The sequence below is a fragment of the Streptomyces rubellomurinus genome (genome assembly GCF_000961885.1).
GTDB lineage: Bacteria > Actinomycetota > Actinomycetes > Streptomycetales > Streptomycetaceae > Kitasatospora > Kitasatospora rubellomurina.
Map to the genome: position 1 here is coordinate 1 of NZ_JZKH01000033.1, position 57,671 is coordinate 57,671.

Annotated in this window: 44 protein-coding genes and 1 pseudogene (1 of these 45 running past the window's edge); 25 read left to right on the forward strand and 20 right to left on the reverse strand. The window is 76.7% G+C overall.

Annotated elements, in window-relative coordinates:
• Positions 1–4,096: SDR family NAD(P)-dependent oxidoreductase (locus VM95_RS17540; protein ID WP_045697769.1), on the forward strand; the 4,096-nt coding region annotated here is incomplete at its 5' end.
• 25 nt (positions 4,097–4,121) lie between these two features.
• Entirely contained in the window at positions 4,122–11,543 is a 7,422-nt protein-coding gene (locus VM95_RS45220) for a type I polyketide synthase (protein WP_052707422.1), read from the forward strand.
• 74 nt (positions 11,544–11,617) lie between these two features.
• On the opposite strand, the gene VM95_RS17550 is transcribed toward VM95_RS45220, so the two are convergent.
• Positions 11,618–12,352: a COG4705 family protein gene (locus tag VM95_RS17550; protein ID WP_341846013.1), complete on the reverse strand. Its 735-nt coding sequence runs from the start codon at positions 12,350–12,352 to the stop codon at positions 11,618–11,620.
• A gap of 99 nt (positions 12,353–12,451) precedes the next feature.
• Complete coding sequence (locus tag VM95_RS17555; RefSeq protein WP_157882132.1) at positions 12,452–13,057, reverse strand: hypothetical protein; 606 nt, start codon at positions 13,055–13,057, stop codon at positions 12,452–12,454.
• Positions 13,058–13,195: 138 nt separating this feature from the next.
• Between VM95_RS17555 and VM95_RS17560 the strand changes: the two genes are divergently transcribed.
• The 3 genes from VM95_RS17560 (at position 13,196) to VM95_RS45640 (ending at position 17,224) form a co-directional block, all read left to right on the forward strand.
• A complete protein-coding gene (locus tag VM95_RS17560) occupies positions 13,196–13,873 on the forward strand; it encodes a response regulator transcription factor (RefSeq protein WP_045697776.1) in 678 nt (225 codons plus the stop codon).
• A complete protein-coding gene (locus VM95_RS17565; protein ID WP_244178823.1) occupies positions 13,866–15,341 on the forward strand; it encodes a sensor histidine kinase in 1,476 nt (491 codons plus the stop codon). Before VM95_RS17560 ends, VM95_RS17565 begins: the two co-directional genes overlap by 8 nt.
• 194 nt (positions 15,342–15,535) lie before the next feature.
• The gene (locus VM95_RS45640; protein WP_078860056.1) at positions 15,536–17,224 is read left to right on the forward strand and encodes a carbohydrate binding domain-containing protein; all 1,689 of its coding nucleotides are present in this window, start codon (positions 15,536–15,538) and stop codon (positions 17,222–17,224) included.
• Positions 17,225–17,282: 58 nt separating this feature from the next.
• On the opposite strand, the gene VM95_RS17575 is transcribed toward VM95_RS45640, so the two are convergent.
• Both VM95_RS17575 and VM95_RS17580 read right to left on the reverse strand, forming a co-directional pair.
• Entirely contained in the window at positions 17,283–18,884 is a 1,602-nt protein-coding gene (locus VM95_RS17575; RefSeq protein WP_208615475.1) for an ABC-F family ATP-binding cassette domain-containing protein, read from the reverse strand.
• Positions 18,885–19,068: 184 nt separating this feature from the next.
• A complete protein-coding gene (locus VM95_RS17580) occupies positions 19,069–20,481 on the reverse strand; it encodes an NAD(P)-binding protein (protein WP_045697779.1) in 1,413 nt (470 codons plus the stop codon).
• A 105-nt stretch (positions 20,482–20,586) separates the two neighbouring features.
• Between VM95_RS17580 and VM95_RS17585 the strand changes: the two genes are divergently transcribed.
• From VM95_RS17585 to VM95_RS17605, 5 genes are all read left to right on the forward strand, one after another.
• Positions 20,587–20,970, forward strand: coding sequence for a VOC family protein (locus VM95_RS17585; RefSeq protein ID WP_045697781.1), 384 nt, complete (start codon positions 20,587–20,589; stop codon positions 20,968–20,970).
• 90 nt (positions 20,971–21,060) lie between these two features.
• Positions 21,061–21,657 (forward strand): helix-turn-helix domain-containing protein, encoded by a 597-nt coding sequence (locus VM95_RS17590; RefSeq protein WP_045697783.1) that lies wholly within the window; start codon positions 21,061–21,063, stop codon positions 21,655–21,657.
• Positions 21,658–21,722: 65 nt separating this feature from the next.
• The gene (gene lepB, locus VM95_RS17595) at positions 21,723–22,655 is read left to right on the forward strand and encodes a signal peptidase I (protein ID WP_078860060.1); all 933 of its coding nucleotides are present in this window, start codon (positions 21,723–21,725) and stop codon (positions 22,653–22,655) included.
• 154 nt (positions 22,656–22,809) lie between these two features.
• The gene (locus VM95_RS17600; RefSeq protein ID WP_157882133.1) at positions 22,810–23,076 is read left to right on the forward strand and encodes a hypothetical protein; all 267 of its coding nucleotides are present in this window, start codon (positions 22,810–22,812) and stop codon (positions 23,074–23,076) included.
• 96 nt (positions 23,077–23,172) lie between these two features.
• A complete protein-coding gene (locus VM95_RS17605) occupies positions 23,173–23,832 on the forward strand; it encodes a double zinc ribbon domain-containing protein (RefSeq protein WP_045697786.1) in 660 nt (219 codons plus the stop codon).
• Between the two features lie 85 nt (positions 23,833–23,917).
• Here the strand turns inward: VM95_RS17605 and VM95_RS17610 are convergent, their stop codons facing one another.
• Positions 23,918–25,411, reverse strand: a complete 1,494-nt coding sequence (locus VM95_RS17610) for an LCP family protein (protein WP_045697788.1) — start codon at positions 25,409–25,411, stop codon at positions 23,918–23,920.
• Positions 25,412–25,891: 480 nt separating this feature from the next.
• Here VM95_RS17610 and VM95_RS17615 point away from each other — a divergent pair, with 480 nt between their 5' ends.
• From VM95_RS17615 to VM95_RS17625, 3 genes are all read left to right on the forward strand, one after another.
• On the forward strand, positions 25,892–26,257 hold the full coding sequence (locus tag VM95_RS17615) for a hypothetical protein (protein WP_045697790.1): 366 nt from the start codon (positions 25,892–25,894) through the stop codon (positions 26,255–26,257).
• Positions 26,258–26,654: 397 nt separating this feature from the next.
• Complete coding sequence (locus VM95_RS17620; protein ID WP_045697792.1) at positions 26,655–27,212, forward strand: hypothetical protein; 558 nt, start codon at positions 26,655–26,657, stop codon at positions 27,210–27,212.
• A 36-nt stretch (positions 27,213–27,248) separates the two neighbouring features.
• On the forward strand, positions 27,249–27,782 hold the full coding sequence (locus tag VM95_RS17625; protein WP_244178824.1) for an EF-hand domain-containing protein: 534 nt from the start codon (positions 27,249–27,251) through the stop codon (positions 27,780–27,782).
• Positions 27,783–27,899: 117 nt separating this feature from the next.
• Here VM95_RS17625 and VM95_RS17630 read toward each other — a convergent pair whose 3' ends face one another.
• Positions 27,900–29,657, reverse strand: coding sequence for a SpoIIE family protein phosphatase (locus VM95_RS17630; protein ID WP_167352934.1), 1,758 nt, complete (start codon positions 29,655–29,657; stop codon positions 27,900–27,902).
• A 396-nt stretch (positions 29,658–30,053) separates the two neighbouring features.
• On the opposite strand from VM95_RS17630, the gene VM95_RS17635 reads away from it, so the two are divergent.
• Positions 30,054–31,280 (forward strand): ROK family transcriptional regulator, encoded by a 1,227-nt coding sequence (locus tag VM95_RS17635; protein ID WP_045697795.1) that lies wholly within the window; start codon positions 30,054–30,056, stop codon positions 31,278–31,280.
• Positions 31,281–31,395: 115 nt separating this feature from the next.
• Here the strand turns inward: VM95_RS17635 and VM95_RS45490 are convergent, their stop codons facing one another.
• The 6 genes and pseudogenes from VM95_RS45490 to VM95_RS17660 form a co-directional block, all read right to left on the reverse strand.
• Positions 31,396–31,986, reverse strand: coding sequence for a S1 family peptidase (locus tag VM95_RS45490; protein ID WP_341846014.1), 591 nt, complete (start codon positions 31,984–31,986; stop codon positions 31,396–31,398).
• A 94-nt stretch (positions 31,987–32,080) separates the two neighbouring features.
• Positions 32,081–32,614 (reverse strand): annotated as a pseudogene (locus VM95_RS45495) (alpha-lytic protease prodomain-containing protein); the annotation flags it as partial.
• A 257-nt stretch (positions 32,615–32,871) separates the two neighbouring features.
• On the reverse strand, positions 32,872–33,549 hold the full coding sequence (locus tag VM95_RS17645; RefSeq protein ID WP_208615476.1) for a transcriptional regulator: 678 nt from the start codon (positions 33,547–33,549) through the stop codon (positions 32,872–32,874).
• A 172-nt stretch (positions 33,550–33,721) separates the two neighbouring features.
• Entirely contained in the window at positions 33,722–34,243 is a 522-nt protein-coding gene (locus tag VM95_RS17650; protein ID WP_045697797.1) for a hypothetical protein, read from the reverse strand.
• 136 nt (positions 34,244–34,379) lie between these two features.
• Positions 34,380–35,477, reverse strand: a complete 1,098-nt coding sequence (locus tag VM95_RS17655; RefSeq protein ID WP_045697799.1) for a YncE family protein — start codon at positions 35,475–35,477, stop codon at positions 34,380–34,382.
• 158 nt (positions 35,478–35,635) lie between these two features.
• Complete coding sequence (locus VM95_RS17660) at positions 35,636–36,586, reverse strand: LysR family transcriptional regulator (protein ID WP_045697801.1); 951 nt, start codon at positions 36,584–36,586, stop codon at positions 35,636–35,638.
• Between the two features lie 137 nt (positions 36,587–36,723).
• On the opposite strand from VM95_RS17660, the gene VM95_RS17665 reads away from it, so the two are divergent.
• Together VM95_RS17665 and VM95_RS17670 are read left to right on the forward strand one after the other, a co-directional pair.
• Entirely contained in the window at positions 36,724–37,449 is a 726-nt protein-coding gene (locus VM95_RS17665; RefSeq protein ID WP_045697802.1) for an SDR family oxidoreductase, read from the forward strand.
• A gap of 50 nt (positions 37,450–37,499) precedes the next feature.
• Entirely contained in the window at positions 37,500–38,108 is a 609-nt protein-coding gene (locus VM95_RS17670; protein WP_045697804.1) for an ester cyclase, read from the forward strand.
• A 48-nt stretch (positions 38,109–38,156) separates the two neighbouring features.
• On the opposite strand, the gene VM95_RS17675 is transcribed toward VM95_RS17670, so the two are convergent.
• Positions 38,157–38,900, reverse strand: a complete 744-nt coding sequence (locus tag VM95_RS17675) for a G1 family glutamic endopeptidase (RefSeq protein WP_045697807.1) — start codon at positions 38,898–38,900, stop codon at positions 38,157–38,159.
• Between the two features lie 192 nt (positions 38,901–39,092).
• Here VM95_RS17675 and VM95_RS41620 point away from each other — a divergent pair, with 192 nt between their 5' ends.
• The 5 genes from VM95_RS41620 (at position 39,093) to VM95_RS17700 (ending at position 46,450) form a co-directional block, all read left to right on the forward strand.
• Entirely contained in the window at positions 39,093–40,079 is a 987-nt protein-coding gene (locus VM95_RS41620) for a hypothetical protein (protein WP_045697810.1), read from the forward strand.
• A gap of 71 nt (positions 40,080–40,150) precedes the next feature.
• Positions 40,151–41,350, forward strand: a complete 1,200-nt coding sequence (locus VM95_RS17685; protein ID WP_107072995.1) for an AAA family ATPase — start codon at positions 40,151–40,153, stop codon at positions 41,348–41,350.
• Entirely contained in the window at positions 41,347–41,751 is a 405-nt protein-coding gene (locus tag VM95_RS42615; protein ID WP_045697811.1) for a bpX5 domain-containing protein, read from the forward strand. The genes VM95_RS17685 and VM95_RS42615 overlap by 4 nt, the downstream gene beginning before the upstream one ends.
• Positions 41,748–43,466 carry a hypothetical protein gene (locus tag VM95_RS38895; protein ID WP_052707425.1) on the forward strand — a complete coding sequence of 573 codons (1,719 nt, stop codon included), beginning with the start codon at positions 41,748–41,750 and terminating at the stop codon, positions 43,464–43,466. Before VM95_RS42615 ends, VM95_RS38895 begins: the two co-directional genes overlap by 4 nt.
• Complete coding sequence (locus VM95_RS17700; RefSeq protein ID WP_045697813.1) at positions 43,463–46,450, forward strand: bpX6 domain-containing protein; 2,988 nt, start codon at positions 43,463–43,465, stop codon at positions 46,448–46,450. Before VM95_RS38895 ends, VM95_RS17700 begins: the two co-directional genes overlap by 4 nt.
• On the opposite strand, the gene VM95_RS17705 is transcribed toward VM95_RS17700, so the two are convergent.
• On the reverse strand, positions 46,445–47,146 hold the full coding sequence (locus VM95_RS17705; protein ID WP_045697815.1) for a MerR family transcriptional regulator: 702 nt from the start codon (positions 47,144–47,146) through the stop codon (positions 46,445–46,447). The genes VM95_RS17700 and VM95_RS17705 overlap by 6 nt on opposite strands.
• A gap of 88 nt (positions 47,147–47,234) precedes the next feature.
• On the opposite strand from VM95_RS17705, the gene VM95_RS17710 reads away from it, so the two are divergent.
• Positions 47,235–48,407 carry an erythromycin esterase family protein gene (locus VM95_RS17710; protein ID WP_045697817.1) on the forward strand — a complete coding sequence of 391 codons (1,173 nt, stop codon included), beginning with the start codon at positions 47,235–47,237 and terminating at the stop codon, positions 48,405–48,407.
• A gap of 27 nt (positions 48,408–48,434) precedes the next feature.
• Here the strand turns inward: VM95_RS17710 and VM95_RS17715 are convergent, their stop codons facing one another.
• The 4 genes from VM95_RS17715 to VM95_RS17730 all read right to left on the reverse strand — a co-directional run bounded on the left by VM95_RS17715 (position 48,435) and on the right by VM95_RS17730 (position 52,910).
• Entirely contained in the window at positions 48,435–48,893 is a 459-nt protein-coding gene (locus VM95_RS17715) for a hypothetical protein (protein ID WP_157882134.1), read from the reverse strand.
• An 89-nt stretch (positions 48,894–48,982) separates the two neighbouring features.
• Positions 48,983–50,227: a vWA domain-containing protein gene (locus VM95_RS17720; RefSeq protein WP_045697821.1), complete on the reverse strand. Its 1,245-nt coding sequence runs from the start codon at positions 50,225–50,227 to the stop codon at positions 48,983–48,985.
• A gap of 11 nt (positions 50,228–50,238) precedes the next feature.
• The gene (locus VM95_RS17725) at positions 50,239–51,474 is read right to left on the reverse strand and encodes an AAA family ATPase (protein WP_045697823.1); all 1,236 of its coding nucleotides are present in this window, start codon (positions 51,472–51,474) and stop codon (positions 50,239–50,241) included.
• Positions 51,475–51,545: 71 nt separating this feature from the next.
• Positions 51,546–52,910: a hypothetical protein gene (locus tag VM95_RS17730; RefSeq protein ID WP_045697825.1), complete on the reverse strand. Its 1,365-nt coding sequence runs from the start codon at positions 52,908–52,910 to the stop codon at positions 51,546–51,548.
• Positions 52,911–53,167: 257 nt separating this feature from the next.
• Between VM95_RS17730 and VM95_RS17735 the strand changes: the two genes are divergently transcribed.
• A complete protein-coding gene (locus VM95_RS17735) occupies positions 53,168–53,854 on the forward strand; it encodes a polysaccharide deacetylase family protein (RefSeq protein ID WP_045697828.1) in 687 nt (228 codons plus the stop codon).
• Positions 53,855–53,978: 124 nt separating this feature from the next.
• Here VM95_RS17735 and tpx read toward each other — a convergent pair whose 3' ends face one another.
• Entirely contained in the window at positions 53,979–54,479 is a 501-nt protein-coding gene (gene tpx, locus VM95_RS17740; protein ID WP_045697830.1) for a thiol peroxidase, read from the reverse strand.
• 518 nt (positions 54,480–54,997) lie between these two features.
• Between tpx and VM95_RS17745 the strand changes: the two genes are divergently transcribed.
• Complete coding sequence (locus tag VM95_RS17745; RefSeq protein WP_045697832.1) at positions 54,998–55,618, forward strand: TetR/AcrR family transcriptional regulator; 621 nt, start codon at positions 54,998–55,000, stop codon at positions 55,616–55,618.
• A gap of 27 nt (positions 55,619–55,645) precedes the next feature.
• Here the strand turns inward: VM95_RS17745 and VM95_RS17750 are convergent, their stop codons facing one another.
• The gene (locus VM95_RS17750) at positions 55,646–56,653 is read right to left on the reverse strand and encodes a phosphotransferase family protein (RefSeq protein WP_045697895.1); all 1,008 of its coding nucleotides are present in this window, start codon (positions 56,651–56,653) and stop codon (positions 55,646–55,648) included.
• Positions 56,654–56,789: 136 nt separating this feature from the next.
• On the opposite strand from VM95_RS17750, the gene VM95_RS17755 reads away from it, so the two are divergent.
• Positions 56,790–57,671 carry the 5' portion of a zinc-dependent alcohol dehydrogenase family protein gene (locus VM95_RS17755; protein ID WP_045697834.1) on the forward strand. Its footprint extends 114 nt past the window's final position, so the window shows 882 of its 996 coding nt (coding positions 1–882); the start codon lies at positions 56,790–56,792; the stop codon falls past the right edge of the window.

Sequence of the window (57,671 nt, forward strand, 5' to 3'; positions counted from 1 at the left end):
GTCGTTCGTCGAGGTCAGCGCCCACCCGGTGGTGACCGTCGCGGTCGGCGAGTGCATCGAGCGCAGCGGCCGGAACGCCGTCGCCCTGGGCACCCTGCGCCGTGACGAGGGCGGCCCGCAGCGCTTCCTGCTCTCCCTCGCCGAGGCCTGGACCGCAGGCGCGCCCGTCGACTGGCGGACCGTCCTGCCCGCCGACGCCGCCCTGGTGGACCTGCCCACCTACGCCTTCCAGCGCGAGCGCTACTGGCTGGAGAGCGGCGGCCCGGCCGCCGGTGACCCGGCCGGCCTCGGCCTGGAACCGGCCGACCACCCGCTGCTCGGCGCCGCCGTCGCCGTCGCCGACAGCGGCGAGTACCTGTTCACCGGCCGGCTCTCCGCGCGGACGCACCCCTGGCTCGCCGACCACGCGGTGGGCGGCGCCGTGCTGCTGCCCGGCACCGCCTTCGTGGAGCTCGCGGTCCGGGCCGGCGACGAGGTCGGCTGCGACCGCGTGGACGAACTCACCCTGGAGGCCCCGCTGGTGCTCGCCGAGCGCGAGGCGGTGCTGGTGCAACTGCGGGTCGAGGAGCCGGACCGGGACGGGCGGCGGGCCTTCGCCGTCCACTCGCGCGCCGAGCAGGGCGAGGGCTGGCTGCGCCACGCCACCGGCGTGTTGGCCGCCGGACCGGCAGCCCGGGACACAGCCGTCGACCTCAGCGCCTGGCCGCCGCCCGGCGCCGAACCGGTGGACGCAACCGGCTTCTACCCGGCGATGCTCGACGCGGGCTACCGCTACGGCCCGGCCTTCCAGGGCCTGCGCGCCGTCTGGCGGCGCGGCGAGGAGGTGTTCGCCGAGGTCGCGCTGCCGGACGGCCATGACCAGCAGGCCGACCGCTTCGGCCTGCACCCGGCGCTCCTCGACGCCGCGCTGCAGGCGATGGGCTTCGGCGAGTTCGCCGAGCCCGGGGCCGGTGCCGACGCCGGTTCCGCCCTGCTGCCGTTCGCCTGGCAGGGCGTGACGCTGCTGGCCGCCGGCGCGCCCGCGCTGCGGGTGCGGATCGCCGCCGCCGGGCCGTCCGCGGTGACCGTGCAGGCGGCGGACGCGGCCGGGCAGCCGGTCGCCGTCGTCGACTCGCTCGCGCTGCGCCCGGTCTCCGCCGCGCAGTTGGCCACCGCCGGAGCTGCCGGCCGGTCGGACGCGCTGTTCCGGCTGGACTGGACCCCGGTGGAGGCGCAGCCCGCCGACAGCGGCCTGTGGACCGTGCTGGCCGAGGGCGCCGAACCGGACCTGGACGCGCTGCCCGCCGACACCGAGGTCGTCCTCCTCCCGCTCGCCCCGGCCAACGGAACGGACCCGGTCGCCGTCGCCCACGCGGCCACCGCCCGCGCGCTGGCGACGGCCCAGCGCTGGCTGGCCGACGACCGCCGACCCGCGGCCCGGCTCGCCGTCGTCACCCGGGGCGCCCTGTCCGTCCGCCCCGGCGAGGACATCACCGACCTCGCGCACGCGGGCGTGTGGGGCCTGCTGCGGTCCGCCCAGTCCGAGCACCCCGACCGGCTGCTGCTGGTGGACGCGGACACCCCGGACCCGGTCGAGCAGGCCCTCGCCGTCGCCGTCGCCCTGGCCGCCGGCGAGCCGCAGGCGGCTCTGCGGGAGGGCACGGTGCTCGCCCCCCGGCTGGCCCGGCCCGGCGGCGACGGCACGCTCGCGGTGCCGGACGCCCCCGCCTGGCGGCTGGACCTCGCGGCCGCGGGCACCTCGTCCGAGGGCACGTCCTCCGCGGGCACGTCCTCCGCGGGCACGTCCTCCGCGGGCACGGCGGCCGCCGGCACCCTGGAGAGCCTGGCGCTGGTGCCCTTCCCGCAGGCGCTCGCGCCGCTGGCGCCCGGTCAGCTGCGGATCGCCGTCCGGGCCGCCGGCCTGAACTTCCGCGACGTGCTGCTCGCCCTCGGCATGTACCCCGGGGAGGGCTTCCTCGGCAGCGAGGCCGCCGGCGTGGTCACCGAGGTCGGCCCCGGCGTCGACGGCTTTGCGCCGGGGGACCGGGTGCTGGGCATGGTCCCGGGCGGCTTCGGCCCGGTCGCCGTCGCCGACCACCGGATGGTGGCGCGGATGCCCGCCGGCTGGTCGTTCGAGCAGGCCGCCACGGTGCCGGTGGCGTTCGCGACCGCCTGGTACGGCCTGGTCGACCTGGGCGGACTGCGGCCGGGCGAGGCGGTGCTGGTGCACGCCGCCGCCGGCGGGGTCGGCATGGCCGCCGTCCAGCTCGCCCGCCACCTGGGCGCCGAGGTGTACGCCACGGCGAGCCCCGCGAAGTGGGCGGCGGTGCGCGCGCTGGGCGTGCCCGAGGAGCGGATCGCCTCCTCCCGCGACCTCGGGTTCGAGCGGCGGATCGCGGCGGCGACCGGCGGCCGGGGCGTGGACCTGGTGCTGGACTCGCTGGCCCGCGAGTTCGTGGACGCCTCGCTGCGGCTGCTGCCGCGCGGCGGCCGGTTCCTGGAGCTCGGCCGCACCGACGTGCGCGACCCCGGCGAGGTCGCGGCCGCGCACCCCGGTGTCGCCTACCGCGCCTACGACCTGGCAGAGGCAGGGCCGGAGCGCATCGGCGAGATCCTCACCGAGGTCCTCGCGCTCTTCGAGCGGGGCGTCCTGCGCGCCCACCCGCGCCGCAGCTGGGACGTCCGGCGCGCCCCCGAGGCGTTCCGCCGGATGAGCCGGGCCGGGCACACCGGCAAGCTGGTGCTCACCGTGCCGCGCGCCCTCGATCCCGAGGGCACCGTGCTGGTCACCGGCGGCACCGGCACCCTCGGCGCGCTGCTCGCCCGGCACCTGGTCACCGCGCACGGCGTCCGGCACCTGCTGCTCACCAGCCGCGGCGGCCCGCAGGCGCCCGGCGCCGCCGAACTGGCCGCAGAACTCGACAGGTTGGGCGCCCGGGCGACCGTCGCCGCCTGCGACGCCGCCGACCGGACGGCGCTGGCCGAGCTGCTGGCCACCGTCCCGGCCGCCCACCCGCTGACCGCCGTGGTGCACGCGGCCGGCGCGCTGGACGACGGCGTGCTGACCGCGCTCACCCCCGAGCGGCTGGCCGCCGTGCTCCGGCCGAAGCTCGACGCGGCGGCCCACCTGCACGAGCTGACCCGGCACCAGGACCTGGCCGCGTTCGTGCTGTTCTCCTCCGCCTCCGGCGTCTTCGGCACCCCCGGCCAGGCCAACTACGCCGCCGCCAACACCTTCCTGGACGCGCTGGCCGCGCACCGGCGGGCCCACGGGCTGCCCGGCGTCTCGCTGGCCTGGGGCTACTGGGCCGAGACCAGCGCGCTGACCGGCCGCCTCGGCGCCGGCGACGTCACCCGGATGAACCGCGGCGGCGCCCTGCCGCTGACCTCCGCGCAGGGCCTGGCCCTGTTCGACACCGCGCTCCGCCTCGACCAGCCGCTGCAGCTGCCGATCCGGCTCGACCTGGCCGGCCTGCGCGCGCGGCTCGGCGAGGCCCCGGTGCCGCCGCTCTACCGGGCCCTGGTGCGTCCGGCGGCGCGCCGGGCGGTGGACGCCGGTGCCGACGGCGGCGCGGCCGCGCTCGCCGAACGGCTCTCCCGGCTGCCGGAGGGCGAGCGGCTGCCCGCCGCGCTGGAGCTGGTGCGCCGCCACGTCGCCACCGTGCTCGGCCACGCCTCCCCGCAGGCCGTGGACCCGGAGCGGGGGCTGCTGGACCTCGGCTTCGACTCGCTCACCGCGGTCGAGCTGCGCAACCGGCTCGGCGCGGCCGCCGGGCTGCGGCTGCCCGTCACGCTGGTCTTCGACCACCCGACACCGGCCGCGCTGGCCCGCCACCTGCTGGACGAGCTGGCACCGGGCGCACCCTCCCCGGGCGGCGGCGTACCCGAGGCCGGCCCGCGGCCGGTCGCGGAGGCCGACATCCGGCGCGCGCTGGCCGCGATCCCGCTGGCCGCGATCCCGCTGGCCCGGCTGCGCGAGTCGGGCGTGCTGGACGCCCTGCTGCGGCTGGCCGAGCCGGCCCCCGCCCCGACCCCTGACGAGGACCCGTCCGTCGCGATCGCCGGCATGGACGTGGACCAGCTGGTCGAGCTGGCGCTCGGCCCGCAGGACTCCTGACCGGCGTGCGAAACGGAGCCCAGAGATGACGACTGCACCCAACGAACGGATCGTCGAGGCGCTGCGCAGCTCGCTCACCGAGAACGAGCGGCTGCGCCGGCAGAACCAGCAGCTCGCCGAGGCCGCCGCCGAGCCCGTGGCGATCGTCGCCGCGGCCTGCCGGTTCCCCGGCGGCGCGGACTCGCCGGAGGCGCTGTGGCACCTGGTCGCCGAGGGCGGCGACGCGCTGTCCGGGCTGCCCGCCGACCGCGGCTGGGACCTGGACGCACTCACCCCGCCCGGCGCCGGGCCCGCCCCGCAGGGCGGGTTCGTGTCCGGCGCCGCCGAGTTCGACCCCGCCTTCTTCGGGATCTCACCGCGCGAGGCGCTGGCGATGGACCCGCAGCAGCGGTTGCTGCTGGAGACCTCCTGGGAGGTGTTCGAGCGGGCCGGGCTCGACCCGGCCGCGCTCAGGGGCAGCCGCACCGGCGTCTACGTCGGCGCCTCGCACACCGGCTACGGCGACGGTGTCGGCGAACTGCCGGAGGGCGTGGCCACCTACGCCGTCACCGGGATCTCCGCCAGCGTGCTCTCCGGCCGGCTCGCCTACACCTTCGGCCTGGAGGGCCCGGCCGTCACCGTCGACACGGCCTGCTCCTCCTCCCTGGTCGCCCTGCACCTGGCCGTGCGGGCGCTGCGCGCGGGGGAGTGCTCGCTGGCACTGGTCGGCGGCGCCGCCGTGATGGCGATCCCCGGCGCCTTCCTGGGCTTCAGCGGGGTCGGCGTGATGGCGGGCGACAGCCGCTGCAAGGCCTTCGCGGCCGCCGCCGACGGCACCGGCTTCGCCGAGGGCGTCGGCACCGTGCTGGTCGAACGGCTCTCCGACGCCCGCCGGCACGGGCACCGGGTGCTCGCCGTGGTCCGCGGCACCGCCGTCAACCAGGACGGTGCCAGCAGCGGCCTGACCGCCCCCAACGGCCCCGCCCAGCAGCGGGTGATCCGCGCCGCGCTGGCCGACGCCCGGCTCGCGCCGCAGGACGTCGACGCCGTCGAGGCGCACGGCACCGGCACGGCGCTCGGCGACCCGATCGAGGCCGGCGCCCTGCTCGCCACCTACGGGCGCGGCCGGCCCGCCGACCGGCCGCTGCGGCTCGGCTCGGTCAAGTCCAACCTCGGCCACACCCAGGCGGCGGCCGGCCTGGCCGGGCTGATCAAGACGGTGATGGCGCTGCGGCACGAACTGCTGCCCCGCACCCTGCACGTCGACCGGCCGACCCCGCACGTGGACTGGTCGGCGGGCACGGTCGCGCTGCTCACCGAGCCGCTCGCCTGGCCGCGCGGCGAGCGGCCGCGCCGGGCCGGAGTGTCGGCGTTCGGGATCAGCGGCACCAACGCCCATGTGATCGTCGAGGAGGCGCCCGTCGAGGAGGCGCCCGTCGAGCAGGCGCCCGGTGATGGGGCCGGGCAACTCCCGCCGCCCGCAACGGTGTTCAACACCGCCGCGGTCCCGGTACCGCTGTCCGGGCGCGGCGCGGCCGGCCTGCGCGCCCAGGCCGCCCGGCTCGCCGCCCACCTGCGGGCCCACCCCGCCCTGGCGCCGGCCGACCTCGGGCTCTCGCTGGCCACCACCCGGGCCGCGCTGGAGCGGCGGGCCGTGCCGGTCGCCGCCGACCGGGCGGGGCTGCTCGCCCGGCTGGACGCGCTGGCCGCCGACGCCGCCGACACCCCCGACGCCGCCGCCGGCCGGGTCGCCTTCGTGTTCCCCGGGCAGGGCTCGCAGTGGGTCGGCATGGGCGCCGAACTGCTCGACACCGCACCGGTGTTCGCGGCGAGGATCGCCGACTGCGAGGCGGCGCTGGCGCCGTACGTGGACTGGTCGCTGACCGCGGTCCTGCGCGGCGGGCCGGGCCTGGAGCAGGTCGACACCGTGCAGGCGGTGAACTGGGCGATGGCGGTGTCGCTGGCCGAGCTGTGGCGGTCCTTCGGCGTCGAGCCGGCCGCCGTCGTCGGCCACTCGCAGGGCGAGATCGCGGCGGCCTGCGTCGCCGGGGCGCTCACCCTGGAGGAGGGCGCCCGGGTGGTCGCGCTGCGCAGCCGCACCGTGCTCGCCCTGGCCGGCACCGGTGCCATGGCCTCCGTCCAACTGCCCGCCGCCGAGGTGGCCGAGCGGATCGCCGGCTTCGGCGACCGGCTCTCGGTCGCCGTGGTCAACGGCCCCGCCGCCACCGTGGTCTCCGGCGAGGTCGAGGCCGTCGAGGAGTTCCTGGCGCAGTGCCAGGACGTCCCGGCCCGCCGCACCGACGCCGGCTACGCCTCGCACTCCGCGCACGTCGCCCCGATCCGGGAGGCGCTGCTCGCCGCGCTCGACGGCCTCGCCCCGCACCCGTCCGCGGTGCCGTTCTACTCGACGGTGACCGGCGGACCGCTCGACACCACCGCCCTGGGCGCCGACTACTGGTACGCCAACCTGTCCAGCCCGGTGCGCTTCGCCGACGCGGTGGAGCGGCTGCTGGCGGACGGCTTCGGCGCCTTCGTGGAGGTCAGCGCGCACCCGGTGGTCGCGCCCGCGATCGGCGAGACCATCGAGCGGGCCGGGGTCCGCGCCGCCGCGGTCGGCACGCTGCGCCGCGAGGAGGGCGGCCCGGAGCGCTTCCTGCGGTCCCTCGGCGAGGCCTGGGCGCAGGGCGTCGCGGTCGACTGGCGCCCCGCCTTCCCGGCCGGCGCCCGCACCGTCGACCTGCCCACCTACGCCTTCCAGCGCCGGCGCTACTGGCTCGAAGCGGCCCGGCCCGCGCCCGCCGTCGCGGCGGCGGACCCGGCCGGGAGCGCGTTCTGGGACGCCGTGGACCGGGAGGACGTGACGGCGCTGGCCGCCGCCCTCGGCGGCGACGGCGCCCGCCTGGGCGACCAGCTCGCCCCGGCCCTGCCCGCCCTGGCCGCCTGGCGGCGCGGGCAGCAGCGGCAGGCCCGGATCGACTCCTGGCGCTACCGGATCACCTGGAAGCCGCTCGGCACCGGGCGCCGGCCGGCCCTGCACGGCACCTGGCTGCTGGTCGCCCCCGACTGCGACCACCGGGCGGACGACCGGGCGGGCGACCACCGAGCCGGCGACCACCGGGCCGGCAGCGACGGGGCGGGCGGGACCCGGCCGAACGGCGCCGCCGAACCGGTCGACGCCGTCCGGCAGATGCTCGCCGACCACGGCGCCGAGGTGCTGACCGTCACCGTCCCCCCGGGCCGCACCGCCCTCGCCGACCTGCTGCCCGCCGACACGCCCCTCGCCGGCGTGCTCTCCCTGCTCGCCGCGGACGAGCGCCCGCACCCCGAGCACCCGCTGCTCACCGCCGGCCTGGCCGGCACCGTCGCCCTCGTCCAGGCCCTGCTCGCCGCCGGCACCCCCGCGCCGCTGTGGTGCCTGACCAGCGGCGCCGTCTCGGTGGCCCGCGCCGAGCACGCGAGCAGCCCCGCCCAGGCCCAGGTCTGGGGCCTGGGCCGGGTGGTGGCGCTGGAGCAGCCCCAGCTGTGGGGCGGCCTGGTCGACCTGCCCGCCGCCCCCGACCGGCGCGCCCTGGACCGGCTGGCCGCCGTCCTCGCCGACCCGGACGGCGAGGACCAGCTCGCCGTCCGCCCCTCCGGGGTGTTCGCCCGCCGGCTCGTCCCCGCCCCGCTGGACGGCGCGCCCGCCGTGCGGCCGTGGCGCCCGCGCGGCACCGTCCTGGTCACCGGCGGCACCGGCGCGCTCGGCGCGCACGCCGCCCGCTGGCTCGCCGCCAACGGTGCCGAGCACCTGGTGCTGACCAGCCGCCAGGGCGAACGGGCGCCCGGCGCCGCCGAGTTGGCGGCCGAACTCGGCGCGCTCGGCGCCCGGGTCACCCTCGCCGCCTGCGACCTCGCCGACCGGGACGCGCTGGCCGCGCTGCTCTCCGCGCATCCGCCCACCGCCGTGCTGCACGCCGCCGGCGTCGGACAGGCGAGCACCGTGGACCAGCTGGACCTCGCGGACACGGCCCGGCTGTTCGCGGGCAAGGTCGCCGGGGCCGTCCACCTCGACGAGCTGCTGGGCGACCGGGAGCTGGACGCCTTCGTGCTCTACTCCTCGAACGCCGGCGTCTGGGGCAGCGGCGGCCAAGCCGGCTACGCGGCCGCCAACGCGCACCTGGACGCCCTCGCCGAGCACCGCCGGGCCCGCGGCCTGACCGCCACCGCCATCGCCTGGGGCGGCTGGGGCGGCGGCGCGGGCATGATGGCGGACGGCACCGTCCGGGAGCTGCTCCAGCGGCGCGGCATCCTCGAGATGGAGCCGGACCTCGCCGTCGCCGCCCTCGTCCAGGCCGTCGAACAGGACGAGGCCTGCGTCTCCGTCACCGCCATGGACTGGCCGCGCTTCGCCCCCGGCTTCACCGCCCGCCGGCCCGCGCCGCTGCTCGCCGACCTGCCCGCGCTGCGGCGGAGCGCGGCCGCCGCCGAGGAGCGGGCCCCGCAGGTGGACGGCGGCTTCGCCGAACGGGTGGCCGCCCTCGGCCCGCGCGAGCAGGAGCGGGCCGTGCTCGACCTGGTCCGCGCCCAGGTGGCGGCCGTGCTCGGCCACCCCTCCGGCGAGGCGGTCGAGCCCGGCCGGGTCTTCCGCGAGCTCGGCTTCGACTCCCTCGTCGCCGTCGAGCTGCGCAACCGGCTGAACGCCGCCACCGGGCTGCGGCTGCCCGCCTCACTCGCCTTCGACCACCCCACCCCGGCCGCCCTGGCCCGCCACGTCCACGGCGAACTGACCGGCCGCCAGGACACCGCCGACCCCGAGCTGCCCGCGCGCACGGACGACGACCCGGTGGCGATCGTCGGCATGGCCTGCCGGCTGCCCGGCGGGATCAGCACCCCCGAGCAGCTGTGGCAGGCGCTCGCCGACGGCGTGGACATGGTCGGCGAGGCCCCGAAGGACCGCGGCTGGGAAGGCCTCGACCTGGCCCGCGTGCTCACCGCGCCCGAGCAGCTGACCTTCCTCCAGGAGGGCGGATTCCTCACCGGGGTCGGCGACTTCGACGCGGACTTCTTCGGCATCGGCGCCGCCGAGGCCACCGCCATGGACCCGCAGCAGCGCCTGCTGCTGGAGCTGTCCTGGGAGTCCTTCGAACGCGGCGGCCTGGACGCCGGCGCGCTGCGCGGCAGCCGGACCGGCGTCTTCCTCGGCACCTTCTTCCAGGGCTACGGCTTCACCAACCGGCAGGCCCCGAAGGACACCCGCCCCTACCTGGCCGGCGGCAGCTCGCCCGCGATCGCGGCCGGCCGGATCGCCTTCACCCTCGGCCTGGAGGGCCCCGCCTTCACCGTCGACACCGGCTGCTCCTCCTCCGCCGTCGCCATCCACCTGGCCACCAGGGCGCTGCGCGCCGGCGACTGCGCACTGGCCCTGGCCGGCGGCGTCACCGTGCTCTCCCACCCGGTCTCCTTCCCCTCGCTCGGCGGCGGCGCGGCGCCGGACGGCCGCAGCAAGCCCTTCGCGGCCGCCGCGGACGGCACCGGCTGGGGCGAGGGCGCGGGCATGCTGCTGCTCGAACGCCTCTCCGACGCCCGCCGCCACGGCCACCCCGTGCTCGCCGTGCTGCGCGGCACCGCCGTCAACCACGACGGCGCGACCAACGGCCTGACCGCCCCGAGCGGCCCCTCCCAGGAACGGGTGATCCGGGCCGCCCTCGCCGACGCGGGCCTGGGCGCCGCCGACATCGACGTCGTCGAGGCGCACGGCACCGGCTCCCCGCTGGGCGACTCGGTGGAGGCCGAGGCGCTGCTCGCCACCTACGGGCGGGAGCGGCCCGCCGAGCGGCCACTGCTGGTCGGCACCGTCAAGTCGCACATCGGCCACCCGCAGGCCGCCTCGGGCGCGGTCGGCGTGATCAAGACCGTGCTGGCGCTGCGCCACCGGCTCCAGCCCGCCATGCTGCACCTCGACCGACCGTCCGACCTGGTCGACTGGTCGGCGGGCACGGTGCGGCTGCTCGACACCGACGTGCCGTGGCCGGTGGGGGAGCGGCCGCGCCGGGCGGGCGTCTCCTCCTTCGGCGGCAGCGGCACCAAGGTGCACCTGATCGTGGAGGAGGCGCCGACCCCGCCCGAGCCGGCGCGGGCGGCGGCGCCGGACGGGCCGCTGCCGTTCGTGCTCTCCGCCCGGACCCCGGACGCGCTGCGCGCCCAGGCCCGGCGCCTCGCCGCCCACCTGCGGGCCGGCGAACTGCCCCCCGGGGACGTCGCCCGCACGCTCGCGGCCGGCCGGGCCGTCCTCGACCACCGGGCCGTGCTGCTGGCCGACGGGACACCGGAACTGCTCGCCGGCCTGGACGCGCTGGTCGTCGGCGAGCGGCCGGCCGGCGAGGCCCGGCTGACCCTGCACTTCCCCGACGCCGGCCCGCCCACCGACGTGCGGGAGCTGTACGAGGCGTGGCCCGCCTACGCGGACGCCTGGGACGCGGCCTGCGCTCACCTCGACGGCCGGCTCGAACTGTCCCTGCGCGAGGCGGTGTTCGGCGCCGTTGCCCGCCCGCTCGCCGGGGACCCGGTCGACCCGGCGCTCGCCGGGGCCGCCGCCTTCGCCGCCCAACTGGCCCTGCACGGCCTGCTGGCCTCCTGGGGCGTGCGGCCGGACGCGGTGTCCGGCAGCGGCACCGGCCTGGTCGCGGCCGCCTGCGCCGCCGGAGTGCTCGAACTCGCCGACGCCGTCACGCTGTTGACGGACGGCCCGGCCGCGCTCGGGCGGCTGCGGCCGCGGCCCGGCACCGTCCCGGTGCTGCTCGGCGGCGCGGCGGTCGGCGCCGAGCGGTTCGCCGACCCGGCCTTCTGGAGCACCGACCTCCCCGCCGCGGGGAGCCCGCTGCTCACCGTGGACCCCGCCCGGCTCGCCACCCGCCGCGCCCTGCTGGCGGCGCTCGCCGCCGTCTTCACCGAAGGCGCCGCGGTGGACTGGCCCGCCCTGTTCGCCGACTCCGGCGCCGCCCTGGTGGACCTGCCCACCTACGCCTTCCAGCGCGAGCGCCACTGGCTGGCGGACGGCGCCACCCCCGCGCGGCGCGAGCGCACCGGCGCCGCCGTGGACGACCGCACCCGCAAGGAGACCGTGCTGGAGTACTTCCGCCGCGTCAACGCGGGCGACGTCGACCAGGTCCTGGAGCTCTTCGCCGCGGACGCCGTCATTGAGGACCCGGTCGGCCAGGAGCCGCGCCAGGGCACCGAGGCGCTGCGCGAGTACTACGAGATCACCCTCCACCGCTCGCGGGTCGAGGTCGCCGTCGGCCAACCGGTCGGCGCCCAGGACGGCTCCTCGGTCGCCGTCCCGGTCACCGGCCGCCTGACCACCGGCGAGGACGGCGAGCGGCGCCGGGTCAGCATCGACTGCGTGGACGTCTTCGAACTCGACGAGGAGGGGAGGATCGCCGGGCTCCGGGTCTACTGGGGCCTGACCGACTACGCGTTCGGCGAGGGGTAGCCGAACGCCCGGGGTCCGCCGCCGGATTCGGCGGCGGACCCCGGGCGTCCGACCCGGCTCAGCGGCTCAGCGGCTCAGAGCCGGGCGGCGCGGCGCTCGCGGACACCCAGCCACGCCACCGCCGCGAGGATGACCACCGCGAGGACCAAGCTCACCGGCCCGGTGCCCAGGTCCAGGCCGCCGCGCTCGCGGCTCACCCCGGCCCAGTCGGCGAAGCAGGCGCCGAGCGGCCGGGTCAGCACGTACGCCCACCAGAACGCCGGGACCGGCGGGAGCGCCGAGAACCGGTGCGCGAGCGCGGGCAGCGCGATCAGGGCGGCGAACAGCAGCCCGGACGGCAGGTAGCCCCAGCCCAGGGTGGCCGCGGTCAGGTCGCCCACGGCCGTGCCGAGGGCGAAGGTCGCCATCACCGCGCTCCAGTAGAAGACCTCGCGGCGCCCGCCCGCGACGGTCTCCACCGCGAGCGTCCCCTCCGTGCTGCGCCACAGCACGAACACCAGGGCGAGCGCCACGGCGAAGGCCCCCGCCGAGAGGGCGTACGGCACCCCGAGGGCGACGTGCGCGACATCGGCGGCCATGGTGCCGAACACGCTCACCATGATCACCGCCGCCCAGTACACCGCCGGGACGTAGCGCCGGGCACGGGCCTGCGCGAACAGCGCGACGGCCAGCAGCAGCCCGGCCGAGCCGACCGCCGGGATCGGCCCGAGCACCCGGGCGAGGAAGTCGGAGGTGGTCTCACCCATGCCGGTGGTGAGGATCTTGACGGCCCAGAACGCCGCCGTCACCCGGGGGACCTTGCTCAGCACGGGTCCCCCGGGGACGGACCGGCGCGGTCCGGCCGTTCGCGGGGTGGTCATGGCGCCCAACGGGACAGCACTCCTTGCCTGGTGAAGACGGGCCGACGGTCAGTGGTCGAGGACGGTGTTGCCGGTCACCGAGGTGCCCGCCCCGTCCACGGTGACCAGGTGCCGCACGCCGTCCGGCCCGAGCACCACGGCCTGCCAGGCGCTGCCGCCGCCCTGCTGGGCGACCGCGGTCAGCGACTCCACCTTGCCGCCGGAGACGGCCGCCGCCGCCTTGCTCACGGCCGTGCCCGCGTCGGCGGACGGCAGCGGCGCCGGAGCGCCCTGCCGGGCCGCGCCGCCCCGCTGGACGTCGCCCTGCTGAGCCTCTCCCTGCTGGTCGCCGCCGCCGTGGCGGGCACCGTTGCCACCGTGCCCGTGCCCGTGCCCGTGCCCGGCGCCGTGGCGGCTGCCCTCGCCGTCGCCCTCGCCCTGCTGGCGGTCGCCCGCCGCCCACGCCCGGCCGTCGCCGTGGCCCTCGTGCTCGTGGTGGTGCGCCACCGCGGCCGCGCCGGCGCCGACCACGACCACCGCCGCCCCGACCACGACCCAGCGCGCCGACCGGCGGCGCACCCAGCGCCCGGCCCGGCCCAGGCCCGTACGCGTCCGACCCGGGGCCTTGGCCCCCGGCTGCTCCTGCGGTTCCCCGGCTGCTACGGGCTCGCTCATCGCGCCCACCCCATCCTCGGCAAGGCCCGGGCCGACCCCGGGCGGTGCGGACAATATGACCGGGCATTGCTGAAGATCGGCTGAAGACCTGAAGACCCCTTCAGCTGCCCGCTCCGGGGACCTGCGACCCTGGTGGGCATGCGTGTACTGGTGGTGGAGGACGAGCGGCGACTGGCCCTGGCGCTGCAGCACGGGCTGAGCGCGGAGGGCTTCACCGTCGACGTCGCCCACGACGGCCTCGCCGGCCTCGCCAAGGCCATGGAGCACGCCTACGACGTGGTGCTGCTCGACATCATGCTGCCCGGCCTCAACGGCTACCGGGTGTGCGCGCGGCTGCGCGCCTCCGGCAGCGACGTCGGCATCCTGATGCTCACCGCCAAGGACGGTGAATGGGACGAGGCCGAGGCGCTGGACACCGGCGCCGACGACTACCTGTCCAAGCCGTTCTCCTTCGTCGTCCTCGTCGCCCGGCTGCGCGCGCTCGCCCGCCGGATCGGCAGCCGCGCGCCCCGGCGCACCGTCCTCGGCGACCTCGTGGTCGACTCGGCCGCCCGCACCTGCACCCGCGCCGGCACGGCCGTCGCCCTCACTCCGCGCGAGTTCGCCATCCTCGACCACCTCGCCCGGCGGGCCGGTGAGGCCGTCTCCAAGCGGGAGATCCTCGAAGCCGTCTGGGACAGCGGCCCGGACAGCGACCCGAACACCGTCGAGGTCCACGTCAGCGCCCTGCGTCGCAAGATCGACACCCCGTACGGGCGGTCCGCGGTGCAGACCGTGCGCGGCGCCGGCTACCGGCTGGCGGCCGACGGTGGCTGACCCGACCCCCGGCGGCCGGACTCTGCGCGCGATGCTGCGCCGCCGCCTCGCCCTGCGCCCCCGCCTCGCCCTGCGCCGCCGCCTCGCCCGCCACCCGCGCCTGGCGGCCCTGGCCGAGCGGCTGACCCCGCGCTCGGTGCGGGCCCGGACCACCCTGGCCGCCTGCCTCAGCGTCGCCGTCGTCCTCGCCGCCTCCGCCGCCGCCGTCGTCCTCCTGCTGCGCGCCAACCTGGAACGCACCGTGGAGACCGGCGCCCGCGAACAGGCACAGGCCGTCGCCCGGCTGGCCGCGGACGGGCGGCTCAGCAGCCCGCTGCCGCTCGACCACGGCACCGACTTCATCCAGGTCGTCGACGCGAACGGCCGGGTGCTCGCCGCCAGCCAGAACCTGGCCGGGCGCCCCGCCGTCGCCCCCACCGGCCACCGAGACGGCCACCGCACGTACAACGTCCGCGTGCTCGGCGACGAGCACCACCAGCGCGTCGCCACCATGACCGCCGCCACCCCCACCGGCCCGGTCACCGTCCACGTCGGCGCCTCGCTGCGCACCGCCGACGCCGCCGAGGACGTCACCACCGCGGCCCTGGCCGTCCTGAGCACCGTCCTGCTGCTCACCGTCGGCCTGCTCACCTGGCGGGCGACCGGCCGGGCCCTGCGGCCGGTCGAGGCGATCCGCGCCGAGGTGGCGGCGATCGGCGACCGCGAGCTGAACCGCCGCGTCCCCGAGCCCCGCAGCGACGACGAGATCGCCCGGCTGGCCGGCACCATGAACGCCATGCTGGAGCGGCTGGAAGCCGCCGGGGCCCGGCAGCGCCGCTTCATCGCCGATGCCTCGCACGAGCTGCGCAGCCCGCTCACCGTGCTGCGCACCCAGCTCGAAGTGGCCCTCGGCCTGCCCGATCCCGAGGTCCGGGCCGAGATGGTGGCGGGCGCCCTGGAGGACACCGAGCGGCTGCAGCGCCTCGCCGCCGACCTGCTGCTGCTGGCCCGGCTGGACGTCGCCGGGCAGGACCGGCCGCAGGAGGCCGTCGACCTGGCCGAGCTGGTCCGCACCACCGTCGAGGCCCGGGGCGCCCTGCCGTGCCCGGTCACCGTCCACGCGCCCGCCGGCCTCACCGTGCCCGGGAATCCGCTGTGGCTGGGCCGGCTGCTGACCAACCTGCTCGACAACGCCCAGCGCCACGCCCGCCGGGGCGTCACCGTCCGGCTGGGCACCGACCGCGCCTCGGGGCAGGCCGTGCTGGACGTCGCCAACGACGGGCCGCCGATCGGGCCGGACGACCGGGAGAAGATCTTCGAGCGCTTCGCCCGCCTGGACGACGCCCGCAGCCGCGACGACGGCGGCGCCGGCCTCGGCCTGCCGATCGCCCGCGACATCGCCGCCGTCCACGGGGGCACCCTCACCGTCCTGGACACCCCGGGAGCCACCACCTTCCGCACCCGGCTGCCGGCGGCGCGGCCCAACTGACCGGCGGGGCGCACCCGGTGGCCCCGACCGGGCCGCTCGCCCCGCAATTGGTCCAGACCTATTGACGGGGCCGGCCGGCCCTCCTACGATCCGGTCCGGCACAGCCCCACATGTCCCCACCTCACCCAGAGCCGGGCGTCACGCCCCCCACGCACTGGCATGCCCATGGCGCCCCGGCGGGAAGGGAGCACAGCATGTTCCGTCGGAGGTCGCGCACCCCACGCTCGCAGCGGGCGGCCCTGGTGCGCGCGGCGCAGCCGCCCCGCGCCGAGCGCGCCGCACCCGCACCCGCACCGACCGTTCTGCGGCGCTGCCTCGCCGGGGTGAGCGCCGCCGCCGTCGTCGCGGCCGGCCTCGCGATGGCCGGCACCGTCACGGCCGGGGCCGCCACCCCCAACCTGCTGGCCAACCCCGGATTCGAGAACGGGCTCACCGGCTGGACCTGCACCGGCGGCTCCGGCGAGGTCGTCGGCAGCCCGGTCCACTCCGGCGCCGCCGCGCTCAAGGCCACGCCGAGCGGCCAGGACGACGCCCAGTGCAGTCAGGCCGTCAGCGTGCGGCCCAACTCCTCGTACACGCTGAGCGCCTACGTCCAGGGCAGCTACGTCTACCTGGGCGCCACCGGCACCGGCGCCGGCAGCGACCCGTCCACCTGGGCGCCGGGCAACGCCTCCTACGGCCAGCTCAGCGTCGGCTTCACCACGGGGCCGTCCACCACCTCGGTGACCGTCTACCTGCACGGCTGGTACGGCCAGCCCGCCTACCTCGCGGACGACGTGTCGCTCACCGGGCCGGGCGGCAGCAGCCCCTCGCCGACCAGCACCCCGCCCACCTCCGCCCCACCGACCACGACCCCGCCCACCACACCGCCGCCCACCAGCACCCCGCCGACCACACCGCCGCCCACCTCCACCCCGCCGACCGGTGACACCTGCCCCACGAAGCCCAAGCCCTCGGGCAAGGTGCTGCAGGGCTACTGGGAGAACTGGGACGGCGCCGCGAACGGCGTCCACCCCGGTATGGGCTGGGTCCCCATCACGGACAGCCGGATCGCCGCCCACGGCTACAACGTCATCAACGCCGCCTTCCCGGTGATCCTCTCGGACGGCACCGTCCTGTGGCAGGACGGCATGGACACCAACGTCAAGGTCGCGACCCCCGCCGAGATGTGCCGGGCCAAGGCGAGCGGCGCGACGATCCTGATGTCGATCGGCGGCGCCGCCGCGGGCATCGACCTGAGCTCCAGCGCCGTCGCGGACAAGTTCGTGGCGACCGTCGTCCCGATCCTCAAGACGTACAACTTCGACGGGATCGACATCGACATCGAGACCGGCCTGTCCGGCAGCGGCGACATCAGGACGCCGTCCGCCTCCCAGGCCAACCTGATGCGCATCATCGACGGCGTGCTGGCCCAGATGCCCCCGGGCTTCGGCCTGACGATGGCGCCCGAGACCGCGTACGTCACCGGCGGCAGCGTCACCTACGGGTCGATCTGGGGCGCCTACCTGCCGATCGTCAAGAAGTACGCCGACAACGGGCAGCTGTGGTGGCTCAACATGCAGTACTACAACGGCAGCATGTACGGCTGCTCCGGCGACTCCTACCAGGCCGGTACCGTCCAGGGCTTCACCGCCCAGACCACCTGCCTGAACAACGGCCTGACCGTCCAGGGCACCACCGTCCGGGTGCCCTACGACAAGCAGGTGCCCGGCCTGCCGGCCCAGCCCGGCGCCGGCGGCGGGTACCTGGACCCGGGCCTGGTCGGCCAGTCGTGGAACGCCTTCGGCGGCGCGCTGAAGGGGCTCATGACCTGGTCGCTCAACTGGGACGGCTCCAAGGGCTGGACCTTCGGCGACAACGTCCGCTCCCTCCAGGGCCGTTGAGCCGGCCCCGGGTCCCCGGTCGGCGCGCCGCCGCCGACCGGGGACCCGGGGGGACGGGTCAGGACACCGCGACCAGGTCGAGGTAGGCGTCGTGCCACAGGTCCTCGTCGCCCTGGGGGAGCAGCAGCACCCGGTCGGGCCGCAGGGCCTCGATCGCGCCCGGGTCGTGGGTGACCATCACGATGGCGCCCGGGTAGGTGCCGACCGCGGCCAGCACCTCGGTGCGGGAGGCCGGGTCGAGGTTGTTGGTCGGCTCGTCCAGGAGCAGCACGTTGGCGCCGGAGTGGACCAGCCCGGCCAGGGCGAGCCTGGTCTTCTCCCCGCCGGAGAGCACCCCGGCCGGCTTGTCGGCGTCGTCGCCGCGGAACAGGAACGCGCCCAGCACCTGCCGGAGTTCGCCGTCCGCGAGGTGGGGCGCGGCCTGGGCGAGGTTGTCGCGCACGGAGAGCTCCGGGGCCAGGGTGTCGTGCTCCTGGGCGAAGTAGCCGAGCCGCAGACCCGGGCCGGGGACGACCCGGCCGGAGTCGGGGGCCTCCCGGCCGGCCAGCAGGCGCAGCAGGGTGGTCTTGCCGGCGCCGTTGTGGCCGAGGACGACCAGCCGGCTGCCGCGGTCGACGGCGAGGTCCAGCCCGGCCAGGACCGGGCGGCCGGCGTAGGCCTTGGCGAGGCTGATCGCGCCCAGCGGCATCCGCCCGCAGGGGGCGGGTTCGGGCAGCCGGATGCGGGCGGTGCGCTCGGCCGCGCGGGCGGGTTCGAGCTCGGCGAGCATCCGGTCGGCGCGGCGGGCCATGCTGCGGGCGGTGGTCGCGGTGGCGACGTTGGCGCGCATCCGGTCGGCCTGGGCGTGCAGCGCGGCGGCCTTGCGCTCGGCGTTGGCGCGTTCGCGGGTGCGGCGGCGCTCGTCGGCGGCGCGCTGGGCGAGGTAGGCCCGCCAGCCGGTGTTGTGGACGTCGACGGCGGCGCGCTGCGGGTCGAGGTGGAACACCCGGTTGACGGTGTGCTCCAGCAGGTCGAGGTCGTGGCTGATCAGGACCAGGCCGCCCTGGTGGGAGGTCAGGAAGCCGCGCAGCCAGCCGATCGAGTCGGCGTCCAGGTGGTTGGTGGGCTCGTCGAGCAGCAGGGTGCCGTGGTCGGCGAAGAGGATACGGGCGAGTTCGACCCGCCGGCGCTGGCCGCCGGACAGCGTGCCGACCGGCTGGTCCACGACCCGGGCGGGCAGGCCGAGCCCGGCCGCCACCCGGGCGGCCTCGGCCTCGGCGGCGTACCCGCCCCGGGACTGGAAGCGGGCCTCGGCGCGGGCGTAGTCGTCCATCGCCCGGCGCTCGCGGGCGGCCGAGTCGGCCCGGGCCATCGCCTCCTCGGCGGCGCGCAGGGCGCGGACGGCGCCGTCCAGGCCGCGGGCGGACAGGATGCGGTCGGTGACGGTCGCGGCCGGGTCGGCGGCCCGGGAGTCCTGCGGGAGGTAGCCGACGGCGCCGGTGCGGGTGATGGTGCCGGCGGCGGGCGGCAGTTGCCCGGCGAGGGCGGCGAGCAGGGTGGTCTTGCCGGCGCCGTTGCGGCCGACCAGGCCGATCCGGTCGCCGGGGGCGATGTGCAGGTTGACGTCGGACAGCAGCAGGCGGGCACCGACGCGCACGTCGACACCACGGGTGGTGATCACGGGATGACGCTCCGAAACAGCTGAGGGACACACGGGTGGCGTGGAAGCGGGTCCGTCAGCTAGGAGATGCGGGGCGTCGACATGCGGGTCAGGCTAGCGGGAGCCCGGAAGGGGCGCATCCGATTTACCGGGCCGGCTCGCGGCCGCGCGCCTCGACGGGCGGCGGCCACGGCCCGGCACCTGCTCAGCCGCGCAGGACCGAGGCGAGCACGGTCGGCCGGAACAGCAGGCTCGGCGGCGCCACCAGGGACATCACCTCGTGGAAGGCCGCGGTGACCTCGGCGTCGTGGGTGGCGGCGGCCAGCACCCGGTCCAGGAACCGGTGCTGCAGCTTGACCAGTGCGCCGGAGGGGCCGCCGGTGGTGGCCGGGAAGCGGGCGTCCTCGGCACCGGCCATGATCCACGGGTTCTTGGACGCCGCCGTGATCTCCCGCCGGGCCTGCCGGGCCGTGGCCGGGCCGATGCCGCCGTGCCGCAGCGAGCTGCGGCGCAGGGCCAGCGCGCCGAGCAGCGCGACGGTGATCCCCTGGCCGTACACCGGGTTGAAGGTGCTGGCGGCGTCGCCGATGGCGAGCAGCCCGGCCGGCGCGTTGTGCTCGTAGTGCCGCCGCACGCTCGGGCCGGGCCGGAAGCCGCGCACCTCGCTCGCCGGCTCGGCGGACCGCAGGGCCTCGCGCAGGCTCGGGTCGCGCAGGCCGTCGAGGTGCTCGGCGAAACCGGCCTCGCCGGGCGCGGGTTCGGCGCCGCGCATGCCCGCCAGGCTGACGATCCAGCGGTCGCCCTCGACGGGCAGCAGCACGCCCATCCGCCCGGCGTGCGGCGCCTTGGTCTGGAGGTAGACGGCCTTGCAGCCGAGGTCCGCCCCGGCGGGGCGGTGGAACAGCCGGGAGCTGTAGGCGACGCCCGCGTCCACCCGCTCCTCCGGTACGGGCGGGCAGCCGAGCTCGGCCAGCCAGGCCGCGGTGGCGGTGGTGCGGCCGGCCGCGTCGACCACCAAGTCCGCCGGGATCTCCCGGACTTCGCCGCGCCCGGCGCCACCCGCGCCCTCGGCCGCCCGGCCCTCGGCGCGCTCGCCGTCGGCCGGATCGGCGGCGGTCCCGCCCGCGCCGCCGCGCGCCCGGACCCGTACCCCGGTCACCGCGCCTGCCGAGCCGAGCAGCCCGACCACCTCGGTGCCCTCCAGGAACTCGATGGACCGCTCGGTGCGGACCCGTTCGAGGACCGCGTGGTCCAGCACCGGCCGGGTGCAGGAGAGGAAGGCCATCCGCGCCGGGTAGTCGGCCATCCACCCGGCCGCGCTGAGCCAGCGCAGGTCGCCCGAGACCGCCACCGGTTCGGCGCCCGCCTGCGTCAACCGGTGCTTGATGCCCGGCATCAGCTCCTCCAGCGCGCGGTGCCCGGCCTCCAGCACCAGGTGCCCGTGCCGCGCCTGCGGCACCCCGGCCCGGAACCGCGGCCGGTCCGGGTAGCGGTCCCGCTCCACCACGACGATCCGCTCCGCCGCGCCGCGCAGCGCCCAGGCCGCCGCCAGCCCGGCCAGCCCGCCGCCGATCACCACCGCCGTGCCCCGCCCGGGGGTCCCCTCCGTAGAAGTCATGCGACGTAGCGTAGTGGCGGAACTGTCCTGTGTGACCGTGTGCTTGATCACCGACGCCCGGCGGGCGACTGGCGTCCGGCGGGAAAATCGGTGAGGCTCGGGCCCATGGTCTCAGTGGTGCAGAACGTGGCGATCGACTGTGCGGACGCCTATGAACTGGCGCGGTTCTGGAGCCGGGTGACCGGCTGTCCGCTCGATCCGCAGGACAAGCCGGGCGATCCGGAGGTGCAGGTGCCGCTCGGGGAGGGCCCGGTGCTGTACTTCAGCCAGGTGCCCGAACCCAAGACGGTCAAGAACCGGATCCACCTCTGCCTGCGCCCGGAGACCACGCGCGAGCAGGAGGTGGAGCGCCTGCTGGCCCTCGGCGCCACCCTGGTCGCCGACCGCCGGAAGCCGGACGGCGCCGGCTGGGCCGTCCTCGCCGACCCCGAGGGCAACGAGTTCTGCGTCCTGCGCAGCGCCTCCGACCGGGCCGCCACGCGGTCCTGACCCCGCCGGCCGGCCGGGGCGCTCGCGCCCCGGCCGCCGTGCGGTGTGCCGGATTGACAAACACCCTTGCCGTCCCGGCGAATGGCAGGCATGGCCGACGAAGAGTTCGACAACGTCCTGACCACGGTGGGCCCCCGGCTGCGCGCCCTGCGCCGGGAGCGCGGCACCACGCTCGCCAAGCTGTCCGCCGCCACCGGCATCTCGCTCAGCACGCTGTCCCGGCTGGAGTCCGGCCAGCGCCGCCCGACCCTGGAGCTGCTGCTGCCGCTGGCCCGGGAGTACCGGGTGCCGCTGGACGAACTGGTCGGCGCCCCGGCCACCGGGGACCCGCGCATCCACCCGCGCCCGGTGACGCGCAACGGCCAGACCATCGTCCCGCTCACCCGCCACCTGGGCGGACTGCACGCCTACAAGCACGTCGTGCCGCCCGGCAAGGGCACCGGGCCGGACCTGGAGTTGAAGGTGCACGAGGGCTACGAGTGGCTCTACGTGCTGTCCGGCCGGCTCCGGCTGGTGCTCGGCCCGCACGACCTGGTGCTGGCGGCGGGTGAGGCCGCCGAGTTCGACACCCGCACCCCGCACGCCTTCGGCAACGCGGGGCCGCAGCCCGTCGAGTTCCTCAGCCTGTTCGGCCCGCAGGGCGAGCGCATCCACGTGCGGGCGCGCCCGGGAACCTCTGTTCGGTAGGTTCGTTGCCTGACAGGGGGGTGCCCGCTCCGGGCTCCCGTCAGGCCGTCGGGAGGGGCCGAAACATGAGTGTGCAGCAGGGCACGGAGTCCGGCGAGAGCGGTGGAACGGACGGGGAGGCGGCCGCGAAGGCCGAGGAGGCCGGGGAGACCGTGCAAACCGAGGAGACCGGGGCGAAGGAGGAGCCCGGCCGGGCCCGCCGGGGCCGGAAGCTGACCTTCTGGCAGGAGCTGCCGATCCTGCTGGTGATCGCCCTGCTGCTCTCGCTCGGCATCAAGACCTTCTTCGTGCAGGCCTTCTCCATCCCCTCCGGCTCGATGCAGCAGACCCTGGAGCTGGGCGACCGGGTGCTGGTCGACAAGCTCACGCCCTGGTTCGGCGCCGAGCCCGAGCGCGGCGAGGTGGTGGTCTTCCGCGACCCGGGCGGCTGGCTGGAGGGCCCGCCGAAGGAGAGCGGCGGCTTCATGGGGTCGGTGCAGAAGGTGCTGAGCACGGTCGGCCTGATGCCCTCGGCGGACGAGAAGGACCTGATCAAGCGCGTGATCGCGGTCGGCGGGGACACCGTGGAGTGCAACGCGGGCAGCCCGGTGAAGGTGAACGGCGTCGCGCTGGACGAGCCGTACATCTTCCCCGGCTCGAAGCCCTGCGACAACGACCCGGTGGGCACCGTGACGGTGCCCAAGGGCAAGCTCTGGGTGATGGGCGACCACCGCAACAACTCGCGCGACTCGCGCCCGCACCACAACGAGACCGGGGACGGCTTCGTCCCGGTGGACAACGTGATCGGGCGGGCCTTCGTCGTCGCGTGGCCGCTGTCGGACTGGTCCACCCTGCCCGTCCCGGGCACCTTCGACCACGTGCCGGACGCGCCGGGCGGCGGCTCGGCGTCCCCGGTGGACGGGCCGGCCGGGCCCGAGGCGGCCGCGGTGGCCGGGGTGGTGCCGCTCGCCCTGTGGCGCCGCCGCCGGGCCCGGCGCGGTGCGGCGCTGGCCCGCTGACGGCCCGTCCCCGCGGCCGCTCCGGTTCGGCGGAACCGCCCACGCCGTGCTCTACGCGCTTGTAGAGTTCGGGCCGTGAGCGGCAGGTCGTCCGGTCGCGCGGCCGCCCCGGGCGGGGGAGGCCGCGGCCCGGCCCGGGTCGGGAGGCGCAACCGTGGTGGAGAGTGGACCCGGCCCGGCCGGTGCGGAGACACCGGCGCAACCGGCCGAACCGGCCGAACGGGACGTCACCTGGGTCTACCAGCCGGTCGAGGTGGCCCTCGGCGACGGCGGCTGGGCGCTCGGCCGGATCACCGGCTGGTGGCAGGACGCGGCCGGGCAGCGCTGGTGCCGGCTGCGGATCGGCCGCAGCGGGCAGCCGGCCCGCTGGCAGCGCTACGACCCGGCCCGGGTGCTGCTGCTGCCGGCGCGCGGCCTCTGACCAGCGGGTGCGGACGTCTCTGGCGGAACCGTCCACGGCGCCCTATCGTCTCCGGCAGCGACCGCCGACAGGCACCTTCCAGTCACCGGGGACGACGTGAGTTCCGAGATCTACTTCAGCAGCAACTACCGTGACCTGTGCGAGAACTACGGCACCGGCGCGGGCTTCCAGTTCGAGTTCTACTGCTACCGCTGCTCCGACACCTGGCGCTCGCCGTTCGAGCGGTTCACCACCGGCCAGGTGGCCGGCTGGATCGGCAAGGGCGTCAGCGCCGCCTGGAACCTGATCGGCGGCAACGCCAACACCATCAGCAACGCCGCGGACGGCCTCGCCGGACAGAGCTGGGGCACCTCGCGCGACGCCGCCTTCCAGCGTGCGATCGCCAACGCCCAGGACCACTTCAACCGTTGCGCCAAGTGCACGTCCTACGTCTGCGTCCGCTGCTTCGACCCGGGCCGGGGCCTCTGCTTCACCTGCGCGCCGGACACCGGGGTCGAGGCGGCGGCGGCGCAGCACCGCGGCCTCAACGACATGGTCACCGACCGCGCCTACCAGGTCGGGCAGCAGTCCGGCGCGGAGTTCGACGTCAACGGCCCGCGGCAGCTGGTCTGTCCGCAGTGCCGGGCGGAGACGCACGGCACGCCGTTCTGCCCCGGCTGCGGCTACCGGCTGGCGCAGTCCGAGCAGTGCGCGCAGTGCCACAAGGACGTCCCGGAGGGATCGGCCTTCTGCCCGTCCTGCGGCACCAGGCGCTGACGCCCGGTACGGCGAAGGCGGGGCGCGCCCGGGGATTCCGGGGGCGTCCCGCCTTCGCGCGTCCGGCCTCGCGGCCGGTGGCCGGTCAGCCGTAGGAGATGTTGGCGCAGGGGTCGTCGTCCGCCGAGCGGGCCGCGCCGGCCACGCTGGTCGGCAGCGGCGCGGGCGCGCCGGCGGGAGCCCCCGGGGCGCCGGACGCGGCGGGCGGGTTGGCGGCGGCGAAGTCGCGGCCGATGACGACGCTGACGCCCTTGCCGGCGCCGCCGGGCTCGACGGTCGAGCCCGGGAACAGCTTGGCGATCGCCTCGGCGGCGCTCTTCTCGCCGCTGCCGTATTCGACGAGGGTGGTGGCGTGCGCCTTGGTGCCGCTCGCGTTGCCGACGGTGACGGAGGTGTAGCCCGCGCCCTTGACGGCCTCCGCGGCCTTGCCCGCGAGCCCGGCGCCGCCGGTGCCGTTGAGCACGGTGACCTTCACCTCGGCGGCCTTGGCGTCCGGCGGCGCGGCCGGGGAGGGGGAGGCCGGTGCGGCCGGCGTGGTGGGCGCGGCGGACTCGGTGCCGGCCGGGGCGGGCGCGCTCGCGTCCTGGCCGTCGATCGTGCGATCGGCCTTGAGCGCGGCCCACAGCTGGTCCACGTCCGGGTGCACCAGGGCGACCCGGGGGCCCTCGTAACGCCACGGCGCGGTGAGGAACTTGACGTCGTGCAGGTCGACGTCCTTGATCGACATGGCGAAGGAGATCAGCTTGGCGGCCGAGCCGAGGTCGGGGTCGACGGTCAGCGACTTGGTGCCCGCGTCGGCCAGCGGCAGCAGGGTGGTCGGGTCCATGCCGCGCGACTTGACCTCCTTGATGAGCGAGGAGAGGAAGGCCTGCTGGCGCTTGGTGCGGCCGATGTCGGAGCCGTCGCCGATGCCGTGCCGGATCCGGACGTAGTCGAGCGCCTGCTGGCCCTCGACCTTCTGCTTGCCCTTGGCGAAGATCAGCTTGCCCTTGTGGCCCAGGTTCGGGTTGAGGTCTCCCTCGTGGATGTCGTTCGGCAAGCAGACCTCGACGCCGCCGACCGCCTTGGTCATCGAGGCGAAGCCGTTGAAGTCGACCACGATGGTGTGGTCGACGCGCAGGTTGGTCAGCTTCTCGACGGCGTTCTGGGTGCAGGCCGGGTTGCCCTGCTCGGTGTCGCCCACCGAGAAGGCGCTGTTGAACATCACATTGGTCTGCTCCTTGGTCCACTTGCCGTTCGGGAGCTTGCACGGCGGGAGGGTGACCAGGGAGTCGCGGGGGATGGAGATGCCGACCGCGTGCTTGTGGTCGGCGTAGACGTGCAGCAGGATCGCGGTGTCCGAGCGGGCACCGCCGTCCCCGCCGCCGCCGAGGTCGCTGTTGCCGTTGCCGCGGCTGTCCGAGCCGATCAGCAGGACGTTCACCGGGGTGCGGCCCTGGGCGTCCGGGGCGGCGGCCTCCGGGCGGTCCTTGCTGAGCGCGTCGCCGTCGAAGGTGGTGATGTTGCTGTTCAGGCGGTAGTAGATGGCGCCGCCGGCGAGGACCAGCACCGAAGTGATGCCGGCCGTGACCCAGAGCACCTTCTGCTTGGTGCTGCGCTTGGGCTTCGGCTTGGCGCGCCCGGACCGGGGCGCCCCCGCAGCCCCGCCGTCCGCCTTGCCGTCCGGCTTCGCGTCCGGCTTCGCGTCCTTTGTGCGGCGGTCCGCCCGACGTCCCCCGGGTCGGTGCGAGGAATTCTCGTCTACGGGGGAACCCCTGCGCCCAGACACGTCGTCATCCTCCACAGTCGCCACGAAACCCCCGCTCGGAGCGGTGGGTCTGCGTGGACGGGGCCGGAGTCGATCCGGGCAGGCCCAGCGCTGAACTCTCGCACCGCAAACTTTTACACCGCTGTAGAACGCCAGTGGAGCATACTAGGCGCAGATGAGAAAACCAGCTGGTCAGATTGGTCCGCAAGCTCGGACGGATCTGATCGGCGGGCTGCCTCTCGCGTGCTGCTCCCGCGTCGAACGACACGAACGACTCGAACGAGGAGCACCATGATTCACCGGATCGCACGCGTGACGGCCGGCGCCCTGGTGGCACTGCTGGCCGCCATAGGCCTGACCGCCGCGGCGTCCAGCGCGACGGCGGTGGCCGCGCCCAGGTCCGCGGCGGCCGTCACGGGAACCGAGGGTACTGCGCGCACCGCCGGTACGGTCGGGCAGGCCCCGGCAGCGGCCCGCACGGAGGCCCGGCCGGTGCAGGCCGGTCAGGCCGCCGCGGGCACGAACCTCGCGGCCAAGGACGACAAGAAGAAGAAGTCGGGCTTCTTCGCCAAGCTCGGCAAGTTCCTGCTGGTTGTGATCATTGTCATCATCCTGCTCGTCCTCCTGCTGATCTGGGGGATCGTCCACCTGGTGAAGCGGATCTTCCGCCGCCGCTGACCGCCGCTGACCGGCGGGTGGCTCGCCCCGGCCCGGGGCGGGCCACCCGGGCGCGATTGGCCCTGGCCCGGCCGGACGGACCCGGCCGAGGACGAGCGCCATGAGCGACCTCCCCGAGCCCCACCGGACCACCCCGGCCGCACTGCACCCCGAGGACCTGTGGGCGGACCTGGCCGGGGCGCCGGCGAAGCTCTGAGCCGGGGGCCGCAGGCCCGTTCAGGCGTTCATCGCACTTTCCGGCCCGTGGCGCGCCCCGCCCCGGTCGACGCCCGTCGATGCCCTACGTTCCCGTGCGTGGCCGTTCGTGACCGTCCGTGTCCGTCCGTGGCCGTGCGCCGGCGGCCCGGTCACGAACTCCCACCCGCTCCGGAACGCAGAGACCACGGGAGACCACCCCATGAAGATCGCCGTCCGCGGTGCCCTGCTCGCCGCCGCCGTCTCGCTGTGCGCCGCGGTACCGCTCCTCGCCGGGGCCTCGGCCCACGCCGGCTCGACGACGCCCACCACCGATGCCACCTGTGTGCTGAAGGGCCACGGCGTCTTCACGGCCGCGCTGGACCAGGGCGGCCTCGACCTCCCGCTGAGTGACACGCTGGCCATGACCGGCACCGTGACGTGCGTGGACGCCGCCGGCGCGCCCGCGGGCACCGGCACCTTCGAGCGGACGGTCACCATGCCGGCCGCGTCCTGCACCGGCGACGAACACGGGGACACGGCCACCACGACCGTCCACTGGACCGACCGGAGCGCGTCCACCTTCGACTTCAGCAGGATCGACGTCGTGAAGGTGAACGGCACCGCCTCACTGGTCGCCGCCGGCGCCGTCGAGGCGAGCAGCGCGCGCTTCGCGGGCGACGCCCTCAACGCCGTGGGCACCAGCGACGGCACGGGCTGCGGGACCCCGGCGGGCGAGACCGCCCTCGACTCGACCCTCGTGCTCCGGCTCACCCACTGACCGACCCCGCTCCCGCATCCAGAAGGAGGACCCGAGATGCCGTTCCCGCAGACCGAGCCGCACCCGGCCCCGGCCGACCCCGCACTCCCCAAGGCCCGCGTCTACGCCATGCTCGACACGGACGGAGACGGAGTCGCCTCCCGGCACGACTACTTCGTCCGGATCGAACGGGCCCGGCAGGCGACCGGACGCGCCGAGGACGACCCGCTGGTCGCCGTCGCCCGCGCCACGGGCGAACGGGCGTGGGCGGCGATGGACGCCAACGGCGACGGCGTGATGACCTACCAGGAGTACGCGGCCTGGGTGGACGCCGAGAAGTTCGACACCGTCTGCCAGTACGCCCTGGGCGCGCTGTTCGACCTCGCCGACGCCGACCGGGACGGCGCCCTCGACCGCTCCCAGTTCACGGCGCTGCGCCAGGCCCTGGGCAACCCGGCCGACCACGCCGACGCGGCCTTCGACGCGCTGGACGGCGACGGCGACGGACGCGTCAGCCGGCAGGACTACCTGGCCTCGATCCGCGCGTACGTCACGGGCGCCGACTCCCCGATGGGCGAAGCCCTCTACTGACCGCCGCACCTTCCGGGGCCGCGCCCACAACACCGCGCCCACAACGCCGCGCGCTGACCCCGGGCCCGCCGTCGAAGTCCTCGGCCGGGCGGTGCCCCGCCCGGAGGCCCCGCCCGGCTACGGGCGGGGCGTGGGGCGGGCGGCGAGGAGGGCGATGTCGTCCTCGGCGGCGTCCGTGGCGAGGGCCTGGAGGACGGCGTCGAGGAGGGCGTCGAGGTTGCCGGTGGCGGGCAGGCGCAGGGCGGCGAGGCGTTCGAGGGAGGTGTCGATGTCCTCCTCGCGGCGCTCGACCAGGCCGTCGGTGTACAGCAGCAGGGTCTGGTCGGGGGCGAGCGGGTGGGTGGTCTGCTCGTAGCCGCCGAGGCCGGTGCCCAGCGGCGGGCCGGTGGGGATGCCGAGCAGTTCGGTGGGGCGGTCGGGGGCGATCAGGGCGGGCGGGAGGTGCCCGGCGCTGGAGAGCGTCCAGCGGCCGCGGCCCGGGTCGGCGAGGACCAGCAGGCAGGTCGCGGGGCGGGCGGAGTCGTCGGCGGAGATGACGGCGTCGAGCTGCCGCAGGATGCGGTGCGGCGGCAGGTCCATCCCGGCGACGTCGCGCAGCGCCGAGCGGTAGTGGCTCATGTCGACGGCGGCCTCCACGCCGTGCCCCATGACATCGCCCATGGCGAGCAGCGTCCGGCCGAACGGCAGCCGGACGGTCTCGTACCAGTCGCCGCCGACCACCGAGGCGCTGCCGGAGGGCAGGTAGCGGGAGGCGAGCGTGAGGTTCTGGTGCGGGTTGCCGGGTTCGCTGAGCAGGGCCCGCTGGAGTTCCAGGGCGATGCCCTGGGAGCGGGCGTAGCGGCGGGCGTGGTCGAGGCCGGTGGCGGCGCGGGCGGTGACGGCGCCGATCAGGTCGGCGTCCTCGGGGGTGAAGGCGGGCGCGGCGGCGGTGCGGCCGAGGGTGAGCAGCCCGACCAGCCGGCCGCGGGCGGCGAGCGGCAGGACGAGCAGGGAGGCGGTGCCGGCCGGGCAGCCGTCCTGCGGCTCGGGCGTGCCGAGCACGGCGGCGCCGACGGCCAGGGCGCGTTCCGCGGCGGAGCCCGCGCGGGGCCGGACGGCGCCGCCGGGGCCGGGGGAGCCGACGGCGTGCGGCGCCGAGACGGCGGCCCGGTGCAGGCGGCCGGGCGCGCCGTGGCCGATCCGGGGCGGTTCGGCCTCGGGCGGCAGGAGGTCGACGACGGCGTGGTCGGCCAGCCGGGGCACCAGGAACGCGGCGAGTTCGGCGCTGGTGGTGCCGAGGTCCAGCGTGCTGCCGATCTGCTCGTCGGCGGCTTCGAGCAGCGCCAGCCGGGTCTGCGCGGGGCCGGCCGGTACGGGCTCGCCCGGTACGGCCCGGCCCTGCGCCTGGTCGTCGAGCACGGCGACGACCACGCCGGTGATCCGGTCGGCCCGCCGCAGCGCCCGGTAGCGCACCCGCAGGCCGGGCGGTACGGGGGCACCCGCGCCCTCGGGCCCGCCGGTGAGCTGGTCGCGGTCCTGCCCGTCCGCGAGGACCCGGCGCAGCACGGCGGCGGCCGGCCCGAAGGCGGTGGCCTCGGCCGGGCGGCCGAGCAGGTCCGCCCGGTGCAGGCCGGTGGCGGCGGTGAAGGCGGGGTTGAGGTACTGCCAGCGCAGCCGCTCGTCCAGCAGGGCGACGCCGGCCGGCACCCCGGCGAGCACGTCGGCCAGCAGCTCCGGGTCGGCGTCGCCGGGGGCCTTCCGACGCGCGCCGCCCTCGCTACTGTCGGTGACCGCGACGAGGCTGGCGGCGAGCGCCGCCGCCGTGGCCACCAGGGACCGGGAGCCCGGTGCGGTGGGTCGGGAGCCTGCCGCTCGTCTGCGGTGCCGGAACTGCATAGGGCCAATGATCACGCGCCGGAGCCCGGCGCGCCCACACCGGGATGAAAGTTTGACTGCCCGGAGGCGTTGTTGTAACAGGGCGGATGTGCATCGTGCACGTGCGCGCGGGCACGCTCGCATGGTTGCCCTCCGTCGTCGAAGCGGGTTCGCGCGAGGTCAGCGGACCGCCCCCGGCCGCCCGGCCCCGGGACGCCGCCTCCGCGGCCCTGAACGATCGTCCGGTGACGGTCCGTCCGCTGCCGGTCCTCGTTGTTCCTCGCCGATCGCCGGGTGGTGACCACCGGTCATACTGGGCGGCGGCGTCCGACCCCGGGCGTCGCGGGCCGCGCCCGGCCGCACCCGACCGGCTCGCGCCGCCCGCCGGTCGGCCGTACGCCCACCCCGGAGGCCTTGATGACCCGCCACCTGCCGTCCCACCGCCCGGCGGCCGGCGCCCGGGCGGTGCCGTGGAACCGGCAGCGGCTGCGCAGCAACAACGAGTGGCTGCTGCTGGAGCTGCTGCGCACCGGCGGCGGCTCCTCCCGGGCCCAACTGGCCCGGGACACCGGCCTGTCCAAGCCGACGGTGTCCGCCGCGCTGGCCGAGCTGGAGCGCGCGGGGCTGGTCCGCACGGCCGGGCGGGTGGCGCCCGAGCGGGGCCGTACGGCCGTGCTGTACGAGGTCGACCCGACCGCCGGGCACGTGCTCGGGGTGGACGTCGGCCGGGCCCGGCTGCGGGTGGCGGTCGCCGACCTGGCGGGGACGGTGCTGGTCCGCCGGGACGTCGCCAACCGGGGCCGCTCGGCCGACGCCGTCGCGGACGCGGTGGTCGAGGCCGCGCGCGGCGCGACCGAGGAGGCGGGCCTGTCACCCGCGGACGTGGTGCACGCGGTGATCGGCACCCCCGGGGTCTGGGACGAGCAGCGGCGCGGCGTGCGGTACGCCACCAGCCTGCCGGGGTGGGGGCGGCCGGGCCTGTTCGACCGGATCGGGGCGGGCCTGGGCACGACGGTCTCGGTGGCCAACGACGCCAACCTGGCGGCCCTCGGCGAGTACACCCTCGGCGCCGGCCGGGGCAGCCGGATGTTCGCCTACCTGCTGGTCGGCACCGGGCTGGGCCTGGGCGTGGTCAAGGACGGCGAACTGCTGGTCGGCGCCCACGGCGGGCTCGGCGAGATCGGCCTGGTGCCGCTGCCCGGCCGGCCGGGGGAGCCGGTGGTGACCATCGAGCAGGAGGCCGCCGCGGACGCGGTGGTGCGCGCGGCCCTGGACTTCGGCCTGGACGCGGGCTCCGGTCCGGCCCGGCGGGTCACCGCGGCGCGGGTCTTCGAGCGGGCCCGGGCCGGGGACGGGGCGGCGCTGAAGGCGGTGCGGCAGGAGGCCGAGCGGCTGGCCTACGCGGTGGCCGTGCTGTCGGCCGTCCTCGACCCGGACCTGGTGGTGCTCGGCGGCGGTCTGGGCACCAGCGCGGACCTGCTCCTGGAGCCGCTGGAGCAGGCCCTGCACCGGCTCGCCCCGATGCGGCCGACGCTCGCGCCGAGCCTGCTGGGGGAGGAGGCGGTGCTGCTCGGCGCGGTCGCCACGGCCCTGGAGACCGCCCGGCCCGAGGTGTTCGAGCGCCGGACGGCGGGGCTGGGCTGACGGCCCGTCCGGCCGGGCCGCGTCGACGGTCCGGCCGGACGGGCGCCGCTCCCGGCGGCCCGGTGAGTCAGTGGCCCAGTGGCTCAGCGACTCAGTGACCCAGTGGCCCGGAGGATCAGCCGGTGGCCAGGGTCAGGCCGTACGTGCTGAGGATCGGGTTGACCGGCTGGAAGAAGGTCTCCCCGCCCGAGGTGCAGTCGCCGGAGCCGCCCGAGGTGACCCCCTGGGCCTGGCTGCCGGAGATGAACGAGCCGCCGGAGTCGCCCGGTTCGGCGCAGACCGTGGTGCGGGTGAGCCCGTAGACGGTGCCCTCCGCGTAGTTGACGGTCGCGTTGAGCTCCTGGACGGTGCCGCAGTGCCAGCCGGTGGTGGAGCCGGAGCGGCAGACCGAGCCGCCGACCGGCTGCTCCTGCGAGCCGGAGACCGTCACCGCGCCGCCCGCGTAGTCGTTCACCTGCGGCTGGGCGGTCCAGTCCGGGCCGGCCGCGACCCACGAGTAGTCGTTGCCGGGGAAGGTCGAGCCCTGGAAGGTGCCGATCGAACCGCCGCCGTCGCTGGTGGCGTTGGAGCCGGGCTGGCCGCAGTGGCCGGCGCTGACGAAGCCCGGCTGGCCGTTCTGGGTGACCGGGAAGCCGATCGAACAGCGGGCGGCGTCGTCGATGTAGTAAGCGTCCCCGCCTCGCAGGTCGGCGAGCGGGCGGGGCACGGCGGCGGGCCCGCTCGACCCGGACCAGCGCCCGGTCCACGCCGGAGTCCCGCAGGAACGTTTCGGTACGGGCGGCGTCGGTGGAGCGCACCACCACGCTGTTGGTCCGGACGTCGACGTACCAGAGCGGGGTGGCCCCGGGTGCGGCGGCGGCGACGGCCGCGTCCAGCCGCCGCTTGGCGCCGTCGAGGGCGGCGAGGCCGTGGCGGACCACGGTCGCCCGGCCGCCGTGGGCGGTGACGGCGCGGGCGGCGGAGGCGTCCGTGGTGGCCACCACCAGGGTGGCGTCCGGCCCGTCCACCCAGGCCCCGGCCCAGCGGTCGCCGAGCGTGCGGGCGAGCGCGCCCTGCACCGCGGCGGCCCGCGCCTCCCGGGCGAGGCGCCGGGCGGCGGCCTGCGGGGACAGGCCGAGGTCGCGCTGGTAGGCGCGCAGCAGTGCGGGCGGCGCGGCGGTGACGGCGGCGGCCGGGTCGGCCGGGTCGGCCGGGTCGGCCGGGGCGACGGTCAGGGCGGCGGCGATGGACGGTTCGTCGGCCGGCGCGGGGGCGGGCGCGCTGACGGCGGGGGCGGCGGTCAGCACGACGCCCGCGAGCGCGGTGGCGACAGCGAGCGCACGAATGCGGAGCATGGGGGTCTCCTCGGTCCGGCGTGGGGGTTGCCGGAACCGTAGAGGGCCCAGTGCATTGACCGGAACATGTCGAAGACCCCCGCTCGCGGGAGCTATACCCCCGGCGGGCGGGGGGGAGTCGACCGTCGGGCCGTTCCCGGCCGGGGACTACCGGCTGACCGTCGCACTGGCCAATGACCTCGGCGCGGGATTCACCACGTTCAACTGCGTCACGATCGTGGCCCGACCCGCGGTCGGTGAATCGGGCTGATCGGCCCTCAACCGCCGAGGGTGTCCCAGAACAGGTGCTCGTAGGCCTGCAGGAGCCGCCCGTGCTCACGGGCGGCGGCCAGGGTGCGGCCGTCGAGCGGGTCGGGGCCGAGGGCGTCGGCGGCCTGCCGCTCCAGCTCGGTGGCGGGCTGCGCGAAGAAGTCGAAGAAGGCGCAGGCGTCCTCGGGGAAGCCGTAGTGGGTGCGCAGCGCCCGGGCGATCGAGGCGCAATAGCCGCCCCAGGCGGCGAAGTTGGCGACGAGGGCGGCCGCCGCCGCGGCCGGGCGGGCGTTGAGGGCGAGCCAGGCCAGGTAGGCGGGGTAGGCCTGGCAGCCGGGCAGCGGCGGGTGGTCGGCCAGGGCTTCGGGTGCGTGGGTCGCGTCGGGCGCGAGGCCCGCGGGGCCGGAGGCGGCGGCGAGGGCGGGCAGGGTGCGCAGCGCGGCGCTCTCGCCCTCGGCCATGGTGGCGAACCAGCCGCCGAGCGGCCGGTCGGCGCAGCGGGTGGCGAGCAGGAGCAGGCTGCGCCGGTCGGAGGTGATGATCCGGTGTTGCTGGGCGGCGAGTTCGGCCAGGGCGGTGCGCGGCGCCCGTCCGGCGCCGAGCGCCGCGACGAGGGCGGGGGCGGTGTCGCCGGGCGCCAACTCGGCGCGCAGGTCGTGGATCTGGTCGAGGATCGGGTGGTTCACCGCGGACCTCCGGGGCGGGGTGGGCTGGTTCGCTGCCCTTCCTACCGCCCCGGGTCGGCAGGAAGGGCGGCGACAGGCCGCACGGTGCCGCCGGGGCCGAGGACGGCGACGGACAGGCGGGTGGTGGTCACGGCGACTCCGGAGGCGGTGGTCGGGGAGGGGGCGGAACCGGTCAGCGCGGTGGTGGCGGGGCGGCGCCGAGCGACACCGAGCCGAAGGTGAACGGCGGTTCGCGGCGCGGCTTGCAGCCCGTGGCGAGCGGACGGGCGTTCGGGGTGTTCCGGCTGAGCCGGAGCGTGTCGTGGTGGAGGGTGCCGCCCTCCGGGTCGGGCACGGGCAGGCCCGCGGCCCGCAGGGCCTCGACCACCTCGTGCGCGGGCCAGCCGAAGACGTCGACCCCGTGCAGGCCGACCGGGCAGGCCGGACGCTCGTCGCGCGGGTCGCGGGTGACGCCGACGTCCGAGAAACGGCCGTCGCCCGCCCGCCCGGCGTACAGGAGGACGCCCACCCCCGGCAGCGAGAACGCCAGCGTCCAGGTCGCGCCGCAGACGAACGGGCTCTCCACGCCCCCGCGCAGCAGCGCGGTGTGCGGGGCGAGCAGCCGGCGCACGGCGTCCTCGCCGAGCCCGAACGGCAGCTCGGGCAGCGGCGCGGGCAGCCGGACGCCGCGGCCGGGCAGCAGGTCGATCGTCACCCGTCCATGATTCCCGCCCGGGCCGTCGACGGCTGTGGCGCGGGCCACGCGCGGGTCGTGGACCCCCGGGCAGGGCGGGGCCCCGGGCGGGCGGGGTGGCCGTCCCGCCCGCCCGGGGGAGTGTGCGCGACCGGCCTCAGTTCGCGATGACCTGGAGCTTGCCGCTGGTCCCGATGCTGCCGGTCACGTACAGGGTGTGGCCGTCCGGGCCGGCGGCGAGGCCGTTGAGCACGTCCTCGTCGGGGGATACCGTCTCGTCCGGGACGGCGTTGCCGGTGGCGGTGTCGAAGGCGAGCACGGACGGGCCCGCGGTGAAGTCGTTCTCGGCCACGTACAGGCGGGTGCCGTCGGCGCTGATCTGCGGGGAGCTCAGCGAGGTGTTGGTGGGGGTCAGGGCGAGGTGCTTGACGACGGTGTCGGTGGCCGGGTCGATCAGGTCGGCCTGGCCCTGCTGCCCCACGGCGAACAGCCGGGTGCCGTCCGGGGTGAGGACGGGGTTGTAGTCGAGCGCGGTGGCGGTGCCGGGGACGGTCCCGGCCAGCGTCGGCGCGGCGGCCGCCTTCACGTGCTGGACGCCGGTGCTGGTGCCGACGTACAGGTCCTGGCCGTTCGGGCGGATCGCGGCGGTGCCGGTCATGGGCGCGGTCAGCTGGACCGATCCGGTGAACGCCCGCTGCCCGGCGGAGAAGGCCAGCACCCGGGCCGGCGCGTTCTGCCGGTAGGCCGTCGGCCCGTTCTGGACGACGTAGACGCTCGTGCCGTCCGGGCTCACCGTCACGCCGGAGGGCGCGCCGGGGGTCCACCCGGTCTGGCGCGGCTGGTCGGGCAGGGCGACGGTGGCCAGCACGGTCAGCGAGGCGGTGTCCAGCACGCTGAACTGCTGGCCGTTCGCGACGTAGAGGCGGGTGCCGTCCGGGCTGAGCGCCGCGCTGACGAAGACCTGGTTGGTGCCGACCGAGACCTGGCCGGTGACGGCGTCGCTACGGGTGTCGACGGCCTTGACGAGCACGGTGGAGGCGGGGCCGTCCACCACGACGTACGCCTTGGTGCCGTCCGGGCCGACCATCGGCTGGGCCCGGTTGTTGCCGACCGCGATGACGGCCTCGGTGCCGGAGACCGGCGTGGCCGGGGTGGCCGCGGCGGCCTGGGCGGCGGTGCCGGTGAGCGCCAGGACGGTGGCGGCGGCCGTCGCCGCCGTCCAGCGGGCGGTCTTGGCGCGAGTCCTCTTGGACATGGATTCCCCCTTGGTCGTGCGTACCGCGTGGTTGCGGTGCAGGGGGAAAGGTAACCCGACAATCTGACGACGTGTGGATCAACCGGCGAACATCTGCGCCGCGACCCGCTGCCACGACCGCTCCGGTACGACCGCCTGCTGCCCGCCGCGCGGGCCGGTCACCGGGGCCGGGGCGGGTTGACCCGGGCCTGCTGGGCGAGGAGGTCGGCGAAGGCCACGGTGAGCGGGTCGGGGCGGGTGCGGGTGTAGGCGGTGAGGACGCGGCGGACCGGCGGGTCGGGTCGCAGCAGGACGCCGTCGAAGTGGGCCGGGACGATGTCCGCCGGCACCAGCGCCGGGCCGAGCCCGGCGGCGGCGAGCAGGGGCGCGGCGGAGGTCTGTTCGGCGCGCACCGCCGCCCGGGGGCGGAACCCGGCCCGGGCGCAGACCTGGTCGAGTAGGTCGGCGAGGCCGTTGTCGGGCGCGTAGTGGACCCAGGCGCGCTCGGCGAGGTCGGCGAGCGCGACCGAGGCGGCGGGGGCCTCGGCCGGCGGGTCGTCGGCGGCCGGCCGGTCGGCGCTCGGGCGGTGTGCCAACGGGTCGTCGGCCGCGACGACGATCGTGAACTCCTCGACGCCGAGTTCGCGGATCGGCCCCTCCCAGCCGGCCGGGGCGGGACCGATGCCGACGTCGGCGCGGCCGGCGGCCATCGCGTCCTGGAGCCGGTCCGCGTGCGCGTACTCGCGCAGCCGGATCCGGACGCCCGGGTGCCGGTGGCGCCAGGCGCGCAGCACCGGCGGGAGGATGCCGAGGCTGACCGAGTAGACGACGGCGACCTCCAACTCGCCCTCCTCCAGGCCGGCCGCGCGCCCGGCCGCCACGGTCAGGCGCTCGGCCTCGGCCAGGGCGGCGCGGGCGTGCGGCAGGACGGCCCGGCCGGTCGGCGTGAGCCGCACCGCACGCGGCAGGCGCTCCAGCAGTGCGCCGCCGAGGGTGCTCTCCAGCGCCCGGATCTGGTGCGAGAGCGCCGGCTGGGTGACGTGCAACTGCTCGGCCGCGCGGGTGAACGAGCCGGTGTCGACGACGGTGACGAGGTATTCGAGCTGCCGGAGCGTGGGGGTTGCTGCCATGAGCGGATGTTATCGGTGCGGTAGAGAACAAGCCTTGGACTCATGGCAGCCGCCCGGGAGAGGGTCGTGCTGCGGCCGACGCGGGAAGCAGCGGACGGCCGGTTCCCCCGATGACTCGAACGCGAAGGAGCATTCCCATGTCCGATGGCACCTCTCTGCAGGGACGGCGACTCGTGGTGGTGGGCGCGGGTTCGCGCACCGGCCGGGCGCTCGCCGCGGCCGCCTCGGGCGCCGGTGCCGAGGTCGTGCTGGCCGGGCCGGACCCGCGCAAGCTGGAGTGGACGGCCGGCGAGCTGTCCGGGCCGTCCGAAGTCGTCCCGGTCGACCTCGCCGACGAGCGGTCGATCGCCGACCTGGCCGGGGCGGTGGGCCGGTTCGACCACCTGGTCTCGACCGCCGCGATGCCGGCCAACGGCCCGCTGAAGGACCTCGAACTCGCGGACGTGCAGCGGGCGTTCGCCGCCAAGGTGATCGGTCCGCTGCTGCTCGCCAAGCACCTGGCCGGGCAGGCCTGCGAGGGCGGCTCGTTCACCTTCTTCTCCGGCGTGGCCGCCTGGCGCCCGGCCCCCGCGCGCACGGTCATGGCCACCACCAACGGGGCGCTGGCCTTCCTGGTGCGGGCGCTGGCGGTGGAGATCGCCCCGGTCCGGGTCAACGCCGTGTCCCCCGGCATCGTCGACACCGGCTCCTGGGACGGCCTGGGCTCCGACAAGGAGGCGTTCCTGCGCGGGGTGGCGCAGCGCAACCCGGCCCGCCGCGTGGGCAGCACCGAGGACCTGGTCAAGGCCGTGCGCTACGCCATCGACAACCCGTACGTCACCGGCACGGTGCTGCACGTGGACGGCGGCGGCCGGCTCGCCTGACGCCCCGCCCCGCAGTCCCCGTCACCGATCCACTCCCGAGGAGTCGCACCATGCGCTCGCGCACCCTGATCCGCACCGCCGCGGTCGTCGCCGCCGTGGCGGGCCTGGCGGCCGGCACCGTCGCGGCCGCGCCCGCCCGCGAGGACGACCGTCCGTCGTCCTCGCGCGCCTGGCCGCAGCGGCTGATCGACCGCTCGCCCGACCTGGTCCGGCCGAAGGCGCTCACCGTCGACCGCTCGATCGGCGAGCGGCGCGCCGCCCAGGAGGTCCACCTGGCACAGCAGTTGTACACGTTCTGGAACACCGGCCGGCAGCCGTACCTGGACGCGGCGATCGACCCGCGGTTCCGGGACAACACGCTGCCGCCCGGCCGTCCGCAGGGCCCCGCCGGCCCGGCCGCCGCCTCGAAGGCCTTCCGGGCCGCCGTGCCGGACCTGACCTGTGAGCTGTCCGACGTCCTGGTCACCGGCGACCGCATCACCGCCCGGCTGGTCTTCCGAGGCCACTTCACCGGCACCTTCAACGGCATCAGAGGCAAGGGCCAGAACGTCGAGTTCAACGCCATCGACATCCAGCACGTCGGCACCGACCGGATCGTCGAGGACTGGCACATCGAGGACAACGAGGCGCTGCTGGCCCAGTTGGGCGTTCGCGGCTGAGCGCGGGACGGGGCCGCGCCGTCGAGCGGCGCGGCCCCGTCCGCCGGGTCAGCTGTGCTTCCAGGTCACCGAGAAGGCGGAGCCCCCGCTCAGCCCGGAGGTGGTGGCCTTGGTGGTGCTGCCGGAGCCCATGGTGATGTTGTCCGGGTTGAAGCCGCCCAGGCTCTGGCCGTTGACCTTGGCGCCGCTGAACGACACCGAGCCGAAGTTGGAGAGCGGCAGGACGCCGGAGGAGCTGGACGGTGCCTCGGCGATCACCTCGGCGGAGGCGAGGGCGGCGCTCTTGAGGGACTTGTTGACGGTGTGGCTCCAGCCGGCCGTGGTGTCGGACAGCGTGAGGGTGAAGGAGCCGCTGCCGTTGGTGGTGACGCTCGCCGTGAAGTGGTCGCCCGGCCGCACGGTGCTGCTGAAGTTGGACGGGTACTGCGGGTACATCTCGTACCAGGAGGAGTACACCGGCGTGCCGCTCGAGCAGTCGGCCTCGGTGCCGGTCTGCTCGACGCTGTTGCTGCCGTCGCCGTCGAGGCCGACCCAGAAGCTGGACCAGGTGTTGGAGCCCGAGCAGGAGACGGCGGGCTGGACCCAGCTCGCGCTGACGCTGGTGAACCGGGCGCCGGTGGCGGCGTAGCCGGCCCAGTTGCCGCTGGTGCTGTGCAGGAGGCCGCCGCCGTGGTGGGCGAGCGGCGCCTGGACGAGGGTGGGGGCGGTGGCGGCGACGGTCGGTGCGGCGGTGCCCAGGACGGTCAGCAGGGCGGTGGACACGGCGATGGTGTGCCGACGAACTGCGGACATGGCTACTCCCTTGTGAGGGTGTGGAGTTGGCCGAGCGTCGACAAAGGTAGACCCGGTGGAGGATCCCGGGGAGTTACGGGGGGATAACGAACCCGTGCGCTGTCTGTGACGGCCGAAGGCGAGTGGTGGTCAGCGCAGGTCGGGCTGCCCGAAGCTGATGCGCAGCACAGCGAGCCGAGGGGGGCGGATCCGATGTCCACAGCCGTGCCGTCGCAAGGTCCGGACAGCCGCAGACCGGTCGGGCCGGTCGTCCCGGCCCGGGCGGGGATCGACCGCGCCGCGCCGCGCCGGTCGCGGGTCGGACTTGTCGCGCAGTTCGTCCTGCAGTTCGTCTACCTGTGGCTGGGGCCGCTGGTCGGGATCGCCCTGCTGGCCCTGCTGGTCTCGTCGGGCGGGGGTGCCGGAAGCGGTAGTGAGGGTGACGTGATCGTGGGCCCGTTCACGACCGTGGCGTTCGGGCTCTCCTGGCGGCGCCTGCGCGTCGAGTGGAACGGCCGGCCCGAGGCCTGGGAGCCGTTCACCGAAGGGATCCTGAAGAAGCGTTTCGCCCGCGCCGAGCGGAAGAGCGGCTGGGAGCCGGGCGACCTGCCGCCCAACGGCGTGCGCCGGGCCGTCGCCTCCCTCGGGCTCCACCACTACCGCGGCCTGGCCCCGACCCGGGTCGAGCAACTGGCCGCACGGCACGGCTGGTCGGTGGACTGGGCCAAGCCCCGCTCGGAGAACGACGGCCAACTGCACTTCTTCCGTCCGATGCCGCCTCCGGAGCACCTCGGCGTGCCCCTCCCGCACGGCCCGGTGCCCGAGCGCGGCGCGCCGTGGGGGCCGATGCGCTGCCGCGTGCTCCTGTCGCTGCTCACCCTCGTGTTCCGGCCGCGGGTGCGCCTGCTGGAACTGCGCCGCAGCCCCGACGCGTACGCGCGCCACCTGCGCGGGCACCTGGCGAGGAAGTTCCGGAAGGAGCTGGCGCGCGACCCGCGGAAGCACTACCGCTCCGGCGCGGACGGCCGGATCCTGCGCCGGGTCGGCGTCAAGCCCTGCCACTTCCGGTGCGCGGGCGCCGCGGCCGTGCTCCGGGTGGCCGCCGAGGAGGGCTGGACGCTCGACCCCGCGTTCCCCGCCGACCCGCGGCGGACCGTCCACCTCTGCCGCCCCGACGACGGCCGCCGCCGGACGGGCTGAGGCCGGGGCGGCTGCCGTGCGGCGAAACCCGCTGGTGAGCCGCGCGCGGGCGCCCGTAGACTCCCGTACTCGTGACCGACACCACCGACACCACTCATGCCACCGGTACCACTGATGCCGCCGTTCCGGCCGCTGCCGCCGCGCCCTCGGGCGACGCCGGGCTGATCGCCGCCGCCGTGGCCGCCGCCGGGCGGGGCCTGGTCGAACGCGAGACGGTGGCCGAGGTGGTGGCGCTGTGCGCCGTGGCCGGCGAGCACCTGCTGGTGATCGGCGCCCCCGGCACCGCGAAGTCGGAGGCCGTACGGCGGGTCGCCGGGCAGCTCGGCGGCCGGTACTTCGAGTACCTGCTCGGCCGGTTCACCGAACCCAACGAACTGTTCGGCCCGGTCGACCTGCGCCGACTCCGGGAAGGCCGGGTCGAGTTCGAGACCGCCGGCATGCTGCCCGAAGCCGAGATCGCCTTCCTGGACGAGGTCTTCCTCGGCTCCACGGCCGTCCTCAACACCCTGCTCGGCCTGCTCAACGAGCGGGTCTTCCGGCGCGGCCGGACGGCGGTGGCCAGCCCGCTGCGGATCTGCGTCGGCGCCGCCAACCACCTCCCCGAGGACCCGGCCCTCGCCGCCTTCGCCGACCGCTTCCTCGCCCGCGTCTTCGTCGAACCCGTCACCGACGCCCGGCTGGAGGAACTCCTGGAGGCCGGGCGCGGCGGCCGGCCCACCACCCCCGACGCGCCGGCCGGCGACCTGCTCGGCGCCCTCGACCGGCTCGCCGCCGCCGCCCGCGCCTGCGACCTCACCCCCGTCACCGGCCTGCTCGGCACCGCCCTGCGGCGGCTGCGCTCCGCCGGCATCCCGATCAGCGACCGGCGCGCCGTCCGCTCCCAGAACCTCGTCGCGGCCGCCGCCGTCCTCGACGGGCGCGACACCGCCTCCGCCCGCGACCTGTGGGTGCTGCCGCTCGTCGCCCCCACCGCCGACGCCCAGGCCCTGGCCCGCGAAACCCTCGCCGACCTGGTCGGCCGGGCCGCCAACCGCAGCCTCGCCCACACCGCCGAGGAGATGTCCCGCAGCGCCGCCGCCCGCGCCGAGCGGCTGATGCGCACCGGCGCGGCCGTCCTCGCCGAACACGGCGGCCTGCCGGACGGCCGCGACTCCCGACTGCGCCTGGAAGCCGTGCTCCGCGAGATCGACGCCGGATTCGCCCCGACCGACCTGCCCGCCCCGCTCGCCGGCATCCGGGCGGGTCTGGTCGCGGTGGTCGCACCCGCGTGACCACCGTCCGACTCCGCTGGGAACGCCGCGAACCCCCGCTCACCGCCGCCGCCGTGCTCGCCCTCGGCCCCGCCGTCCCCGCCCTCGCCGCCGCCACCCGCGACCGGCTCCGCGCCGGCCACCGCCTCTCGGCCGCCACGGACGGCACCGCCCTGCTCGTCCTCGGCCCGGCGGACGACCTGCCGTGGGCAGACGGCGCCCACTACCTCGGCCTGGACGGCCGCCTGCTGGTCCCGACCACCGCCCGCCCGCTGCCCGCCGCCGACCTGTGGCGCTCCGCCCTCGGCGCGGCGGACGGCCAGCTCTGCGCCCTGGTGCCCGGCCACGGCCTGGTCGCGGACGTCCCACCGCCGCTGACGGACCCCGAGGCGCTGGCCGCCCTGCTCGGGGGAGCGGCATGAGCGGCACCGGACACCTCACCACCCCGGGCGGCACCCGGGCCGCAGTCGAGCCGTGGGCCGGGACGCTGGCCGCGCTGACGCCCGAACTGGCCTCCGCACTGGGCCCGTTGCTGCGCCGCCTGGATGCGCTGATCGGGGAGCGCGAGCCCGTCGCCGAGGCGCAGGGCGAGCCGGACGGCTACGGCGGGCTGGCCCGGTCCGGGCCCCTGGAGCGGCTGCTGCCCTCCGAGTGGCTGCTGGCCGAGGAGTTCCCGGAGGAGTTCCTGCGGCGCTACACCGAGCACGAACTGCTGCACCTGGCCGCCGAGTTGCGCAGCACCACCAGCCGCGGCCGGGTGGTCGCGCTGGTGGAGGCCGGCCCGGCGCAGGCCGGGGCGGGGCGGCTGGTGCAGCTGGCGGCGCTGCTGGTCCTGCACCGGCGGGCCGCGGCGCGCGGCGGCGAGCTGGTGGTGGGCGTGCTGGGCGACGAGCCGGGGCGGCTGTTCGGCGGCGAGCCGGCCGAGCTGCTGCCGCGCTGGCTGAACGCCCGGCGCCCGACCGACCCGAGCGCCGAGGACGTCCGGCGCGCCGAGGACGCGCTGGACGCGGCCGACCGCGCCTGGCTGCTGGCCTCCCCGCGCCTGGCGGCCGAACTACCCGCCCGGCCCCGGACCCTGACCGCCGAGGAGGCCGGCTGGAGCGCCGAGGGCGTCGGCCGGGTGCGGGTCCGGGTGGACGGCGGCGCGGACGCCGAGCTGACGCTGCCGCCCGCGCCGATCGCCGTGCGGGCGCTGCGCGGGGCCGAGTTCCGCCGGGCCCGGGCGGCGACCACGGAGACCTCCGCGCCGCTGCCCGTCACCGGCGGCGCGCTGCCCGTGTTCACCTCGGGCACCCGGGAGTTGCTGCTGCGCGGGGCGGACGCGTCCGTGCTGGTGGCGGTCAAGCTGGTGCGCGACGGCTCGGTGGAGAGCAGCGGCCGGCCGCGCCGCCACGTGCTGCGCGGGCCGGTGGTGGCCGCCGCGCAGCACGGCCGGCGGCTGCTGGTGCTGTGCGTGGTGCGCGGGCGGTTGGTGCTGGAGGTGATCGGCCGCCCGGTGCCCGACCCGGACGGCTACGCGGTGGACGCGGCGGCGGTCGGCCTGCCCCCGGCCGGCTCCGCCGCGTTCGCGGAGCTGACGGACCAGCCGGTGCTGCCCGTCCTGCGCGAGGACGACGGCCTGCTGCTGCCGGTCGCGGGCCGGTGGCGACGGATCGCACCGGGCGGTGTGGTCACCGAGGACGGGCCGGTGGCGTCCACCGCGGGCGGCCGGCCGTTCCGGTGGGCGCGCGAGCCGAGGCTGTCGGCCGTCCCGCTGCCGCCCGCGGCGGCGGACGCGGCCCACGTCGTGCACGGCGCCGGGCTGGTCGGCTGGTCCGCGGACGGCCGCGAGTGGCGGCTGGACCACGAGCGGATCGGCCCCCGCTCGATCGTCCTGCGCGACGAGGGCGCCGAGGTGATCGGGCTCACCCAGGAGGGCGGCGAGCCCGTGCTGATCACCCGCACCGGGGCGGCCGGCCTGGTGCGGGCCGTCCGCGCGGACGGCGTGCGCACCCACACCGGCCTGTCCGGCGGCGCCGGCACCCCCGCCGTCCACCCGAAGCTGCCGCTGATCGTCGCCGAACCGCGGCCCGGCGCCCTGGTGGTCGCGGACACGGTGACCGGCCGACGGCACTTCACCATCAGGAGCAGCGAGTGACGAACCCCGCCCTGGACGCCGCCGGTTTCGTTCTGGACGTGCCGCTGATCGGTGCCGCCGAGGCCGCCGAACGCGTGCTGAACCACTGGCAGGACGGCGCGCGCCTGCTGGAACTGCCGGACGGCCGCTGGGTGTTGACGCTGCCCGCGCCGGTCCGCACCCGCCCGGACCGGGCGCCCGGCGAACCGCTGCGGGCGGTCGGCGACGCGCTGGTGGCCGCCGGCGCCGACCAGCGCGCACTCGACGGGGGAGACGTCCTCCTCGTCGCGGGCGATCTGACGCACCGTCATGCCATCGCCGGGATGCGGCCGTTGGACCCGGCCCACTGGCTGGACCCGACCGGGATCGCCGTCCACCGGCTGGGCCCGGTCGGCACCCCGGCCGCGCCGGAGCCCGTCGAGGAGGACGAGGCCCTGCGCCCGCCCGTCGTCGACCTGCGGGCCGCGGCCGGCGTCCGCGAGCGCAGCTCCTGGGCCGCCCGGCTGCTGGGCGAGCGCCGCCCGCGACGCCCGCAGCGCCCGCGGCCGCCGAGGAGCCTGGCCGGCCGGCCGGGGGACCCGACGTACCCGCGGCCCCCGGCCGGCCGGCCGGCGCCACCGGTCTGGCCGAACGCGCTGTTCCTCGCCGCCGTGCTCTGCGGCGCCCTGCTGTACCTGCCCAGCGCCGTCGAGCGGGGAGAGTCCGAGATCTGGAGCGTCATCCCGGTCCTGACCGCCGCGAGCATCGGCCTGGCCGTCCTCCCCTGGGCCAAGGCCCGGCGCGACCGGAAGGCCGCCGCCCCCCAACACGCCGGCGCCGCACGGCAGTCCGGCGCTCCGGACGGTCCACGGAAGAGTGCCGCCGCCCGCCGCCCGCGCGGGCAGTGGCTGGCCCGGCTCGCCCTGCGCAGCCCCGCCGGCACCCTGTTCCAGCGCCGCCAGGCCCGCTACGTCGCCCGCCTCGCCCGCTCCTTCCGGCAGCGCCGCTGGGAGGACGCCCTGCGCGACGCCGTCCGGCTGGCCGGGGACGCCGGACGCGGGCCCGGCGGCCTGCTCGCCCTGCGCCTGCCCGCACGCTTCCGGGGCGCGCTGCGCCCGGACCCGCGGGAGCGCGCCGGGGCGCCGGCCGCGATGCCGATCAGCGGGCCCACCGTGCACGGCTTCCTCAACGACCTCTACCGGGAGGCCGCCGAGGCGCTGGAACGCGAGGCCCGGATCGACGAGGCCGCCTACGTCCTCGCCGACCTGCTGGCCGAACCCGCCGAAGCCGTCGCCCTGTTGGAGCGGCACGGCCGCGTCGAGCAGGCCGCCGAACTCGCCGAAGGCCGCGGACTCCCGGCCGACCAGGTGGTCCGGCTGTGGTGGCGGGCCGGCCAGCGCGAGCGGGCGGTGCGGATCGCCCACCGCCGGGGCGCCTTCGCCGCCGCCGTCGAACGGCTCGCGGCCACCGACCCGCAGGCCGCGCGCGAGCTGCGCACCGCCTGGGCCGCGCACTGCCGGGAGGCCGGCGACCGGCTCGGCGCCGTCGACGCGGTCTGGCCGGACGCGGCGCTGCGCCCCACCGCCGTGGGCGACCTGCGCGAGGCCGTCCTGCTCGGCGGGGCGGCCCGTGGGCGCGCCCTCGTGCACCTGCTCGCGCTCGGCCCCGCCGGGAGGGCCGCCGACGCCGCGACCGGCCCCGAGGCGCGGACCGCCCACGACGCGCGGAACGCCGCCGACGCGCGGAACGCCGCCGAGGTCATCGCCGGCCTCGCCCTGGCCACCCTCGCCCCCGACGCCCCGGACAGCGAGCGGGCCGCCGCCCTCACCGCCCTGGCCACCGTCCCGGCCGCCGACCCGGCCGTCGACCGGCAGCTCGCCACCGCCGCCCTGCGCGCCGTCACCCGGGACGGCGGGTTCGGCGACGGCGGCGACACCACGACCCAACGGGCCCGCTACACCCGGCTGTCGCAGCGCGCCGACCCGCTGGCGGCCGCCGACCTGCCGAAGCCGCGCCTCGCCGCGCCGGCCCCGGGCACCCCGCTGGAGGTCACCGCCGCCGACCGCCCCGGCACCCTGCCCGTCCTGGACGCGGCCCGGCTCGACTCCGGCGCGGTGCTGGTCGCCTGCGGCCACGCCGGGGTGCGGCTGCTCGGCCCGGACGGCCGCACCCGGGCCCGCTGGGACGTGCCCGCCGACGAACTGGTCCTCGCCGACCACGGCGGTTCGGCGCTGCTGGTCGCCCGCTACGGCGAGGTGCGCGACATCACCCGGCTCGACCTCGTCACCCGCGCGGTCGAGCGCTGGACGACCCTGCGGGTGCGCGGGCTCGCCCGCTCCTACGACGGCCGCCGGCTCGTCACCGTCGACCCGGACGGCACCATCGCCGTGCTCGACACCCGCACCGCCCGCCCGACCGTGGTCCACCGCGAACTCGGCGGCGACCAGCGGCTCCTGGGCACGATCGCCCGCACGCCCGACAGCTGCGCGGGGCTCGTGCACACCCACCCGGCGCCCGGCTCGCACCGCGTCGAGATGTCCGAACTGTGGCAGTGGGAGCAGCCGGACTGGACGCTGCGCGGCCGCTCCCACCTGAACCGCACCGGGCCGGACCGGCCGGGCCCGTACGTGGCGGACCTCGACGGCGCGGTGCTGCTCGCGGACGGCCGGCTGCTCGACACCGGCCCCGGGGCGGCGGCGGACACCACCCTGGTGCGGGCGGTCGGGGACGGCCGGTTGGCCGAGCGGAGCGTGCGCGGCCAGGGCGTGCTGAGCGCGGACGGCACCCACTGGGCGTTCGCGGCGCGGCTGTCCGGCGCGCTGCACGTCACCCTCGGCGGCGGCCCGCCCGGCGCCCCGCTCGTCGGCGGGTTCACCGCAGTCTTCCCCGGCGCGGACGCCTCCCCGGTCGGCCTGCGCCGGCACGGCGACGCGCTCACCTGCTGGCACCGCAGCGGCCGGCTGTTCGCCACCACCCCGGACGGCGCCACGCTGCTCGCCAACCTGCGGGTCACGACCGGGTCATGACCCGTCCCCGAGGTAGCGGCCGAGCAGGCCGTCCGCCGTCAGCATGGCCGTGCCGCGCTCGGTGAGCCGGTGCTGCCAGCCGGCCAGGGCGGCGGCCAGTTCGGCGGTGCCGCCCGCCGCCCGCACCTGCCGGAGCACGCCCGCGATCCGGGCCAGCGGGTAGCCGCCGCGCCGCAGCAGGTGGGCGAGTTCGGCGTCGCGCAGGTCGGCGGCGAGGTAGACCCGGTGCCCGGTCGCGCGGTCGCGCGCCGGGGCCAGTACCCCGGCGGCCTCCCAGGCCCGCAGGGTGGCCGGGGTGACGCCGAGGCGGTGCGCCAACTCGCCGATGCCGTGCGGGAGCCGGTCGTCCGGGCGGTGCGGCGCGGGGTCCGCCCGCCCGGTCAGGTGGCCGACCGCCTCCCGGACGGCGGCCAGCGTCTCCCGGTCGCGCAGCAGCCGGGCGTGGCCCCGGTCGACGGCGGTCAGCGCCTGGTCGAGCCGGTCCGTGTGCACGGCGGTCATCACCTCGCCCGCCGTCGCGTGCCCGTACGCCGCGACGAGCGCGAGGTGGGCGCGCAGCGCGGCCGCGTGCCGCTCGGTGTAGACCCGGTAGCCACTGGCCGTACGGGCGGCGGGCGGCAGGAAGCCGTCCCGCTCGTAGTTGCGCACGGCCTGGGTCGAGATGCCGTGCTCGCGGGCGAGATCGGTCGGGCGCATCCGGACCCCCGTTTGAGACTTCCTGGAGAAAACCCGGGCTGAGACCGGAAAAGTCTCAACCGATTCTTCAAGGATACGCTTGAGGTCCATGAACCGGGACTTGCACCACTTCCATGACCTGCTCGCCCCCGACTGCGGTGTGCTGGCGCTCGGCGAGCCCACCCACCAGGAGCCCGCCTTCGGGTGGGTGCGCAACGAACTCCTCTTCCTCCACCTCGCCGGGCGGGGCTTCCGGTCGGTCGCCCTGGAGACCGACCGGATCGCCGCGCTCGCCGTCGACGACTACGTCCGGCACGGCACCGGGACCCTGGACGGGGTACTGGCGACGGGCTTCAGCCACGGCTTCGGGGGCCTCGACGCCAACCGGAGCCTCGTCGCCCGGCTGCGCGCGCACAACGCGCAGCGGCCGCCCGCCGAGCGGATCGCCTTCCACGGCTTCGACGCGCCGACCGAGAACACCACCGCCCCCAGCCCCCGCCGCTACCTCGAACACGCCCGCGACTACCTGGGGTTGGAGCTCGACGTGGCCGCGCTCACCGGCCCCGACGAGCGCTGGGAGCGCACCGAGGCGATCCTCGACGCGGCCGCCTCGCCCGGCGCCTCGCCCGAGGCGCAGCGGCTGCGCGTCCTCGCCGACGACCTGCTGAACCTGCTGCACGAGCGCGCGCCCGGCCTGATCGCCGCCGGCTCGCACGCCGCGTGGCTGCGGGCCCGCGCCCACCTGACCACCTGCCTCGGGCTGCTGCGCTACCACGCCCAGGCGGCCGTCCCCGGCCTGGAGCAGGGCGTCCGGATCGCGCGGCTGCTCGGCAGCCGGGACACGCTGATGGCCCGCAACCTGCTGGAGATCCGCGAGGCCGAGGCCCGGCGCGGACCCACCCTGGTGTTTGCCCACAACGAGCACCTGAAGCGCACCCCGAGCGCCTGGTCGGCGGGGGAGTGGCGCGCGGACTGGACGGGCGCCGGCATGATCCTCGAACCGCTGCTCGCCGAGCGGTACGTCCTGGTGGTCGGCAGCCTCGGGCGCAGCCCGGTCCTCGGCTTGCCGGAACCGGCACCCGGCACCTTCGAGGCGGCCCTGCAACGCGGCTCCGCCGACTGGGAGTTGACCGACCCGGCGGCGGCCGGGGAGGCCACCGCCCGCCGCACCGACACCCTCCCGCGCCAGGGCTACTTCCCGCTCGACCGGGAGCTCCTGGACGGCGCCGACGCGCTGCTGCACGTCACGGACGGCGCGGCCGTGGCCCGGGCGCTCGGCTGACCGTCCGTTCCGGCCGACCGGCAGGCCCTAGCCGAGCCGGATGCGCCGGATCAGCTGGTCGCGGTGGTCGCGCAGCCGGAGGCGCAGGGCCTCCGGCTGCGGGGCCGGGGCGGCCTGCGGGCGGGGGCGCGGCCCCCGGCGGCCGGTCAGCTCCCACCACACCACTTCCGGGTCCGCACCGGACCGAACGGCCCAGTAGATCTCCAGCCGGTCGGCGTGCGGCCCCAGTCGGGCGTGGGCCTCCGCGTCGGGCAGCAGGCGGAGCCCGGACCATCGCGGCGAGGCCACCGCGAGCGGCCTTCCGTCGCCCCGGCCGTAGCCGAGGTAGGCGACCCAGCAGGAGGTGTTCAGGCTCAGCAGGTAGCCGGCGGACCGCTCCAGCACGTCGGCCACCGCGCCGCCGTCCGGAGTCTCCCAGACGGCCTCGTGCGGGGCGTCGCAGTCGTCGGCCATGCAGACGCTCGCCCGCGTCAGTACGACTCTCATGCCGGACACCCTAGCCTGTTGTCGTCAAAATGACGAGAAGAGGGGCCTGTCCGAACTCGCCCGCACACCAAGGCGGTCACCCCACCCCCTCACCCGATGGTGACCACCCGCGCCCAGGTCGGCGGGGCGTCCGGCCGGTAGTCCGGGTCGTACTCGCGGACCCGCTTCGGCCGGGCGAACAGGCCGACCACCGTCCGGCAGGGCGGCTGCGCCTCCGGCCACGGGGTCTGCCCGTCGGTCAGCACCACCACGGCGTCCGGCGCCGGGCGGGCCCGCAGCGCCGCCGCGAAGCCCGTGCGCAGGTCCGTCCCGCCGCCGCCGACCAGCTCGATGCCCGCGGCCCCGCACAGCTGCTGGACGGACTGCGCGGCCGCGTCGCAGGAGACCACCGACACCTGGTCCCGGCGGCCGCCGACCGCCCGGCCGATCGCCGCGACCTCCAGCAGCGCGCTGCCCAACTCCTCGTCCGAGACCGACCCCGAGGTGTCGACCACCACCGCCACCCGCGGCGGACGGCGCCGCAGGCTCGGCAGCACCACGCCCGGCAGCCCGGCCGAGCGCCGGGCCGGCCGGCCGTAGCTGTAGTCGTCCCCCGCCCCCGCGCCGGCCAGCGCCGACCGCAGCGCCGCCCCCAGCAGCTCCCGCCACCGCTGCGGCGGGTGGACCACCTCCTCGGCCCAGCGCCGCCAGCCCGCCGGGGTCTCGCCCGGGCGGGCCCGGATGCCCTCGGCGACCCGGAAGCGCACCGCGTCCCGCTTTTGCGGACCGAGGCCGTGCGCGCCGTCCGGGCCCAACTCCCACGGCCGCGCCAGCCCGTCCGCGCCGCTGCCGCAGTCCAGCCAGGCGAGCAGGGGGTCGGTCGGGTCGAACTGCCACTCCCGCAGGTAGTCCTCCATCAGCCGCCCCTCGGGCAGGTTCAGCCGGGACGGGAGGACGGCGCCGCTCGGCGTCGCCAGGCCCTCGCCGTACACGTCGTCGTTGATCTCGCAGTCGGCGGCGATGTTCATCCGCAGCCGGACCCCCGGTCCCGCCAGCCCGAGCCGGCGGGCCAGCCGGTCGCCGCGCCCGTGGTGGTCGCGCAGCAGGTGCGACACCTCGTGCACCCACACCCCGGCCAGCTCCTCCACCGGGGTGCGGTCGACGAACACCGGCGAGGCGTAGCAGCGCCAGTGCACGTCGACGGCCATCGTCGGCACCTGCCGGGACTCGACCAGGTGCAGCGCGAACAGCGCCGTCGCCAGGTACGGGCGGGCCCGGGTGGCCTGCAGCCGTGCCGCGTACAGCTTCTCGACGTCCAGCGGCCTCCCGGCGCCCGGCGGCTTCCCGGCGTCCACCGGCCGCGCGCTCACCGGCCGGCCCGCGCCGGACGGGCGACCGCGGCGGCCGCGAGGTCGGCCCGGCGGGACAGCGCCACCGCCGGGGCCAGGCGCTCGATCGCCGCCGGCACCTCCCAGTCCTCCCGGCGCAGCGCCGCCAGGGTGGTCGCCGGGACGACCAGCAGATCCGGCGCACCCGTCTCCACCGCCCGCACCAGCAGCGCCCACGCCGCGTCCCAGCGCGCCCGCTCCGGCCGGTTGCGCACCGCCGCCACCACCGCGTCCAGCACCGCCTGGCGCAGGTCCCCGCGCTCGGGCAGCACCGCGCCCGCCGGATCCGCCAGCAGGTCCTCGGGATCCGGCAGGTCCATCCGGTCCAGGTGCGCCATCAGCTCCAGCCCCGGGCCGTCCCCGACCGTGCCCCGCACCAGCAACGACAGCACCTCCCGGGAGGAGCCGGCCGCCGTCGCGAAGGCGATCAGCCGCAGCGTCATGTCCCAGCTGCGCGGCGACGGCCAGGCTCCGCCGCGCCGGGTCTCGCTGCTCGGCAGCCGGTGCACCAGCTCGGGACGGGCCGTCAGCAGCCCGCACACCGCGCGCCGGGCCAGCGCGACCGCGGGCCGCAGCGCGCCCGGGTCGAGCCACGGCAGGGTGGCCACCGGCCAGGTGCCGCCCAGCCCGCGCACCACCACCTCGTGGTCGTGCACCCACGGCAGGTGGACGAACCGGTTCGCCAGCGGCGGGCTCAGCTCCCACCCGTCGGCGGCCGAGGCGCGCGGGTTCGCGGCCGCCACGATCCGTACGCCCGGCGGCAGTTGCAGCGCGCCGATGCGCCGCTCCAGGACCAGCCGCAGCAGCGCGGCCTGCACGGCGGGCGGCGCGGTGGACAGCTCGTCCAGGAACAGCAGGCCGCGCCCGGCCCGGACCAGCCGCACCGCCCAGTCCGGCGGCGCCAGCGGCACGCCCTGCTGCGCCGGGTCGTCGCCGAGGATCGGCAGCCCGGCGAAGTCGGAGGGCTCGTGGACGCTGGCGATCACCGTGGTCAGCGGCAGCTCCAGGGCGGCGGCGAGCTGATTGAGCGCGGCGGTCTTGCCGATGCCCGGCTCGCCCCACAGCAGCACGGGCAGATCGGCGGCGACGGCCAGGGTCAGCGCCTCCAACTGGGTGTCGGGGCGCGGCTCGGTGTCGAACTCGCCGAGCAGGCCGAGGAGTTGGTCGGCGACATCGAGGCGCGGGCTGGGGTGTGTGGGCATGGACGTGGGCATGGGTGATCACCTCGTGGCGTAGGGAAGGGGAGGAAATGCGCCGGCGCTTCGGCGCCGGAGGGCCCAAGGCCCTAACGCGGGTGCGACCAGTGGTCCTTCGGGCGGCGGTCGCGGCGGCGGAACGCGACCGCGTCCGGCCCGGGCGTGGCCAGGCCGGCACGGTAGCGCTCGTACGTGCTCCGCCGCTCCTCGATCGCCGCCAGCGCGTCCCGCAGCGGCCCCTCGCGCAGCCGAGCCTGCGGGCCGAGCACGGCCTCGACCGCCGCGAGCGCGCCGTCCACGTCGCCGTGGTCCAACCGCTCGCGCAGACCGGCGAGTTCGTGCGGACGGCGGTGCGCCCGCTCGACGGCCCGCAGGCAGGGCAGCGGGGTGCCCGAGAGCGCGATCAGCAGCCGCTCGCGGCGCAGCTCGGCCGGGGCGTGGTCGAGCGGGGCGAGCACCCCGTCGACCAGGCCGATCCGGTGGACCGCCCCCCGGCAGTCCACCAGCCCGGGCCCGCCGAAGCCGCCCGCACGACCCGCCTCGCCCGCTCCGCCCGGCCGGACCGGCCCGCGAGCGTGCCCGGGGGCCAACGCCCGTGCCACCAAAGGGTGCAGGAGCTCGGGCCCGAGGGTGCCGGACCGCAGCAGGTCGAGGTCGGGTGCCACCCAGGTCGCCGCGTCGGGCAGCAGCGGCAGGCCGCGCGCCTCCCGGGCGTCCCCGACCGGACGGACCGCCGCGACCCCGGCCGCACCGGGTTCGAGCAGCAGCATCCGCCGACGCCCGAGCCGCACCGCGACCGGCCCGGCCGGGCGCCCCTCGGCGCGCAGCAGCAGCCCGGCCTCGGCGCCCCACCGGTCGACGGCGCAGCGCAGGCCGGCCGCCACGGTGTCGGCCGCCGGAAGGCCGCTCGGGCCCCCGGTGCCGGCCCGGGCCGCGAACTCCCCGCTGCGCCCGGCGTCCCACAGGTGCCGGTGCAGGTCGAAGCGGAAGCGCCGGCTCGGGTGCGGGTGCGGATGCTGGAGCGGCGGGCCGCCGTTCGCGGAACCGTCCCAGAGCGCGAGGCCGATGCGCTGCCCGAAGTCCGCCCAGGCGGGCGGCGTCCGGACCACCAGCGCCACCGGGCGCTCGCCCGGGTAGCGGGCCAGCGGCACGGTCAGCCCCGGCCGCAGCAGCCCGTCCGGGGCGGTCCTCGGCAGGTGCCAGCGCAGCAGGTCCGGCGCGAGGCGGTGCAGGTCGGCCAGCAGGTGATCGGTGAACTCGCGGCCGTGGGCGCGGACGACGTCCCGGATCCGGAAGTCGAGGTCCACGCGGGCGGCGGTCAGGGCCCCGGCCCAGTCGCCGGACAGGCGGCGGGCGGTGGCGGTCTCGATCATGGCGGGCGGTACCGCGAACTCGCGGACGTGCCGCCAGAAGGAGAGGTGGGAGGTGTCCCCGTGCGCGGTGTGAGTGGCCATCAGCACTCACCTTGCGCGGACGGGACCCCCAATCTGAGAACAGCGTGAGTGGTCATCGCCGGGGAGCATAGCCCCTGCCGCGGCCCGTCCGCCAGGCCGTTTCGCGCGGGCGCCGGAGGCCAGGGGCCCGCGTGGATCCTCAACCCCCGTGCCGGATGGCCGATTTCAGCCCCCGGAGGGTCGTCGGCGCTCGCGGCGCGGCCACACCGCCGCGCACACTGTCCGTACCCGGAAAGTACCGACCGCAGGGGGTGGCCATGGCCGCACGGACAGGCAGGCGCAGGGCAGGGCGAAGGCTCCGGACGGCGATCGGCGCGCTCGCCGTCGCCCTGGCGGCGGGAACGGCGGTGGGCCTGCCCGCGGCGGAGGCGCGGGCGGCGGGCGGCAAGGTCGTCTACCTGACCTTCGACGACGGCCCCAGCCCCGCCTACACCCCGAAGGTCCTCGCCGTCCTCGACCGCTACGGCGTGCGCGCGACCTTCTTCGAGATCGGCCAGAACGTCTCCGCCCACCCCGGCGTGACCGGCCAGGTCGCCCGCCGGGGCCACAGCGTGCAGAACCACTCCTGGTCCCACCCGGACCTGCGCAAGCTGTCCGGCCCGGCCGTCGACGCGCAGGTGCGGAACACCGATCGGGCGATCCGCGCGCAGACCGGCCGCACCCCCACCTGCCTGCGCCCGCCGTACGGCGCCGTCAACGCGACCGTGCGCTCCCGGGCGGCCGCGGACGGCAAGCAGGTCGTGCTCTGGTCGGTGGACCCGCAGGACTGGGCGCGCCCGGGCACGGCGGCGATCCAGTCGCGGGTGCTGCGCGACGTCCGCCCCGGGTCGGTGATCCTGCTGCACGACGGCGGCGGCGACCGCAGCCAGACCGTCGCCGCGCTGCCGGCGATCCTGTCCACCCTGAAGGCGCGCGGCTACGGCTTCGGCGTCCTCTGCGGCTGACCCGCCGCCGGCGCAGCCCCGGCCGTGCGGCAGGCGGTGGCCGACGCGAAGGGGCGGGGTACGGCAACTGCCGTACCCCGCCCCTTCGGCGAGCGTCAGGTGCCCGACCGGCGGGCGGCCCGGGTCAGTTGAGGGCGGCGAGGGCGGCCTCGTAGTTCGGCTCGTCGGCGATCTCGGCGACCAGCTCGGTGTGCAGGACGGTGTCGTTCTCGTCGAGGACGACGACGGCGCGGGCGGTCAGGCCGGCGAGCGGGCCGTTCGCGATCGAGACGCCGTAGGTGTCGTGGAAGTCGCGGCCGCGCAGGGTGGAGAGGGTCTTGACGTTCTCCAGGCCCTCGGCGCCGCAGAAGCGGGCCTGCGCGAACGGCAGGTCGGCCGAGATGCACAGCACCACGGTGTTGTCCAGCGTGGAGGCCTTCGAGTTGAAGGCGCGCACCGAGCTGGCGCAGGTGGGGGTGTCGATGCTCGGGAAGATGTTGAGGACCTTCCGCTTGCCCGCGAAGTCCTTGAGCGAGGTGTCCGCGAGGCCCTCGCCGACCAGCGTGAACGCGGGGGCCTGGCTCCCGGCGGCGGGCAGCGAGCCGCCGATCTCGATGGGGTTCCCCTTCAGCGTGACCTGAGCCATGAACTCTCTCCTACCAGCATCGGTAAACGGGCGCGGCGATTGCCAGCCGCCGACGATCCTACCGTCCGCCGTGCCCGCCCCGAGGGTGGCCCGGGATCCGCCGGCCCTGATCGCCGAGGCCCTTGGTCCCTCGGGCCCTTGATCGCTCGGGCCCTTGATCGCTCGGGCCCTTGATCGCGTGGCCCTTGATCGCTCGCGCCCCTAAGCTCGCCGACCGCGCGGCGTCCCGGTCTTCGCCGTTCCTGGTCCTGTTCCTGCCAGGCGGGCGGAATCGCGTTGTGGCCCCGGAGCCGACGCTGTAAACAGATGCCAATGACGTTATTCGATTACATCGCCTGCGGAGCGGCCCCTGCGGCCGCCGTCGATCGTCTGCCGACCGTACGCGTTCGGCAGTCGGCCGGAGGTGCGCCCAGAGCCTGACCCCGGGCAGCGCCCGGCTTCTCCGCCACCCGTCCCCTCGACCAGGAATCGCCCATGACATCCTCCACCCCCATCGGCCGTCGTCCCACCGTGACGTCATGAACGCACGGGAACCAGGACTCCGGGAACAGCGGAAGGCGCGGGTCCGACGCTCCATCCAGGACCACGCACTGGCACTGTTCGTCGAGCGCGGCTTCGACGGGACCACCGTCGCGGACGTCGCGCGCGCGGCGGAGGTGTCCTCCGTGACCGTCTTCCGGCACTTCCCGACCAAGGAAGACCTCGTCTTCAGCGGCGAGTTCGACCCCGTGCTGGCCCAGCGGGCCGCGGCGCGCCCGGCGGCCGAGGGGCCGATGCGGCGGATCGCCGGCGCCCTGGTGGAGAGCATGCAGGAAGCCACCGAGGCGCAGCGGCGGATGCTGCTCACCCGCACCCGCCTGGGCAACGTCACCCCCGCGCTGCGGGCCCGGAACCTGCACAACCACTACCTCATCCAGCGCGCGTTCGTTTCGGCGCTGCGCAGCGAAGGGGCCGGCCCGGAGGAGGAGTTCCGGCTGACCGTGGCCGCCGGCGCCTGCCTGGCCGCCGCCGGGGCCGCGCTCGTCCACTGGGCGGAGGAGTACGGGCTGTCGGACCCGGTCGAGCTGGTCGGGCGGGCCCTGGCCATCGTCACGGCCGGCGCGGACTCCGTGGACTCCGTGGACGGCGTCCAGGCCTGAGGGCCTGTCTCCTGGACCCCGCCGGTTTCAGGCGTACCGCGCGAGCAGCGCCTGCAGGTAGTCCTCCAGGCGGCCCGTCAGCACCTCCGGGGTGAGGTCGGTGCGCCCGAGACCGCGCCACGGGACGGCGACCTTCTCCGCGTCCGGCGCGAAGGCGAGCGCGTCCAGCACCCGCCAGTACAGGTGGTCGCCGGGCGCCTCGCTCAGCCGGCCGCCGGCCTCCTGGTAGCGGTCGGCGAGGGACATCCCGGCCTCGACGCCGTGCAGCAGGACCAGCGCGGTGGAGCAGTGCGCGACGTCCAGGTCGGTCGGGCCCCAGGAGGTCTCCACCCAGTCGACGACCCCGCTGACCGCCAACTCCTCGCCGGCGCCGGTGAACAGCACGTTGCCCGGGTGGAAGTCGCGGTGCAGGAAGCAGGCCCGGTGGGCGGGCGCCGGGCGGTCGATCACCGCGATCGCACGGCGCCACAGGTCCGGCCGCGCCGTCCCCTCGGGCACCGCGACCCGATCCGGCGCCGTCCACGCCTGCCAGTCGCGCGGCCGCTGCTCCGCGGGCACCTCCAGCGCGTGCACGGCCGCCAACTGCCCGGCCAGCAGGGTGATCCGGCGGTCGACGTCGCCGTCCTCGGCGAGCCGCACCGTGCCGGGCAGCAGCGTCATCACCAGCGACGGGTGGTCGCAGAACTCGCCGGTCGCGTCCACCGCGCACAGCCGCGCCGTGGGCACCGCGCTCGGCTCCAACTGCCGCAGCACCTGGGCCTCGCGGGCCAGCATGTTCTCGGCGTGGCGCAGGTAGAACGGCTTGACGAAGGAGCGCAGCACCAGCGCGTACCCGGGCCCGGCCGGGTCGTCACCGCCCTCGCCCGCGCCCCCTTCGACGTCCAGGCGCCGCATCCGGGACGTCCACCCGCCCTGGAGCGTGCGGGCCCCGACGATCCGCTCCCCGGGCGCGAGCAGGCCCTCCACCCAGCGGCGGGTGGCACCCCACTCCTCGGTCGGCCCGGCGGTGTGTCCAGCGCTGTGCTTCTCGATCACGCCCGCCACCCTACGCCTGCCGCCCCGCTTTTTCGACGGATATCGAAATTTGACAGCGCCCCCGGACCGGGGGTTGGCTGAGCGGCGTTCGATCGAGCATCAGCAGCCGCCCGTACCAGGGGAGTTGAGCACCGCCATGCCCAGGACCGTCGTCTTCGAGACCACCGGAGGGCCCGAGGTCCTCACCGTCCGCACCACCGACATGCCCGAACCCGGCCCCGGCGAACTGCGCATCCGCGTCGCCGCGATCGGCCTCAACCGCGCCGAAGCCCTGTTCCGCTCCGGCACCTACCTGGACGACCCGAAGCTGCCCGCCACCCTCGGCTACGAGGCCTCCGGCACGGTGGACGCCCTCGGCGAGGGCGTCACCGGGTTCGCCGTCGGCGACCTGGTCGACACCGTCCCCGCCTTCTCGATGAACGACTACGGCACCTACGGCACCCACGTGCTGGCCCCCGTGCACGCCGTCGTCCACCACCCCGCCGGCCTCACCCCCGTCCAGGGCACGGCCGTCTGGATGCCCTACCTCACCGCGTACGGCGCCCTCGCCGAGGACGGCCACCTGCGCCCCGGCGACCACGTCCTGCTGACCGCCGCCGCCTCCGGCGTGGGCCTTGCCGCGATCCGGACCGCCCGCCGCCTGGGCGCCGTCCCCATCGCCACCACCCGCACCCCCGGCAAGAAGCAGCAGCTCCTCGACGCCGGCGCCGCCCGCGTCGTCGTCACCGGCGAGGAGGACCTGGTCGAGGCGGTCCTGGACGCCACCGGCGGGCAGGGCGTACGGACGGTCTTCGACCCCGTCGCCGGCCCCGGCATCCTCACCCTCGCCCGCACCGTCGCCCCCGGCGGCCGGGTGATCGTCTACGGCCGCCTCGACCCGCGCGACACCCCGCTGCCCGGGCAGGAGGACTTCGCGCCCGTCCTGAGCCGCTTCTACTCCATGCACGAGGTGACGCGGGACCGGGAACGGCTGCGCCGCGCCCACGCCTTCGTCGCGGCCGGGCTCGCGGACGGCGGC

What these genes read in the sequence shown, in the direction of transcription:
- VM95_RS45220 (WP_052707422.1), top strand. Translation starts at nt 4,122, where the DNA reads ATGACGACTGCACCCAACGAACGGATCGTCGAGGCGCTGCGCAGCTCG.
- VM95_RS17555 (WP_157882132.1), bottom strand. Translation starts at nt 13,057, where the DNA reads ATGAGCGAGCCCGTAGCAGCCGGGGAACCGCAGGAGCAGCCGGGGGCC.
- VM95_RS17560 (WP_045697776.1), top strand. Translation starts at nt 13,196, where the DNA reads ATGCGTGTACTGGTGGTGGAGGACGAGCGGCGACTGGCCCTGGCGCTG.
- VM95_RS45640 (WP_078860056.1), top strand. Translation starts at nt 15,536, where the DNA reads ATGTTCCGTCGGAGGTCGCGCACCCCACGCTCGCAGCGGGCGGCCCTG.
- VM95_RS17580 (WP_045697779.1), bottom strand. Translation starts at nt 20,481, where the DNA reads ATGACTTCTACGGAGGGGACCCCCGGGCGGGGCACGGCGGTGGTGATC.
- VM95_RS17585 (WP_045697781.1), top strand. Translation starts at nt 20,587, where the DNA reads ATGGTCTCAGTGGTGCAGAACGTGGCGATCGACTGTGCGGACGCCTAT.
- VM95_RS17590 (WP_045697783.1), top strand. Translation starts at nt 21,061, where the DNA reads ATGGCCGACGAAGAGTTCGACAACGTCCTGACCACGGTGGGCCCCCGG.
- lepB (WP_078860060.1), top strand. Translation starts at nt 21,723, where the DNA reads ATGAGTGTGCAGCAGGGCACGGAGTCCGGCGAGAGCGGTGGAACGGAC.
- VM95_RS17620 (WP_045697792.1), top strand. Translation starts at nt 26,655, where the DNA reads ATGAAGATCGCCGTCCGCGGTGCCCTGCTCGCCGCCGCCGTCTCGCTG.
- VM95_RS17625 (WP_244178824.1), top strand. Translation starts at nt 27,249, where the DNA reads ATGCCGTTCCCGCAGACCGAGCCGCACCCGGCCCCGGCCGACCCCGCA.
- VM95_RS17630 (WP_167352934.1), bottom strand. Translation starts at nt 29,657, where the DNA reads ATGCAGTTCCGGCACCGCAGACGAGCGGCAGGCTCCCGACCCACCGCA.
- VM95_RS17635 (WP_045697795.1), top strand. Translation starts at nt 30,054, where the DNA reads ATGACCCGCCACCTGCCGTCCCACCGCCCGGCGGCCGGCGCCCGGGCG.
- VM95_RS17655 (WP_045697799.1), bottom strand. Translation starts at nt 35,477, where the DNA reads ATGTCCAAGAGGACTCGCGCCAAGACCGCCCGCTGGACGGCGGCGACG.
- VM95_RS17660 (WP_045697801.1), bottom strand. Translation starts at nt 36,586, where the DNA reads ATGGCAGCAACCCCCACGCTCCGGCAGCTCGAATACCTCGTCACCGTC.
- VM95_RS17665 (WP_045697802.1), top strand. Translation starts at nt 36,724, where the DNA reads ATGTCCGATGGCACCTCTCTGCAGGGACGGCGACTCGTGGTGGTGGGC.
- VM95_RS17670 (WP_045697804.1), top strand. Translation starts at nt 37,500, where the DNA reads ATGCGCTCGCGCACCCTGATCCGCACCGCCGCGGTCGTCGCCGCCGTG.
- VM95_RS17675 (WP_045697807.1), bottom strand. Translation starts at nt 38,900, where the DNA reads ATGTCCGCAGTTCGTCGGCACACCATCGCCGTGTCCACCGCCCTGCTG.
- VM95_RS41620 (WP_045697810.1), top strand. Translation starts at nt 39,093, where the DNA reads ATGTCCACAGCCGTGCCGTCGCAAGGTCCGGACAGCCGCAGACCGGTC.
- VM95_RS38895 (WP_052707425.1), top strand. Translation starts at nt 41,748, where the DNA reads ATGAGCGGCACCGGACACCTCACCACCCCGGGCGGCACCCGGGCCGCA.
- VM95_RS17705 (WP_045697815.1), bottom strand. Translation starts at nt 47,146, where the DNA reads ATGCGCCCGACCGATCTCGCCCGCGAGCACGGCATCTCGACCCAGGCC.
- VM95_RS17710 (WP_045697817.1), top strand. Translation starts at nt 47,235, where the DNA reads ATGAACCGGGACTTGCACCACTTCCATGACCTGCTCGCCCCCGACTGC.
- VM95_RS17715 (WP_157882134.1), bottom strand. Translation starts at nt 48,893, where the DNA reads ATGAGAGTCGTACTGACGCGGGCGAGCGTCTGCATGGCCGACGACTGC.
- VM95_RS17725 (WP_045697823.1), bottom strand. Translation starts at nt 51,474, where the DNA reads ATGCCCACGTCCATGCCCACACACCCCAGCCCGCGCCTCGATGTCGCC.
- VM95_RS17730 (WP_045697825.1), bottom strand. Translation starts at nt 52,910, where the DNA reads ATGGCCACTCACACCGCGCACGGGGACACCTCCCACCTCTCCTTCTGG.
- VM95_RS17735 (WP_045697828.1), top strand. Translation starts at nt 53,168, where the DNA reads ATGGCCGCACGGACAGGCAGGCGCAGGGCAGGGCGAAGGCTCCGGACG.
- tpx (WP_045697830.1), bottom strand. Translation starts at nt 54,479, where the DNA reads ATGGCTCAGGTCACGCTGAAGGGGAACCCCATCGAGATCGGCGGCTCG.
- VM95_RS17745 (WP_045697832.1), top strand. Translation starts at nt 54,998, where the DNA reads ATGAACGCACGGGAACCAGGACTCCGGGAACAGCGGAAGGCGCGGGTC.